Annotated in this window: 53 protein-coding genes and 3 pseudogenes (2 of these 56 running past the window's edge); 35 read left to right on the forward strand and 21 right to left on the reverse strand. The window is 57.7% G+C overall.

Annotation, left to right across the window (positions count from 1 at the left end; translation table 11 throughout):
• The 3 genes from dacB to AKJ29_RS06845 form a co-directional block, all read right to left on the reverse strand.
• Positions 1-663, reverse strand: the start of a protein-coding gene (gene dacB, locus AKJ29_RS06835; protein ID WP_055189303.1) for a D-alanyl-D-alanine carboxypeptidase/D-alanyl-D-alanine endopeptidase. Its footprint begins 843 nt before the window's first position; the window shows 663 of its 1,506 coding nt (coding positions 1-663); the start codon lies at positions 661-663; the stop codon falls past the left edge of the window.
• A gap of 133 nt (positions 664-796) precedes the next feature.
• Positions 797-1,393, reverse strand: a complete 597-nt coding sequence (locus AKJ29_RS06840; protein ID WP_074963667.1) for a nicotinate-nucleotide adenylyltransferase — start codon at positions 1,391-1,393, stop codon at positions 797-799.
• A 9-nt stretch (positions 1,394-1,402) separates the two neighbouring features.
• The gene (locus AKJ29_RS06845; RefSeq protein ID WP_161805381.1) at positions 1,403-1,756 is read right to left on the reverse strand and encodes a helix-turn-helix domain-containing protein; all 354 of its coding nucleotides are present in this window, start codon (positions 1,754-1,756) and stop codon (positions 1,403-1,405) included.
• Positions 1,757-1,835: 79 nt separating this feature from the next.
• On the opposite strand from AKJ29_RS06845, the gene AKJ29_RS18645 reads away from it, so the two are divergent.
• The 3 genes from AKJ29_RS18645 to AKJ29_RS06855 all read left to right on the forward strand — a co-directional run bounded on the left by AKJ29_RS18645 (position 1,836) and on the right by AKJ29_RS06855 (position 5,364).
• Entirely contained in the window at positions 1,836-2,267 is a 432-nt protein-coding gene (locus AKJ29_RS18645; protein WP_082392542.1) for a lecithin retinol acyltransferase family protein, read from the forward strand.
• A gap of 79 nt (positions 2,268-2,346) precedes the next feature.
• Positions 2,347-4,002: an energy-dependent translational throttle protein EttA gene (gene ettA / locus AKJ29_RS06850; protein ID WP_055189307.1), complete on the forward strand. Its 1,656-nt coding sequence runs from the start codon at positions 2,347-2,349 to the stop codon at positions 4,000-4,002.
• A gap of 75 nt (positions 4,003-4,077) precedes the next feature.
• The gene (locus AKJ29_RS06855; protein ID WP_139231365.1) at positions 4,078-5,364 is read left to right on the forward strand and encodes a hypothetical protein; all 1,287 of its coding nucleotides are present in this window, start codon (positions 4,078-4,080) and stop codon (positions 5,362-5,364) included.
• On the opposite strand, the gene AKJ29_RS06860 is transcribed toward AKJ29_RS06855, so the two are convergent.
• The 4 genes from AKJ29_RS06860 to AKJ29_RS06875 form a co-directional block, all read right to left on the reverse strand.
• Positions 5,361-5,738 carry an acyl-CoA thioesterase gene (locus tag AKJ29_RS06860; protein WP_055189311.1) on the reverse strand — a complete coding sequence of 126 codons (378 nt, stop codon included), beginning with the start codon at positions 5,736-5,738 and terminating at the stop codon, positions 5,361-5,363. The two genes, AKJ29_RS06855 and AKJ29_RS06860, sit on opposite strands and share 4 nt — an antisense overlap.
• Positions 5,739-5,899: 161 nt before the next feature.
• Positions 5,900-6,325: a homoprotocatechuate degradation operon regulator HpaR gene (hpaR, locus tag AKJ29_RS06865; RefSeq protein ID WP_055189313.1), complete on the reverse strand. Its 426-nt coding sequence runs from the start codon at positions 6,323-6,325 to the stop codon at positions 5,900-5,902.
• Positions 6,325-6,720 (reverse strand): hypothetical protein, encoded by a 396-nt coding sequence (locus tag AKJ29_RS19215; RefSeq protein ID WP_055189315.1) that lies wholly within the window; start codon positions 6,718-6,720, stop codon positions 6,325-6,327. The genes hpaR and AKJ29_RS19215 overlap by 1 nt, the downstream gene beginning before the upstream one ends.
• 308 nt (positions 6,721-7,028) lie before the next feature.
• Positions 7,029-7,409: a hypothetical protein gene (locus AKJ29_RS06875; RefSeq protein WP_055189317.1), complete on the reverse strand. Its 381-nt coding sequence runs from the start codon at positions 7,407-7,409 to the stop codon at positions 7,029-7,031.
• Positions 7,410-7,538: 129 nt separating this feature from the next.
• Between AKJ29_RS06875 and AKJ29_RS06880 the strand changes: the two genes are divergently transcribed.
• From AKJ29_RS06880 to pta, 6 genes are all read left to right on the forward strand, one after another.
• Positions 7,539-8,255, forward strand: a complete 717-nt coding sequence (locus AKJ29_RS06880) for a type 1 glutamine amidotransferase (protein ID WP_055189319.1) — start codon at positions 7,539-7,541, stop codon at positions 8,253-8,255.
• Between the two features lie 233 nt (positions 8,256-8,488).
• Positions 8,489-9,874, forward strand: coding sequence for an aminotransferase family protein (locus AKJ29_RS06885; RefSeq protein WP_055189321.1), 1,386 nt, complete (start codon positions 8,489-8,491; stop codon positions 9,872-9,874).
• Positions 9,875-9,960: 86 nt separating this feature from the next.
• Positions 9,961-10,575: a GNAT family N-acetyltransferase gene (locus tag AKJ29_RS06890; RefSeq protein WP_055189322.1), complete on the forward strand. Its 615-nt coding sequence runs from the start codon at positions 9,961-9,963 to the stop codon at positions 10,573-10,575.
• Positions 10,576-10,635: 60 nt separating this feature from the next.
• The gene (gene pdxR, locus AKJ29_RS06895) at positions 10,636-12,099 is read left to right on the forward strand and encodes a MocR-like pyridoxine biosynthesis transcription factor PdxR (protein ID WP_055189324.1); all 1,464 of its coding nucleotides are present in this window, start codon (positions 10,636-10,638) and stop codon (positions 12,097-12,099) included.
• Between the two features lie 112 nt (positions 12,100-12,211).
• Positions 12,212-13,987 (forward strand): sulfoacetaldehyde acetyltransferase, encoded by a 1,776-nt coding sequence (xsc, locus tag AKJ29_RS06900; RefSeq protein WP_055189326.1) that lies wholly within the window; start codon positions 12,212-12,214, stop codon positions 13,985-13,987.
• Between the two features lie 104 nt (positions 13,988-14,091).
• Complete coding sequence (gene pta, locus AKJ29_RS06905; protein WP_055189328.1) at positions 14,092-15,108, forward strand: phosphate acetyltransferase; 1,017 nt, start codon at positions 14,092-14,094, stop codon at positions 15,106-15,108.
• Here pta and AKJ29_RS06910 read toward each other — a convergent pair.
• The 5 genes and pseudogenes from AKJ29_RS06910 to AKJ29_RS19980 form a co-directional block, all read right to left on the reverse strand.
• Positions 15,101-15,970: a phosphate acyltransferase gene (locus AKJ29_RS06910; protein WP_055189330.1), complete on the reverse strand. Its 870-nt coding sequence runs from the start codon at positions 15,968-15,970 to the stop codon at positions 15,101-15,103. The genes pta and AKJ29_RS06910 overlap by 8 nt on opposite strands.
• A gap of 33 nt (positions 15,971-16,003) precedes the next feature.
• Entirely contained in the window at positions 16,004-17,218 is a 1,215-nt protein-coding gene (locus AKJ29_RS06915) for a urate hydroxylase PuuD (RefSeq protein ID WP_055190437.1), read from the reverse strand.
• A gap of 215 nt (positions 17,219-17,433) precedes the next feature.
• Positions 17,434-20,550: a methyl-accepting chemotaxis protein gene (locus AKJ29_RS06920; RefSeq protein WP_055189332.1), complete on the reverse strand. Its 3,117-nt coding sequence runs from the start codon at positions 20,548-20,550 to the stop codon at positions 17,434-17,436.
• Positions 20,551-20,778: 228 nt separating this feature from the next.
• Positions 20,779-22,029 (reverse strand): imelysin family protein, encoded by a 1,251-nt coding sequence (locus AKJ29_RS06925; RefSeq protein WP_235477333.1) that lies wholly within the window; start codon positions 22,027-22,029, stop codon positions 20,779-20,781.
• An 87-nt stretch (positions 22,030-22,116) separates the two neighbouring features.
• A pseudogene (locus AKJ29_RS19980) lies at positions 22,117-22,356 on the reverse strand (GMC oxidoreductase); the annotation flags it as partial.
• Between the two features lie 85 nt (positions 22,357-22,441).
• Here AKJ29_RS19980 and AKJ29_RS19225 point away from each other — a divergent pair.
• Positions 22,442-22,606 (forward strand): annotated as a pseudogene (locus AKJ29_RS19225) (IS3 family transposase); the annotation flags it as partial.
• Between the two features lie 38 nt (positions 22,607-22,644).
• On the opposite strand, the pseudogene AKJ29_RS06935 reads toward AKJ29_RS19225, so the two are convergent.
• Positions 22,645-23,305 (reverse strand): annotated as a pseudogene (locus AKJ29_RS06935) (DDE-type integrase/transposase/recombinase); the annotation flags it as partial.
• Between the two features lie 389 nt (positions 23,306-23,694).
• Between AKJ29_RS06935 and AKJ29_RS06940 the strand changes: the two are divergent.
• A complete protein-coding gene (locus AKJ29_RS06940) occupies positions 23,695-24,162 on the forward strand; it encodes an SAVED domain-containing protein (protein ID WP_161805382.1) in 468 nt (155 codons plus the stop codon).
• Positions 24,163-24,553: 391 nt separating this feature from the next.
• Here AKJ29_RS06940 and AKJ29_RS06945 read toward each other — a convergent pair whose 3' ends face one another.
• Positions 24,554-26,437, reverse strand: coding sequence for an SLC13 family permease (locus AKJ29_RS06945; protein ID WP_055189342.1), 1,884 nt, complete (start codon positions 26,435-26,437; stop codon positions 24,554-24,556).
• A gap of 186 nt (positions 26,438-26,623) precedes the next feature.
• Between AKJ29_RS06945 and AKJ29_RS06950 the strand changes: the two genes are divergently transcribed.
• The 6 genes from AKJ29_RS06950 to AKJ29_RS06975 all read left to right on the forward strand — a co-directional run bounded on the left by AKJ29_RS06950 (position 26,624) and on the right by AKJ29_RS06975 (position 31,928).
• Positions 26,624-27,337, forward strand: coding sequence for a CoA transferase subunit A (locus AKJ29_RS06950; protein WP_055189344.1), 714 nt, complete (start codon positions 26,624-26,626; stop codon positions 27,335-27,337).
• A 3-nt stretch (positions 27,338-27,340) separates the two neighbouring features.
• Positions 27,341-27,970, forward strand: a complete 630-nt coding sequence (locus AKJ29_RS06955; RefSeq protein WP_055189346.1) for a 3-oxoacid CoA-transferase subunit B — start codon at positions 27,341-27,343, stop codon at positions 27,968-27,970.
• A gap of 86 nt (positions 27,971-28,056) precedes the next feature.
• On the forward strand, positions 28,057-28,785 hold the full coding sequence (locus tag AKJ29_RS06960; protein WP_055189347.1) for a class I SAM-dependent methyltransferase: 729 nt from the start codon (positions 28,057-28,059) through the stop codon (positions 28,783-28,785).
• Between the two features lie 85 nt (positions 28,786-28,870).
• Positions 28,871-29,881, forward strand: a complete 1,011-nt coding sequence (locus AKJ29_RS06965) for a lysylphosphatidylglycerol synthase transmembrane domain-containing protein (protein WP_314732193.1) — start codon at positions 28,871-28,873, stop codon at positions 29,879-29,881.
• Positions 29,878-31,185: an FAD-binding oxidoreductase gene (locus AKJ29_RS06970; RefSeq protein WP_055189351.1), complete on the forward strand. Its 1,308-nt coding sequence runs from the start codon at positions 29,878-29,880 to the stop codon at positions 31,183-31,185. The genes AKJ29_RS06965 and AKJ29_RS06970 overlap by 4 nt, the downstream gene beginning before the upstream one ends.
• Entirely contained in the window at positions 31,185-31,928 is a 744-nt protein-coding gene (locus tag AKJ29_RS06975; RefSeq protein ID WP_055190439.1) for an SDR family NAD(P)-dependent oxidoreductase, read from the forward strand. The genes AKJ29_RS06970 and AKJ29_RS06975 overlap by 1 nt, the downstream gene beginning before the upstream one ends.
• Before the next feature lie 261 nt (positions 31,929-32,189).
• Here AKJ29_RS06975 and AKJ29_RS06980 read toward each other — a convergent pair whose 3' ends face one another.
• Together AKJ29_RS06980 and AKJ29_RS06985 are read right to left on the reverse strand one after the other, a co-directional pair.
• Positions 32,190-33,623 carry a UbiA family prenyltransferase gene (locus tag AKJ29_RS06980; RefSeq protein WP_055189353.1) on the reverse strand — a complete coding sequence of 478 codons (1,434 nt, stop codon included), beginning with the start codon at positions 33,621-33,623 and terminating at the stop codon, positions 32,190-32,192.
• A 1-nt stretch (position 33,624) separates the two neighbouring features.
• Complete coding sequence (locus tag AKJ29_RS06985; protein ID WP_235477335.1) at positions 33,625-34,512, reverse strand: lytic transglycosylase domain-containing protein; 888 nt, start codon at positions 34,510-34,512, stop codon at positions 33,625-33,627.
• Positions 34,513-34,914: 402 nt separating this feature from the next.
• On the opposite strand from AKJ29_RS06985, the gene AKJ29_RS06990 reads away from it, so the two are divergent.
• The 13 genes from AKJ29_RS06990 (at position 34,915) to AKJ29_RS07050 (ending at position 46,559) form a co-directional block, all read left to right on the forward strand.
• On the forward strand, positions 34,915-35,112 hold the full coding sequence (locus tag AKJ29_RS06990) for a Flp family type IVb pilin (protein ID WP_055189355.1): 198 nt from the start codon (positions 34,915-34,917) through the stop codon (positions 35,110-35,112).
• Between the two features lie 68 nt (positions 35,113-35,180).
• Positions 35,181-35,378 (forward strand): Flp family type IVb pilin, encoded by a 198-nt coding sequence (locus AKJ29_RS06995; RefSeq protein WP_055189357.1) that lies wholly within the window; start codon positions 35,181-35,183, stop codon positions 35,376-35,378.
• 68 nt (positions 35,379-35,446) lie between these two features.
• Positions 35,447-35,644 (forward strand): Flp family type IVb pilin, encoded by a 198-nt coding sequence (locus AKJ29_RS07000; protein ID WP_055189359.1) that lies wholly within the window; start codon positions 35,447-35,449, stop codon positions 35,642-35,644.
• A gap of 248 nt (positions 35,645-35,892) precedes the next feature.
• Positions 35,893-36,747 carry a Flp pilus assembly protein CpaB gene (gene cpaB, locus AKJ29_RS07005; protein ID WP_055189361.1) on the forward strand — a complete coding sequence of 285 codons (855 nt, stop codon included), beginning with the start codon at positions 35,893-35,895 and terminating at the stop codon, positions 36,745-36,747.
• Positions 36,748-37,180: 433 nt separating this feature from the next.
• On the forward strand, positions 37,181-38,596 hold the full coding sequence (locus AKJ29_RS07010) for a type II and III secretion system protein family protein (protein WP_055189362.1): 1,416 nt from the start codon (positions 37,181-37,183) through the stop codon (positions 38,594-38,596).
• Between the two features lie 3 nt (positions 38,597-38,599).
• The gene (locus AKJ29_RS07015; protein WP_055189364.1) at positions 38,600-39,265 is read left to right on the forward strand and encodes an OmpA family protein; all 666 of its coding nucleotides are present in this window, start codon (positions 38,600-38,602) and stop codon (positions 39,263-39,265) included.
• A 598-nt stretch (positions 39,266-39,863) separates the two neighbouring features.
• Complete coding sequence (locus AKJ29_RS07020; protein ID WP_055189366.1) at positions 39,864-41,105, forward strand: AAA family ATPase; 1,242 nt, start codon at positions 39,864-39,866, stop codon at positions 41,103-41,105.
• Positions 41,106-41,117: 12 nt separating this feature from the next.
• Complete coding sequence (locus AKJ29_RS07025; protein WP_055189368.1) at positions 41,118-42,575, forward strand: CpaF family protein; 1,458 nt, start codon at positions 41,118-41,120, stop codon at positions 42,573-42,575.
• Between the two features lie 11 nt (positions 42,576-42,586).
• Positions 42,587-43,555 (forward strand): type II secretion system F family protein, encoded by a 969-nt coding sequence (locus AKJ29_RS07030; RefSeq protein WP_055189370.1) that lies wholly within the window; start codon positions 42,587-42,589, stop codon positions 43,553-43,555.
• Between the two features lie 4 nt (positions 43,556-43,559).
• Positions 43,560-44,534, forward strand: coding sequence for a type II secretion system F family protein (locus AKJ29_RS07035; protein ID WP_055189372.1), 975 nt, complete (start codon positions 43,560-43,562; stop codon positions 44,532-44,534).
• Positions 44,535-44,606: 72 nt separating this feature from the next.
• Positions 44,607-45,143: a tetratricopeptide repeat protein gene (locus AKJ29_RS07040; protein ID WP_055190444.1), complete on the forward strand. Its 537-nt coding sequence runs from the start codon at positions 44,607-44,609 to the stop codon at positions 45,141-45,143.
• 50 nt (positions 45,144-45,193) lie between these two features.
• Complete coding sequence (locus AKJ29_RS07045) at positions 45,194-46,057, forward strand: tetratricopeptide repeat protein (RefSeq protein WP_055189374.1); 864 nt, start codon at positions 45,194-45,196, stop codon at positions 46,055-46,057.
• A complete protein-coding gene (locus tag AKJ29_RS07050) occupies positions 46,050-46,559 on the forward strand; it encodes a prepilin peptidase (RefSeq protein ID WP_055189376.1) in 510 nt (169 codons plus the stop codon). The genes AKJ29_RS07045 and AKJ29_RS07050 overlap by 8 nt, the downstream gene beginning before the upstream one ends.
• Before the next feature lie 68 nt (positions 46,560-46,627).
• On the opposite strand, the gene AKJ29_RS07055 is transcribed toward AKJ29_RS07050, so the two are convergent.
• Entirely contained in the window at positions 46,628-48,271 is a 1,644-nt protein-coding gene (locus tag AKJ29_RS07055) for a DUF2029 domain-containing protein (protein ID WP_055189378.1), read from the reverse strand.
• Positions 48,272-48,397: 126 nt separating this feature from the next.
• On the opposite strand from AKJ29_RS07055, the gene AKJ29_RS07060 reads away from it, so the two are divergent.
• Positions 48,398-49,711 (forward strand): hypothetical protein, encoded by a 1,314-nt coding sequence (locus tag AKJ29_RS07060; RefSeq protein ID WP_055190446.1) that lies wholly within the window; start codon positions 48,398-48,400, stop codon positions 49,709-49,711.
• A gap of 201 nt (positions 49,712-49,912) precedes the next feature.
• On the opposite strand, the gene AKJ29_RS07065 is transcribed toward AKJ29_RS07060, so the two are convergent.
• Entirely contained in the window at positions 49,913-50,407 is a 495-nt protein-coding gene (locus AKJ29_RS07065; protein WP_055189380.1) for a DUF4405 domain-containing protein, read from the reverse strand.
• A 357-nt stretch (positions 50,408-50,764) separates the two neighbouring features.
• Between AKJ29_RS07065 and AKJ29_RS07070 the strand changes: the two genes are divergently transcribed.
• The 3 genes from AKJ29_RS07070 to AKJ29_RS19230 all read left to right on the forward strand — a co-directional run bounded on the left by AKJ29_RS07070 (position 50,765) and on the right by AKJ29_RS19230 (position 52,499).
• Positions 50,765-51,205 carry a PaaI family thioesterase gene (locus AKJ29_RS07070; RefSeq protein WP_055189382.1) on the forward strand — a complete coding sequence of 147 codons (441 nt, stop codon included), beginning with the start codon at positions 50,765-50,767 and terminating at the stop codon, positions 51,203-51,205.
• Positions 51,206-51,256: 51 nt separating this feature from the next.
• The gene (locus AKJ29_RS07075) at positions 51,257-52,051 is read left to right on the forward strand and encodes a crotonase/enoyl-CoA hydratase family protein (protein WP_055189384.1); all 795 of its coding nucleotides are present in this window, start codon (positions 51,257-51,259) and stop codon (positions 52,049-52,051) included.
• 73 nt (positions 52,052-52,124) lie between these two features.
• Positions 52,125-52,499 (forward strand): hypothetical protein, encoded by a 375-nt coding sequence (locus AKJ29_RS19230; RefSeq protein ID WP_139231314.1) that lies wholly within the window; start codon positions 52,125-52,127, stop codon positions 52,497-52,499.
• Positions 52,500-52,618: 119 nt separating this feature from the next.
• Here the strand turns inward: AKJ29_RS19230 and folD are convergent, their stop codons facing one another.
• From folD to AKJ29_RS07095, 3 genes are all read right to left on the reverse strand, one after another.
• Positions 52,619-53,509, reverse strand: a complete 891-nt coding sequence (folD, locus tag AKJ29_RS07085) for a bifunctional methylenetetrahydrofolate dehydrogenase/methenyltetrahydrofolate cyclohydrolase FolD (RefSeq protein WP_055189388.1) — start codon at positions 53,507-53,509, stop codon at positions 52,619-52,621.
• 12 nt (positions 53,510-53,521) lie between these two features.
• Positions 53,522-54,403 carry a bifunctional 5,10-methylenetetrahydrofolate dehydrogenase/5,10-methenyltetrahydrofolate cyclohydrolase gene (locus AKJ29_RS07090; protein WP_055189390.1) on the reverse strand — a complete coding sequence of 294 codons (882 nt, stop codon included), beginning with the start codon at positions 54,401-54,403 and terminating at the stop codon, positions 53,522-53,524.
• A gap of 92 nt (positions 54,404-54,495) precedes the next feature.
• Positions 54,496-56,172, reverse strand: coding sequence for a formate--tetrahydrofolate ligase (locus AKJ29_RS07095; RefSeq protein WP_055189392.1), 1,677 nt, complete (start codon positions 56,170-56,172; stop codon positions 54,496-54,498).
• Between the two features lie 395 nt (positions 56,173-56,567).
• Between AKJ29_RS07095 and AKJ29_RS07100 the strand changes: the two genes are divergently transcribed.
• On the forward strand, positions 56,568-56,599 hold the start of the coding sequence (locus AKJ29_RS07100; protein WP_055189395.1) for a fatty acid desaturase. Its footprint extends 1,027 nt past the window's final position; 32 of the gene's 1,059 nt are visible here — the first part of the coding sequence; the start codon lies at positions 56,568-56,570; its stop codon lies beyond the right edge, outside the window.

Raw genomic sequence — 56,599 nt, forward strand, 5'->3', positions numbered from 1 at the left:
CGACCGAGCATCCATCGCCACGGAATAACTTTCCCCGGTGCGTTTCCATTCGAAATGCACCCGATTGTAGTTCAGGTTCAGACCCGACACAGACGGGTTATAGCCCAGGTGATCCGGCTGGTCCGGGTCGATCGAGCGCTGATACGGCAAGGCGTTTTCATAAAAGAGAAACTTCCCGTCCACACGGGTTATTCCTTTTTTCTTCAGTGCCTTGACCAGACCTTCCAGCGCATTAGTGTCAAGGGAAGGATCCGCCCCCCCCACCAGGACAAGGTCTCCTTTCAACCTGCTGCCGGATACGGGACCCGTCGCCAGAACGCGGGTGGAAAACTGATACCCCTGCCCCAGATGTGCCAGCCCGTAAGCGGTAGTCACCACTTTCGCCACCGAGGCTGGCGGCAGGCCCAGATCGGCATTGCGTGCCTCAAGCACCAGCCCACTGCGGGCGTCCGCCACGACAAACCCCACTTTCCCCGAAAGTTTCGCCTGCTCCAGAAGCGCTTCAACACCGGGAATTGCAGCTTTGGCCGCCCCGCCCGGACGCAGCTTTGGCACAGGGCTTGCGGTGGGGGCCTCAGCTATCGCGGTCGAAGAAAGGGCGGCCGTGACAATCCCGCCGCCAAGCCCGGCCAGAAGACCACGCCGTGTGATTGGTGTTTTCATAAGGGCTTCGTACTATGCAGTTTCTTTGACGAGTAAACCCCGTCACGAAGATCATTTCAACCGTTGAGCGCACCGGGGTCTGCACAGGGGCATGCACGGGGGCTTACGCGGGAAGCGCACATGAGACGTGCCGCTACCAATGCCCTTTTGCGCGGATCTGCGACGAAGAAATATCCCGCATCGGCGCGTTGATCAGCGTCCAGGCCGGGGCTTTACTGTTTGCCAGTCGCTGCGCGTCGCGCCCGCGCAGGCGCGCATCCCGGTAGATGAGCGCAGCGACAGACATGCGCGCCTGCACCCGGTCACCGGGCCGGGCAATCACGCCCACCGGCACATGGTCCATGATCCAGCGCCAATTGTCCCAATGGTGAAACCCGGCCAGATTGTCTGCCCCCATCAACCAGACAAAGCGCACCTGCGGATAAAGCCGTTGCAAGGCGGCAATGGTATCTGCGGTATAGCGCGTTCCGGTGTGTTCTTCGATCCGGGTCAGCTCAACCTTCGGGTGTTGCATCACTTCACGCGCGCGCGCCATACGGCTTCCAATTGGCGCGGGACCACGTGTTTTCAACGGGTTGCGCGGAGAGATCAGCCACCACACGCGATCCAACCCAAACCGCTTCAACGCCTCACGCGTGATATGGGCATGGCCTTCATGGGCGGGATCAAAAGACCCCCCCAACAGCCCGATCACCTGACCGGGCGCAGCATATGGAAGTTCGTGGCGCATTGAAAATATTTACTTTTTTGCCAAAAGAATAGCCAGAGCAGCAAGACCAACAAGTGCAAGTGCTGATCCACTATTTTTTGCCTCGGCCTTAGAAACGATCTGAACGTTCTGCGTCTTCAGTATCTCTTCCGCGCCCTCATACTCATTGACTAGTTGTCCTAGAGTAATCCCCAGACCACTGGCGATTTCCGTCATTGCGTGTATCGTCGCACTGCTATCTCCACGCTCAATCCGCGAAAGCGCCGCACGGCTCATTCCTGAACGTTCAGCCAGATCTCCTTGCTCCAATCCATACCTTTTCCGCAGCAGAACAACAGTTTGACCAAAAATTGCATCACGATGTGAAATTCGTGTTTCTGACATTGACATCCCCAAGCAAATCTCGCATATTTTCTATATTCGCAAATATGCGAGATGACAATATTCCCTATAGGAGAACATCATGAATATAAATAATTGTCCACCCGGAACAACCCTCATTGTTTCTAAGCCACCCGTCATGCACTTTGGAATCTACGCAGGAAACGGGAGGGTCATCGACAATAGCCCCAGGACGGGATGCGTATCAGAACGCAGCTTGGAAGACTTTTCTAACGGCAACAAAGTTCAGATCCGCGACATTCCAGCGACACCCGCTCAAGGCATTGAGCGCCTCCAACAAGCCCGAAATCACCTAGGAACGCGCTACAATCTTCTCAACTGGAACTGTGAGCAGTTTGTGAACTTTATCTGTGGCGGCAGAGCAAGATCCACACAACTCATTGGCATTACAACCGGGGCACTTCTGGGTGCGGCAACTGGATCTTCTTGGCGCAACGTAATGATTGGAAGTTTCGCCGGGCTTCTTCTTTCGAAAAGCATTTTGCAAAACTGAAAGTCTTCTGAACTCAATTGCCCTTTCCTTGCACATTCGCTAGACCAGCGCAAACCGCGACTTTCAACGGAGCATACCCATGGCCGCTTATCAATATGTCTACCACATGGACGGCGTTTCCAAGACCTATCCGGGTGGCAAGAAATGCTTTGAAAACATTCGCCTGAGCTTTCTGCCCGGCGTGAAGATCGGTGTGGTCGGCGTCAACGGCACCGGTAAGTCGACCCTGATGCGCATCATGGCCGGGATCGACAAGGATTTCACCGGCGAGGCCTGGGCCGCCGAAGGGGCCAAAGTCGGCTATCTGCCGCAGGAGCCGGAGCTGGACCCGTCACTTGATGTGCGCGGCAACGTGATGCTGGGCGTGAAGGCCAAGAAGGACATTCTGGATCGCTACAACGAGCTGGCAATGAACTATTCGGACGAAACCGCCGAAGAGATGGCCCAACTGCAAGATGAGATCGACGCGCAGAACCTGTGGGATCTGGACGCGCAGATCGACGTCTCGATGGAGGCCCTGCGCTGCCCGCCGGATGACGCCGACGTCACCACGCTTTCGGGCGGTGAGAAACGCCGCGTGGCCCTGTGCAAGCTTCTGCTGCAAGCGCCCGACATGCTGCTGCTCGATGAGCCGACCAACCACCTTGACGCCGAAACCATCGCGTGGCTGCAACAGCACCTGATCGACTACAAAGGCACCATCCTGATCGTCACCCACGACCGTTACTTCCTGGATGACATCACCGGCTGGATCCTCGAACTCGACCGCGGGTCGGGCATCCCCTACGAAGGCAATTACTCGTCGTGGCTGGAACAAAAAGCCAAGCGGCTGGAGCAGGAAGCACGCGAAGACAAGTCCAAGCAAAAGACGCTGGAACGCGAATTGGAGTGGATGCGTCAGGGCCAGAAAGCCCGTCAGGCCAAGTCGAAAGCCCGGATCGCCGCTTATAATGAAATGGCCAGCCAGTCCGAGCGTGACAAGGTGGGCCGCGCCCAGATCGTCATCCCGAACGGCCCGCGTCTGGGTGGCAAGGTGATCGAAGTCACCGGGTTGAAGAAACATATGGGCGACAAGCTGCTGATTGAAAACCTTGACTTTTCCCTGCCCCCCGGCGGGATTGTCGGCGTGATCGGTCCAAACGGCGCGGGTAAATCGACACTCTTTAAAATGCTGACCGGTCAGGAACAACCTAACGAGGGCACGGTTGAACTGGGCGACACGGTGAAACTCAGCTATGTCGATCAGTCGCGTGATGACCTGAACGATGGTGACACGGTCTGGGAAGCGATTTCCGGGGGCGCTGAGATCATCGAACTGGGCGACGCACAGGTGAACTCGCGCGCCTATTGTTCATCCTTCAACTTCAAGGGCGGCGATCAGCAGAAGAAACTGAACCTGCTGTCAGGCGGTGAGCGCAACCGGGTGCATATGGCGCGACTGCTCAAGGAGGGCGGCAATGTGCTGCTGCTTGACGAACCGACCAACGACCTCGACGTGGAAACGCTGCGTGCGTTGGAAGACGCGCTGGTGGATTTCGCCGGCTGCGCCGTGGTCATCTCGCACGACCGCTTCTTCCTCGACCGGATCTGCACCCATATCCTCGCCTTCGAAGGCGACGCCCATGTGGAGTGGTTCGAAGGCAACTTCGAGGATTACGAAGAGGACAAGAAACGGCGTCTGGGCCCGGATGCACTGGAGCCCAAACGGTTGAAGCATAAGAAGTTTACGAGATAAATCCCCACTCCACCTAAGCTTGAATGGCATCTTCTACAATGCTAAGTTGCATGCACAATCTCGAATGGTATGTGCATGCAATTTCAGTCTATTCCACTAAAAAGCCTATCCGTAAACAAAGCAAATGATCGACACGGCCCCGAGCCAAGCGAAGATGCTGCTATAGCATGGCTATTCACCAATAAAGGCAAGCATATGTTAGCGCTTGCTACAGATATTGCGAAACAAGGTCGGATTCTAAATGCCCCGCTTGTAAAACCCAACGGGCGAGATTTCGTTGTTCACGACGGAAATCGACGTGTCACATGCCTTAAACTGATTAATGATCCAGAAAGAACGCCCCAAGCGTTTAGAGCTGCGTTTCGAAAACTCTCTGAGCAATTCTCAGTATCCGAAAATTACCAAGTAGATTGCCAAGTTGAAACTGACCAAAGCTTGATAGACGTCACTTTGAGCAGAAGGCACAACGGCACTGACGGTGGGCGTGGCCAGTTAGATTGGGACACACGAGCGAAGGCAAATCACGCAAATCGAGTTGGGGGCACAAACCAGTATCCTATTGCAGAGGCAATCGAAGGTTTTCTTAAAGCGGAGGGCTTCACCGACGCCGAGAAAGTTGGTCGTTCAACGCTCTACAGGCTGGTGAATGCAAAAAAGAGGCAGTCACTGATTGGTGTGTCTTTAACTCAGGATAGCAAACTAAAACTAGAACGCCCAAAAGACGAAGTGCTGACCGTTCTCACAAAAATCGCTAATGACATCATATCCAAAGATGTCACGCTTAAGCGAATTCTAGATTCTGAAGGAGTGGACAGCTATTTCGAAGAACTTAGGCAGTCAGGGTTACTCTCCACTCCACATAAACACAACTCTAACACCTCTTCCAACAGCAACGGCAAAGCACCCCAAAAAAAATCTCCGCCAAGACGTGACACCCTGATACCAAACAGCATCGCAAGCCAAGTTCAATGGAAGCCTAGGCAAGGCAAAATTCAAAGGCTTTGGGAAGAGCTTCAGTTCAAACTCACACTCTCCCGACATGAGCTTACCATCGCAATCGCATTCCGCGTTCTAATTGAGCTAACTACCAACCAATACCTTAATCTCAAAGGCATTAGTCTTAGTGGAAAGCTGGCGAAAGATGTTCGCAGTGCTACCGATGATTTGAAAGCAGCAGGAAAAATCACAGACAAAGAGCTGAGAGATCTTCACCGCGTATCGAATGACACCAGTTCTCCACGAGAGTTAGAAGCTCTCAACCGAGTAATCCATAGTAGTAGCTTCTCAATGAGCCGAGAGGACCTCATCGGGCTCTGGGATAGCTTCGAACACTATCTGATTGAGTGTATCAGGGCAGATTAACCCGGCACCGCCACCTTGTTCCCCGCCTCATCCAGATGCACAAAGACAAACACGCCTTCGGTCACGCGGGTTTGCGACCGGCCTCGGTCGCGTTCGGACCAGGCCTCTAAGTGGATGGCGAGTGAGGTGGTGCCGATGCGGCCGACGCGGCCGTAGATGCACAGAACGTCGCCCACTTTGACCGGAGAGATGAATTTCATCGCGTCAATGGCCACGGTGGCCACGCGCCCGCCAGCCCGTTCCGCGGCCAGCACGCCGCCCGCGATGTCCATCTGGGAGAGCACCCATCCGCCGAAAATGTCGCCCGCGATATTGGTGTCCTTCGGCATCGCAAGCGTGCGCAGGATGATGTTGCCGTCTGGTGTATCGCTCATAGGTCCGCTCCTCTTTGCCCCCGTCTGTGCCCCCGTCTATGCCCCAAGGGTAAGCGAAACGGCGCGACCCGCAAGCAGGCCGCAGCGTCACATGTTTGTTGGCGCGCAACTTGTCCGAAAACCAGCGCGCACTGTTCGGATTGCGCCTGGGCAAAATCCGGTCAGTGGACCTCAGCCACCTCACGCAGTTCGGTCAGAAGATCCAGCAGGGTTTCCATCTTTTCTTCGCCAAACCGCCCCTCGAGGTTTTCGTAAAGCACGGCGGATTTGGCAGACATCTCTGCGTATTTCTGTTCACCAGCGGGGGCGATCTTGACCCGGCGACGACGGCCATCGCTGTCATCCACCCGCTCGATATAGCCCCGTTCCGTGAGGTTTTTCAGGATCCGGCTCAGGCTGGGCGGCATCAGCACACAGCGTTCCGCCAGTTCGGTGGCGCAGCAGGGTTTGCCCTCAGCCAGAACGCGGATCACGCGCCACTGCTGCACCGTCAGCCCGATCTGATCAAGCTCGTGGCGGAAAGGTTTCAGCGTGGCCTCGCGGGCGTGCAAAAGAGCAATGGGCAGGGCGCGATCAAGACTTTTCATCAATTGGTCCTCTCTCGGAGCGCCCCTGGGATGGGGGGCCATCCCGTTCGGCACATCCGGGTTTCGATCCCCTGGACGGGAAGGCTGAGACTGACGGGCGCATTGCCCGGCTGTGGGGTGAGCGCGGTTTTCACCGCTGCGTAAGAGCAATCGACGACACCTTCGCGCATAGCATCGTCCCGGCCCGGTCCCTGTCTCAGTCTTCTGTTCAGGACGTGACAAAGTTCTGCGTCTTCGGTGATGGGCCGCTCATTGGCGCCGATACCCGTGCACCGAACACCACCCGACAGGTGCTTTCCGGGAACAGGCAGGGCGTCACACAGGCGTTTTGCCAAGGCACCGTGATTGGCAACCTTGTCCAGCTCAGGGCTGCTTTCAAACGTCAAATGCGACATGCACCCTCCTAAACAACACAGGTTTGTGCGGCTGCGCCTCGCTCCCCCGTATTGCCCAATACAGAACACCCCACCGAGGTGAGGCCGTTTGAATTTACGCGTTAAGAATTCTTCCGCCTTGCCTTAGATCAAGTCCGGCGCAGGTGCGTTGCAAAAAATGGCTGAAAAACCGGAGGCCGATCCCGTTTTTTCTGGGGGAGCACGGGGCAGGTATTACAAGATCCGGCAGGCACCCCGATGGATCAGGCGGGAAGCGGTGTGGCCTCGCGTGCCTCACCGCCTCCGAAAACATCTACGACCGCGTAAGATCAGCCCGCGTCCCACACACAGGTCCAGACCGTCCGGGTCGAAACACCCTCTTGCTTCACAAACCCTTCCCCGGTCAGGATTTTCTTGCATTCCTGCATCCCCCCCACACCATAGACCTTAGGGGGGAACTCCAGCACATTTGCGCCAATCTCGGACGCGGTGGTGTCAAAATCACGGGTGGGCACGTCAACACGGCGGCGCTTTTCGTTATCTTCCCCCCCAACCACACCAAGACCAATTCCGATTTCCAGCACGGTATCGCCCTGCTGCACCACGGCAAGAGAGCCTTTGATCTCGTCCCCTTTTAGCGCCCCTTGTTGATCCGCTCGATCCGCTTTTCGTGCAGAAACCGCGACATAGACACTTTGGTTCCAAAACACTCCGCGGCCACATCTTTCATGCGTGATCCGATGACCACGCAGGGCCCGGAAGTGGGGCACGATGCCCTCCACGGTTTGACATCCGCCCGAAAGCCACCCAAACACGTTGCAGGTAACCTCGGAGACGTCATGCGCATCGCCATCCTAAGCCCCAATTCTGATGAAAGCGATTTCGCGTTTGACCTTTCTGGTGACGGTAAGAAATGGCTGAAGCTTCTCGCCAAAAAGCGCCCGGATTGGGTCTTTTCCTCTTTTACCGTCGATCAGGGACAGTTCCCAAAGGACATGGACAGATTTGATGCCTGGATCATTGGCGGCCGCGACCAATCGGTCTTGGATGACGCGGCTTGGCTTCGGCAATTATTTGATTACATTCACCTTCTTGTAAGCCAGCGACGCCCGGTTCTGGGCGTGGGATTTGGCCATCAGGCCATCGCAACCGCTCTGGGTGGTGCAGTGTCCCCCAATCCAAATGGATGGGTGCTCGGGTCAACCGAAACTGTGATCACCGCGCCCCCGCCCTGGATGCCAGCGGCACGTATCTGGCTTTATGCCTCGCATCATGATCAGGTGACGCAGCTCCCGGAAGGGGCGACAACTACCATGTCCCATCAAGACTGCCCCATCGCCGGCTATGTCATCGGCGACCACATCTTCACCACCCAAAGCCACCCCGAAATGAGCAACGAATCCTTTGCCGCCCTAGTTGAAACATTGGCCGACAGCAAGCCGACAGAAGTGATCGACGCTGCGCGGAAATCGTTGCCCTTAGGGGCAGACAATGGGGTGTTTGCAGATTGGATCATCACGTTTCTGGAACGGGATTTCGACCCCAACCAGAGGTGACTGGCAAAAGGGGCCGGCCTGACCACCTGTTTGCTATCCATTTTGCAGAAGGGTCATCCCTTCCCAAGCTTCGTTATGCACTAGGGGCAGAAATCTGGACCTAATCAAACAAACTTTTGGCCCTATGTTTTTACCCCCATTTTAGGCTGATAATTTGATCAAGAAATAGACAAACTCGCCAGGCAGCAGGCCCCCTTAAGCCTCCTCCCGGCACAACCCCAGGAGGTCCTGTCATGGATGGTGGAATGAACGACAATGACATCAGCAAAGTGGTTGCAGCCGACAAGGCACATGTCTGGCATCACCTGACGCAACATAAACCGTTTGAGACCAGCGATCCGCGCATCATCATTGAAGGCAAGGGCATGTCGGTCTGGGATCAGAACGGCAAGGAATATCTGGATGCCGTCTCGGGGGGCGTCTGGACCGTGAACGTGGGCTATGGCCGCACCGAAATCGCCGATGTGATCCGCGATCAGCTGATCAAGCTGCCCTATTTTGCGGGTTCCGCCGGGTCCATTCCCGGGGCGATGTATTCCGAACGCCTGATTTCCAAAATGCCGGGTATGAGCCGTGTCTATTACACAAACTCAGGATCCGAGGCGAACGAGAAAGCGTTCAAGCTGGTGCGCCAGATCGCCCATAAACGTTATGGCGGCAAGAAAACCAAGATCCTCTACCGCGACCGCGACTACCACGGTTCCACACTGGCAACCATGTCCGCAGGCGGTCAGGATGAGCGCAACGCACAATACGGCCCCTTCGCGCCCGATTTCATCCGCGTGCCGCATTGCATGGAATATCGCGCACAGTGGGATCTGTCGGGTGAGGAATATGGCAAACGCGCCGCTGACGCGATTGAAGAGGTCATTCTGGCCGAGGGGGCCGACACCGTGGGTGCGCTCTGCCTTGAACCGGTCACCGCAGGCGGTGGCGTGATCACCCCGCCCCCGGGCTATTGGGACCGTGTGCAGGAAATCTGCAAGAAATACAACATCCTGCTGCATATCGACGAAGTGGTCTGTGGCGTCGGACGCACGGGCACATGGTTTGGCTACCAGCAATATGGCGTCAAGCCGGACATCGTGACCATGGCCAAGGGGGTTGCCTCGGGCTATGCCGCAATTGCCTGCTGCGTGACCACAGAAGAGGTGTTTGACCTATTCAAGGACGACATGTCTGACCCGCTGAACTACTTCCGCGACATCTCCACCTTCGGGGGCTGCACCGCGGGTCCGGCGGCGGCCCTGAAAAACATGGAAATCATCGAAAACGAAAACCTGCTGGAAAACTGCACCAATATGGGCGAGCGCATGCTGGGCAACCTTCAAGCCCTGATGGAAAAGCACAAGGTGATCGGTGATGTGCGGGGCAAGGGCCTGTTCCTTGGCGTCGAACTGGTCTCGGATCGCAGCAGTAAAGAACCGGCTGCCGAAAAGGATGTTGGCGCGGTTGTGGCGGAATGCGGGGCGCAGGGCGTGATCATCGGCGCCACCAACCGTTCAATTCCGGGGCTGAACAACACCCTTTGCTTTAGCCCGGCATTGATTGCCACGGCCGATGATATTGACCGGATCACTGATACGGTTGACCGCGCACTGGGCAAAATCTTCGGGTAAGTCCAGTCAAATTGGACGGGTGAAATCAGACAAAGGCGGACCCTGCAGAGAGGTCCGCCTTTTTTGATGCTCAGGCAGCATCACATCTGAAAGGATCCCAAAAGTGTGGCCCCCCCGTCACCCTATCCGACACGGACGTCACTCTTGCACCGCTTTCCCATGACCATCTGACGGGCTTGCAAGAGGCCGTTGAGGATGGCGAAATCTACCGGCTCTGGTACACATCCGTCCCTGCCCCGGACAGGATGGAGGCTGAGATCACACGCCGCCTAGCGCTGCAAGATGCGGGATCAATGCTGCCCTTTTCGGTTCTCACACCAGATGGCAAGCCTGTTGGAATGACCACCTACATGAATATTGACGCCGCCAACCGACGTGTCGAAATCGGCTCGACCTGGTATTGTAAATCAGCGCAACGCAGCCCCGTGAACACGCAGGCCAAACGCCTGTTACTCACCCACGCCTTTCAGAGCCTGGACTGTATTGCCGTCGAGTTTCGCACCCATTTCATGAACAGACAAAGTCGGGTGGCCATCGAAAGACTGGGCGCAAAATGCGACGGGATCCTGCGCAGCCACATGCTCGGACCGGACGGGGCATTGCGCGACACTGTTGTGTATTCCATCATCGCATCCGAATGGCCCAGCGTTCAACAAAACCTGACCTGGGCGTTGGAGAAAGGTCGAAAACAGGCATCTTGAGCACGCCTTTAACAACAAGTCCAGATTGCTTCTCAGTTAAGTCCAGTATATAGTGAATTCATGTCTGTTCCCGTCGAAACATTTTTTCTGGACCCTGACGCACAAGGCACGCTTCAGGCGCAGATCCAGCAGATGATTGCCGAGGCAATTCTGTCCGGTCGCTTGCCACGTGGTGAAAAACTTCCGTCAACCCGCGCCCTTGCCAAACATTTGGGGGTCAGCAGAATTACGGTGACCCTGTCCTATACCGAACTTCAGGCCTCGGATTACCTTTCCTCGAAAGGACGAAGCGGGTTCTATATATCTGAAAATGCTCCAGAACCTCCGTCTTTCCAACCGCGACACCGAACCGAGGACAAGGTGGACTGGAACCGGGCCATCGGACATTCCTTCAGCGAAGTCAGCACCCCGCAAAAGCCGCAGAACTGGAGGCAGAACCGATACCCCTTCACCTATGGCCAGTCTGACGAAACCCTGTTTGACCACAATTCCTGGCGTCTTTGTGCCTTGAAGGCGCTTGGCCAGAAAGACCATGATTCCATGGTTCGGGATTATTATGACCAAGATGATCCAGAGCTGGTTGAATTCATCGCAAGACATATCCTTCCCCGCCGCGGAATTCTGGCCCGTCCTGAAGAAATTCTGATCACGCTGGGGGCGCAGAACGCCCTTTGGCTTTCCGCCCAGATCCTGTTGACGCAGCGCCGGACAGCGGCGATCGAAGATCCGTGCTATTATTCTCTGCGCGACATTCTTATGCAAAGTCGCTGCCATCTGGAACCCATTGCCGTAGATGCGGATGGATTGCCGCCAGAGGCGCTTCCGGATGGGACGGACGTGATTTTTGCCACCCCCAGCCATCAAAGCCCGACAACTGCGACCATGCCACTGGAACGCCGGAAACGCCTGTTGGATCGCGCTCGTGAGCTGGATGCGCTGGTGGTTGAGGATGATTACGACTTCGAGATGTCGTTTTTGCAACCCCCTTCCCCTGCCCTCAAATCGCTGGATAAGGAAGGGCGCGTGATCTATGTCGGCAGTTTCTCCAAATCCCTTTTTCCCGGCCTGCGCCTTGGTTATATGGTCGGGTCCGAACCGTTCATCCGCGAAGCCCGCGCCCTGCGCTCGACCGTTTTGCGCCACCCCCCCGGCCTGATCCAGCGCAGCGTCGCATATTTCCTCTCTCTCGGTCACTACGATGCCCTGATCCGGCGTATTGGCAAAGCCTACGAATCGCGCCGAAACGTCATGGAGCAGGCCATCTCGGAACATGGCCTAACCGCTTCTGGCAGTGGTGTTTTTGGCGGATCCGCCTTTTGGATGAAAGCCCCTGTGTCCGTGGATACAACCGAGCTGGCCGAGCTGCTGAAAGCGCAATCGGTGCTGATCGAACCCGGGAAGCCCTTTTTCGCCGGCAGCGGCCGGCCAAGAAACTTCTATCGCCTCGCCTATAGTTCAATTCCGACCGACCGCATCCCAAAAGGGATTTCCCTGATCGCTCAGGAAATCGAGAAACTGCGCTAACTGGTTATATTTCAGATTTCCAACTGGCCCTATTTGCGCCTGTTCTCACGACCTATCATCAAGTCAGAAAACAGGCGCATTTGCCACCGCTTGCGAGAAGAGGAAATCCATCATGAAAATGACGACGGAAGAAGCTTTTGTAAAAGTTCTGCAGATGCATGGGATTGAGCATGCCTTTGGGATTATTGGGTCGGCAATGATGCCGATTTCGGACATTTTTGAAGATGCGGGCATCACGTTCTGGGACTGTGCCCATGAAGGATCTGGCGGCTTTATGGCCGATGGTTACACCCGTGCCACAGGCAAGATGTCGATGATGATTGCCCAGAACGGCCCCGGCATCACCAACTTCGTGACTGCGGTTAAAACGGCCTATTGGAACCACACCCCGCTGCTTCTGGTGACGCCGCAGGCGGCCAACAAGACCATGGGCCAGGGCGGTTTTCAGGAAATGGAGCAGATGCGCGCCTTTGCCGATTGCGTCTGCTATCAGGAGGAGGTCCGTGACCCATCGCGTATGGCCGAAGTCCTGAACCGGGTGATCATGCAGGCCAAGCGCAACTCGGCCCCCGCACAGATCAACGTGCCGCGCGACTATTTCACCCAGGTGATTGATATCGACCTGCCTGCCATTGTGGATTTCGAACTGCCGCAAGGGGGCGCTGAGGCGCTGGATCAGGCTGCTGCGCTGTTGTCAGAGGCCAAGTTCCCCGTCATTCTGAACGGCGCTGGTGTGGTCATCGGCGGAGCGATCGAAGCGTCCAAAGCTTTGGCCGAGCGTCTTTCCGCTCCGGTTTGCTGTGGCTATCAGCACAACGATGCCTTCCCCGGCAGCCACCCCCTGCATGCGGGCCCCCTTGGGTATAACGGGTCAAAAGCCGCGATGGAGCTGATTTCGAAGGCCGATGTGGTGCTGGCGCTCGGAACCCGCCTGAACCCGTTCTCAACCCTGCCCGGTTATGGGATCGACTACTGGCCGGCACAGGCCAAGATCATTCAGGTCGACATCAACCCGGATCGAATTGGTCTGACCAAACCCGTCAATGTCGGGATCGTGGGGGATGCCAAACAAGTCGCCAACACCATCCTTGCAAAGCTTTCGGAGACCGCAGGGGATGCAGGACGCGACGAACGCCTGAACCTGATTGCCACGACCAAATCGGCCTGGGCACAGGAACTGAGCTCAATGGATCATGAACAGGACGATCCGGGCACCACCTGGAACGAGCGCGCCCGCGCGGCCAAACCGGACTGGCTCTCGCCGCGCAAAGCCTGGCGGGCAATCCAACAGGCGCTGCCCAAAGAGGCCATCATCTCGTCCGACATCGGCAACAACTGCGCCATCGGCAACGCCTACCCATCGTTTGAAGAGGGTCGCAAATACCTTGCACCGGGGCTGTTTGGTCCCTGCGGCTATGGTCTGCCCTCGGTGGTTGGCGCCAAGATCGGCTGTCCGGACGTGCCGGTCGTGGGCTTCTCGGGTGATGGCGCATTTGGTATTGCCGTGACCGAATTGACGGCCATCGGTCGCGAGGAATGGCCTGCGGTCACCCAGATCGTCTTCCGCAACTATCAATGGGGTGCGGAGAAGCGCAACTCGACCCTGTGGTTTGACGATAATTTCGTCGGCACCGAGCTGGACACCCAGGTGTCTTATGCCGGGATCGCCCAGGCGTGTGGTCTGAAAGGCGTGGTTGCCCGCACTCAGGACGAGTTGACCGCGGCACTGGATCAGGCCATCAAGGATCAGAAAAACGGCATCACCACCCTGATCGAGGCCATGATCAACCAGGAACTTGGCGAGCCGTTCCGCCGCGACGCCATGAAAAATCCGGTCAAGGTCGCGGGCATTTCCAAGGATGATATGCGCCCGCAGCAGGCGAAGTAGTCTCCTCTGGGGCTGCGCCACGATGGCGACGTGGCCCATTTTACGACTGAAGAGAGCGCCTCTCCTCCTCTTGGCGCTCTCTTATTTATCGGAAGGGCCACCCCATGAAACCCCTTGAAACCCTTTTGAAAAACGCCGCCCGGTCCCGGTTTCGCATTGTGCTATCCGAAGGGACGGATCCTCGGGTGGTTGAGGCGGCCTTGATTGCCGAGCGGGACGGGATTGCCCGTATGATCCTGATCGGCGCACAAGAAGATGTCGAGGCGGAGCTGTCCCAGCAAAATGCGCCCAAGGATCATGGCATCACGGTGTTTGATCCTCAAACATCCTCCCTCCTGCCTGAGCTCGCCTCTCTGTATCACCGCCTGCGCGCCCATAAGGGCATAAGCGCAGAAGAGGCCATGAGTATCGCGCAGGATCCCCATGTTTTTGCCGCCCTTCTGGTCAAATCCGGTCGCGCCGGCGGAACGGTTGGTGGCGCCGTCGCAACCACTGCGGATATCGTGCGCACGGCCATACAGGTGATTGGCCCGGCCCCCGGCTCCAAACTGGTTTCATCTTTCTTCCTGATGTTGTTCTGCGCAGATCATCACGCGAGGAAAGGGGCACATATTTTTGCCGATAGCGGTCTGGTCGTGGATCCGAATGCCGAAGAAATGGCGCAAATCGCGGCCGCATCCGCCGCCAGTTTCGAAGCTTTGACCGGCGAGGTTGCACGGGTTGCGATGCTGTCTTTTTCGACCCATGGCAGTGCGCAACACAACTCGGTCAGCAAAGTGGTGACCGCAACAGAACTTGCCCGCAACGCCAACCCAAAATTGCTCATCGACGGTGAATTGCAGTTTGACGCAGCTTTTGATCCTGGCGTGGCAGAGAAAAAGGCCGGGCTTTCTCCGCTGAAGGGGGAGGCAAATGTGTTCATTTTCCCCAATCTCGAAAGCGGGAACATTGCCTATAAGATTGCGCAGAGGATCGGCGGAGCTATTGCGATTGGCCCGATTTTGCAAGGCCTCGCGAAACCGGCAAATGACCTGTCGCGCGGCTGTTCGGCCGAAGATGTCTTGCACATGATTGCAGTGACCGCGGCCCAGGCAACCGCGCAGCTGGGTGATGTCAGCTAACAGCCCGCTCTGACAGGGAAATGGAAAGAAGGGTTGCGCCAACAATTTCGTCCACCGTGGCCCCTCTGCTCAGATCGCAGACCGGCTTGCGAAACCCCTGTAATATTGGTCCATACGCATGGGCACCTGCGAGCTCCTGCAGCAGCTTATAGGCAATATTACCGGCGTTCAGATCCGGAAAAATCAGCGTATTGGCGACCCCGGCCCCTCCCGCGCCTTTACGGGCAGCAATCACTGGGTTCAGCGCAGCATCCCCCTGAATTGGCCCAAGAAACCCAGTGGCTTCTGCCGCGGTCTTCACCTTCTCCACTGACGGGCCGATACCCGAACTTCCCGTAGAAAAAGACAAGAGCGCCACGTCAGCCCTGCCCAACAGAACACGTGCCGACCGGGCGGAAGCCCGCGCGATATCCGCAAGCTCAGCCGCACTTGGATCCGTGTTGACGGCACAATCGGCAAGAACCAATTGCCGCCCATTTGGCATTTCCATCAGGAAAAACGAGGACGCCGTGCGAATACCGGGCGCATATCCGACCGCCAGGGCGGCAGCCTCAATCACGCGGCGGGTTGGCGCGATGGCCCCGGCGACCATGACATCTGCCTCACCACAGGCCAGCATTGCGGCCGCCCGGATCAGGGGGCGCGCCAACATGCGTTCTGCAATGACGGCCTTCATTGGGCGAGCTGCCATCAGGACATCAAGCTGCGCCTGACTTACATCCGACAAGCCCAGCGGTTCCGCCAGACCTTCTTTTTCAAGGCGGGCCATCGCCTGAGTGACACGTTGATCATCGCTTTCTGGAAAGACGACCCGCAGCGCACGATTGCGCGCTACGTTTTTAGCTTTTTCCAGCATGTCCATCCACATCCCCTGCGCTGTCGCGCCAGCGGGGCATCATCCCCCGTTGACCGATCTGTACCACGCAACAATTGCTGCCCGTTCGGCAGGTTCCATAAAGGACAGGTTTGCCGGGGGCATCGCGTTTGTCACGCCTGCCTGTAGATAAACCGCCTTTGCCTGCCGGGCAATCTGTTCAGGCGTGTCCAGCCGCACCCCTTTGGGGGCAGACGCAATTCCATCCCAGAACACTTCTTCTGCATGACACATGGAACAGCGCCCCAGCAGAATTTCATGCACCTCTTCAAACCCCTCAGCCTCAACAAATCTTTGTTGCGCCGAGGTAAGCGACACCGCCTCTGTCTCGGAATATGGGGCGTGAAACTGCGGTGCTGCCGAAAGATAAACAATTGCCGCAAACAAAAGCGCGGCCCCCCCCCATGTCCAGTTTGGACGCCCCTGTCTCGCATGCATCGTGTTGAAATAATGTCGTATCGACACCCCCATGAGGAAAACCAACGACGCGATGACCCAGTTCATCGAGCTGGCAAAGGCCATCGGATAATGATTTGACAGCATCAGAAAAATTACAGGGAGGGTCAGATAGTTGTTATGGGTGGACCGCTGTTTTGCGATCTTGCCGTATTTTGCATCCGGTGTGCGATGCGCCAGAAGATCTGCCACGACAATCTTTTGATTGGGAATGATGATCAGAAACACATTGGCCGACATGATCGTCGCCGTGAATGCGCCCAGATGAAGCAACGCTGCCCGCCCAGTAAACACCTGAGTATACCCCCAGGCCATACCCACCAGGAGGATAAAAAGCAGGAGCATCAGTCTTGTATTGTCTTTTCCCAATGGGCTTTTGCACAAAAGATCGTAGACCAACCAGCCAAAGACCAGAGATCCACTGGAAATCAAAACCCCAGCCCAGGTTGGAATATCCAGCCTGTTCGGATCAATCAGGTAAAGTTCTGCCCCAAGATAATAGACCAGCACCAACATGAAAAAACCGGAAAGCCAGGTCGCATAGCTTTCCCATTTGAACCAGACAAGATCGTCAGGCATTTTTTCAGGTGCAACGAGATATTTCTGGATGTGGTAGAACCCGCCCCCGTGAACCTGCCACTCTTCCCCAAACGCTCCATGAGGCAAATCTGCCTCCCTTCGCAGACCAAGATCCAGCGCGATAAAATAAAAAGACGAACCGATCCATGCGATCGCGGTGGTCACGTGCAACCATCTGACCGCAAACTCGATCCATTCCATGACAATCACGCTGTCCAATGTTTTTCTCCTCTGGATAACTCTTAGGTGCCGGGCATTTTCAAAACCCGCCTCCCTTAGAAAGAAACATCGAACCTCAAATTGTCAACAATCTTGCGCGTGTGGCCCCCTTTGCCCGACCATCCACTCCTCGAAACAAGGCAGTTGCCGCCAACCAGACAGGAGTAACTCGATCTCAAGCCTCCTCCTTCTTACTTTCAAAACTCATCCCAATCCTCATAGGTATGGTCTGCTTCGATCTGCTGTGCGATTGCTACGGAGCTTTTGGGGGCCGCGAGGGGGTGGGGATGGAGGGCGCTCTCTTCGGTTTGTAAAACGGGTTCGACAAAAACATCACTTTCAATGATTTGTGCCGCAGGTCGTTCCGCCTGATCAGTTTTGAAACGAGACATGGTGCTGGTCAGCGTTTGGGCCTCACATGTCAAAGAATGGCTGGCTGCGGTTGTTTGTTCAAACATCGCCGCATTTTGCTGCGTCACCTGATCCAACTGGTTTACCGCCTCATTGATTTCCGCAAGACCTGCGCTCTGCTCTCGTGCAGATATGGCAATTTCACCAACATTTCGGCTGATTTCACTAACACTTTCCACAATCCCGACCAGGGCTTCTCCCGCTTGGTCCACCAGATGCACGCCACGTTTCACCTGGCTGCCTGAGGCGGAAATCAGTTCATTGATTTCTCGTGCAGCGTCAGAAGAACGTTGCGCCAAGGCCCGAACTTCCGAGGCGACCACCGCAAAGCCCCGCCCCGCCTCACCGGCTCGTGCCGCTTCGACCCCGGCATTCAACGCCAACAGGTTGGTCTGGAACGCAATATCGTCAATCACGCCGGTAATTTTCGAGATTTGCAAGGACGAGGTTTCAATCTCCCCCATGGCCTCCACGGCCTCCCGCACAACCTCGCCAGAAACTTCTGCATTTTTCCGTGCGCTTTCAACCACTTCATTAGCATGTGCGGCACCATCCGCTGCGGAACGCACCGATGATGTCAGCTCATCCAGCGCCGTGGCTGTCTCCTCCAGCGTGGCCGCCTGCCTTTCGGTTCTCTGCGACAGGTCATCCGCCGCATTCGAAATCTCGGACGCTTCCCCCTGGATCATCTCAGCATTCTCAACCACCCCACGCATCGCTGTAAGAAGGTTATCAACAGCCCGGTTGAAATCATGACGAAGCTGTTCGTAATTCTCGGAGAACGCATCCGTGATCTCGGTGGTCAGATCCCCATCCGACAAACGGCTCAACCCATCGCGCAGCGCGTCAACAACGCGGTTCTGCGCCGCCTCCATCTCGGCACGACGAACCTCCGATGCCTCTATCTCCCGCCGCGTCTCCGTAACATCCGTCGCTATCAAAACGATATTCAGCAGATCACCCTTGTCACAAATGACAGGGGTGATGCCCCCTTCAAACGTGACCCTTCCCCCCTCTGAACTGGCCAGATCATATCGGCCAAATACGCTTTCCCCCCGGTGAATGGACGCAAGGATATCATCGACTTTATCCTGTTCCATCTTTTGCTCCTTGAGCAGGCCCTCAAGTGTCAGGTCATCCAATTTCGTTCCCGCACCCAAGATTTTTCTGAAGAGGTTGTTGCTTTTTGTTGCAACCCCATCAGGTGCGAACTCGATCTTCACCTGATTGCTGTCGATCGATGAGAGCAGCGCGGTGTTCATGAAATCTTCGGTGACATCCACCCATTCCACCACGTAACCGATCGGATTGCCGTCGGGACCATGCACCCGGTTGATATCCAGATTCAGGCGCAGATTTGTCACCGAAATTGTCGCACGATACGGCAGGTTTTCTTCCTGCAACAAAAGGTTTCGGACACGCTCACGTAGCGCCGGGGGATGGAAAAGATCAGCGTTTTTCCCGATGATATCCTTGGCGGTAAAATCAGGAGCACACTCGCGCAGCCTTGCCTCATGCTTTTGCAGGAGCGCCATGCCTGCTTCATTCATGTGAAGGATATCCAGGTCATTGTTCACCATCATGATCGCCGCGGAAGAAGACGAGAATGCGGCGCCGCGAAATTCATTTTCTCTGGCGGTTTCTTCTGCCTCCAGCAATGACTGGCGAAACTGTTCAAGCGATTTGGAAATTTCACCTATTTCATCACCACGCTCGGTTCCATCCACCTTTACCTTGTAGTTTTTTTTCCCGATTTCGACCATTGAACGTGTCACTTTGGCGAGAGGGTTGACCAGACTTCGCGAGAACCAAAGTGCGACAACAGACACGAGAGCCGTGACAATCAAGCCGTTCAGAACCAGCATGTTGAGCAGGTCACGAACCCCTGACATCACCTCAGACATATCCTGCTCAGCAATGACCGCCCAATTTTTTCCCAGCGCATTCAGGGGGCCGAATGCCACAAGAACACGTTCCCCCCCATGCCCTTGAGTTTCCAAACTACCAGTTTCGCCAGCCAGGGCCATCTGCACAGCCAACGTTTCGATACGTTCCAGCCCATTGGGCCCACTGCCATCCCCTTGTGTGTCATCTACGCCGGATCGATTGAGATGATCTCCTCCTACAAAGTAAACTCGACCGGTCTGGCCAAGCCCTGTCGGTGCGTTGGCGATACCAGAAATCAGCGAGTCGGAAATCTGATAAACGAGGGCCCCGACACGTCCGCCTTGCCGGTCGAAAATGGGATGGGCAATGAATGCGGCGGCGCCTCCGGCGCTTGGCGCATAGGGGGAGAAATCTTCAAACGCCGTCTCACCAGCCTCAAGCTTCATCACCTGCTGATATACGCGGGCCAGGCCTGACTCCCGGAATTTTCCGGTCTGCAAATTGGTCGCGAAATCCTCTTCCTTCTTGACCGAGTAGATGACGTTCCCCTCCAGATCGACCAGAAACACATCATGGTAGCCATAGGTTTCAAGCATGGCCCGGAACTCATCATGGGTCTGGGCATGGACCGTGGAATAGGTGCTGTTATCACCCGACCATGACAGGTCAGCGCGCTTTCCCTGCGGGTGTGGATTGTCGGTTATAAAGGTTTTCTGAAGCTCCTGCTGCGGATCATCCAGCAAGCGCCATGACCTTGCAAAGCTGTTCATTGTACGAACGGTTGCATTCCTTGTCGCCGCCACAACGATTTCAGCAGAAACCGCTGTCAGATCACGCTCCAGTCGCTCTCGTCGTTCCGTTCGCAAGGCCTCTAGCGACTGAGTTGCCAATTTCATCAATTCCTGACTTTCAACCCGATAGGACACCCAGATTGAAACCCCGACGGACACCAGGACCAGAGAAACCATTGCAACAGGCAACAGCACGGCAATTGAGAACTTGCTCAGAAAGCGCATCAACACTCCATTCTTTCAACGAGGGGGCAGAGCTCTCCCGACTGAACGTCTCGAAAGGCAGCTTCAACATCCCCTAAAAGCCGCTCATTTTGTGACAGACAGGCATGAAGAATTATTTAAACGACGCCCGACAGGAGGGCACTGGCGCCCCCCCTGCTTCGCAATCCTGACCACAACACAAAAGGGCGACCAATGCAGGCCGCCCTTAGTACATTGAATTCACAGGCTTTACTGGAAAACGGCGTTCGGGTTGTCCAGACTGTCAGAGCCTTCTACCTCCATCCCCTCAGCCCCAATGATGGTCACAGCACGTTCGATATTGCGGGTCTGGGCCACCAGTTTGTCGACCGCGTTTTGAACAAGTGCGCCACCGGGATGGTCAACCCCCAGCATCTGGTCATAAGACGTTCCACTTTCCGCTACGGTTCGAATATCACCCAACGCCCTCATGGTGGCGTTCATATCCCCCAGCAAGGCACCTGCCAGTGCGGCATCTTTTTCCGACACGAGATCATGAAGCGAGGGCCCTTCGAGCACGGTTCCATCCACGCGCACATAGCGCCCCGTATAGACGTTTCGAATGCCCAGACCGTCGAAGTAATGCGAGTTATGAGTATTGTCCGAGAAGCAATCATGCTCTTCTTCCGGATCATTCAGCATCAGGCCAAGCTTCATCCGTTCGCCTGCCAGTTCCCCGTAAGACAAGCTGCCCAGACCGGTAAAGGCCATGACGATACCTTTCCCTGTATCGGTGGTGACATCGGTGCGACCCTGCCCGCCATCGGACCAGTTGGCCACAGCCTCTTCAAGATCACGGATCAGCAGATCGGTCGCCGCGACCAGATACTGAGCCCGCCGATCGCAATTTCCCCCCGTGCAGTTCTCCTGGTCAAAATCCGTTGCAGGCCGGGTGCCTGCCCCGTGATCCGTTCCCGAAAGGTCCTGCCCCCAGAGCAGGAACTCGATCGCATGATATCCCGTGGTTACATTGGCTTCGATCCCCTCCACTTCATGCAGGCTTGCCAGAAGCTGCGGGGTGATTGTGGTGGCATCAATCATCGCCCCCGCCACATTCAGCTTTGCATTTGCGATGAGGTTTGCAGTCGAGAAGGGGTTTTCTTCATTTTCTCCGTAATCTGCCGCGATATAGTCGATCAACCCTTCGTCAAGCGGCCAGGCGTTCACTTTGCCTTCCCAGGCATCCACCGTCGGGTTGCCGAACCGGAAAGCTTCGGTCTGCTGGTAAGGGACCCGGGCCCGCAACCAGGCGGTTTTGGCCGCAGTAAGCGTGGCGTCGCCCGGTGAGGCGACCAGCTCTCCCACGGCGGTTCTAAGATCTTTTGCCAGGCTCAGACTGTCTTCATACCCGGCCAGGGCAATATCGGCATAGGTTTCCAAAATGGCTGAAGGATCGGCAGCAAAGCCTGAAACGGTAGAGCCCATCAGGAACGGGAGGGCCAGGAAGGATGTACGGATCATGATTATCCTCATGTATTGAAAGTATTGGCACCGGCAATAGATGAGTCTTTTAGTCAAGTAAAGCTATTCCATAGTATTTTTGTCAGATTAAACTTCCCTACCCTCCTCCCTCTTGATCAGATCAGCACATTTCTCAGCAATCACAATCGTGGGAGCATTGCTGTTGCCGCTGACCAGAAGCGGCATGACAGATGCATCCGCCACCCGCAGAGCCTCTAAACCGTGCACCCTCAATTGCGGATCCACCACCGCTCTGGCATCCTTCCCCATGGGACAGGTGCCAACCGGGTGGTAAATCGTGTCAGCCCGGGCGCGAATGTGTTCCTCCCTATACCCCGCCAGCCCAATGGGACAGATTGCATTGATTGCGTAGCGGAGGATTTCAGGCTCATCGCAACAGCAAGGAGGGAAGATGAGAATGAAATCCGGAAAGCAGAAAGCGACGGCTGAGAAGGTCGTCACAGACATCCGCAGGAAGAGCAGGCAGCTACATTCGTCCGAAGAGAAGATCCGCATCGTGTTGAAAGGGCTGCATAGCGAGGACAGTATAGCTGAACTGTGTCGCCCCGAAGGGATTGAACCGCGCCGGGTTTGCCGGAGGCTGATTACTCCGTTTCACGCGACTTTACCGAACTCGTTGCAGTGTTCATAGAACTTCTCTTCGACCTCCGCTGGCGGGATGTTTCCGATGGGTTGCAGCAGGCGACAGTGTTGAACTAGTCGACCCATTTCAGGGTTTCCCATTCGACGGCATCAACGGTTTTCCATGGCCCCAGGCGGTGGATGACCTCTGCCTTGAACAGGCCGATGATGGTCTCGGCCAAGGCGTTCTGCGCTTTCAAATGATCCCCCGGATCATTTGATCCGCATACACGGACCAGCTTGAACTCATAACTGTCACCGACGCTGCCGACCGAGGGTTCGATCCCGGCCTCGGCCAGACGCTCGGTATAGCGGATCGACACGTATTGGCTGCACCGGTCACTGTGATGAATGAGATCGCCATCTGGCCGCCGCTCATATAGCGCCTGTTCCAGGGCATCCAGAACGAACTGGGTCTGCGGCGACCGTGACGCCCGCCAGCCAACGATCCGGTTGACGAAGCTGTCGATCACGAAGGCAACGTAGCCCCCCAGCCAAGTCGAGACATAGGTGACGCCACTGACCCAGAACGTATTCAGGGCTGTGCCTGGGCCTTCCGGTTCACCTTGTCGCGCGGGCATGGCAGCGCCTTGTCAGGCCGCGTCGTTTTCTGTGCCTTGCCACGCACAACACCGCAACCTATCCCGGCCGCAGCCGATCTTCGGTGCAATCGCCTTGATCGCCGCCGCCTGACTCTCCTAGTTGCCCTGATTGTCGAACACCATCCGCACGGCCCTTGCTCGTGTCTCCGGTGAATAGCGGTTCGCCCTGTTGTCCTTTTCCATGGCCCCAATCCTTCCTCGATTTGGAGCCTCCGGAAAACCCGGTGCGGTTCAGTGCGGTCGAACGGCGGCCAGCCGAAATCAAAGTTAGAGGTATGCACTTCAAAGATAGTGACCCGACCTATTGGTCCGTTCAGCCTGCCGTCTTACGCGACGACTTTGCAAAAAAGATCCAAGGGCGGTTCGAAAGCGGTGATATTTGTCATCTATCGGTGTTTGGCTTGGCTCCGCCCCCCTCCTGGTGGAATTGGGACGCCTCATCTCCGACATTTCGGAAGCTGATGTCTATGAACGGCACCGTGAACCCGCGCAGTGGGGCTGCCCCGAAGATGGCCAGGAGACTAACTTCTTCTCCTCGAAAGGCATCCAGGGGCCAAAACGCGTCGCCTTGAAGCTCTCAATCACTTCACACATTGCCGATGATCGGATCACTGCTGCCATTGGTGACGACGTTTTCATCTGGGAGATATGCAGCAATCCGCAACAGCACGGGGTTATCCATCACAAAGGCGACTTGAGCCGTTTCAGGACGATCGTTCGCTCGCCCCTTGATGAAATCAAAAACGAACATGGCATGAATATCGAACTGATGGTCTTCCCGGCAATCCCTGTATCTTGCGCGATTGAATTTGGCCGGGTTTGGCAGCCCGAAGCCCACCCCGACATGGAGATCTACGATCAAATCAAGGAAGGGGGGGGGCGTTCATAGGCTTCATCTGACTGGCATGTGAATCCAACTATGCCACTTTTGCAGTGTTAAATTCACAGTTTACTCTGTCGCTTTGAGCCATGTGGCCGCAAGTCGCCTGGAATTCCTGAAAACGGGATATTCAGGCGGACTTACCAGCATTTCAAAAATGGTCTGATCGAGTGTCGCAAATTCAAAAGGAAAGCCGTGAAACACTTTATGCACGAAGGTGTTCGGCGTTCCGCACTAAATATGGCCGCATCCCGTGTGGAAGCGGCCATATCTTAAGCATCATTGTTTACTGCGAAGTTTACTGCGAAGTTTGCGATTTTGTGTCCCACCGCACGGAATGTGTCACGATCTTTCGGCGGGGCTTTTGCGTTTGCTTTGACCCTCTGGCCTCTTTGGCGCTTCAGAATACGACGTTCAACATGATCAGGGAAATCACTAAGAACAGCATGGTCATGATCCCCCCGGCCTTCACAAAGTCTTTCACCTTATAGCCAGCCGGCCCCATGATCAGCGCATTGACCTGATGGGTTGGGATGATGAAGGAGTTCGAGGTCGAGATTGCCACGGTCAGCGCAAAAAGCGCGGGGCTGGCCCCGGCCGCCACCGCAATCGACACCGCTAGGGGCACCAGCAAAACCGTAGCCCCCACATTGGACATCACCAGAGAAAACCCGGTGGCCAGAACCGCAATCCCGGCTTGAAGGGACCAGATTGGCCAACCATCCAGCGCGGTCAGGATCTGTTGCGCAATCCATTCCGCCGTGCCTGTGTTTTGCACCGCCTGCCCCAGCGGGATCAGGCACGCAAGCAGGAACACGGTGTTCCAGCCCACCGCATTATACGCCTCATCAATCGACAGGACGCGCGACAGCAGCATCCCCACCGCCCCGGTCAGCAGGCACAGCGACAGGCGCACATCGGTGAACAGGATCAGCGACAGCGAGACCGCAAAGAACAGCATAGCCCAGCCCACCTTATGCGGGCGCAGCTCTTCTTGCGGGAAATCCGAGGTCATGATGACGAAGTTCTGATTGCCCTGCAGGCGGGTCAGGTTGTCCCAGCGGGTGTGCGCCACCAACATGTCGCCCAGTTCAAACTTCTCAAGACCGATCTGGGTCGGCACATGATCATCGGTTTCCACATGGCTCAGCGTTTCTTCGCGCCGGTGGATCGCCAGCAGCGACAGACCATAGGTTTTGCGCAGCAGCAGCTCACGCGGGGATTTGCCGATCAGGTCGCTTTCCGGCGGGATCACCAGTTCGGCAATGCCTGCATTGGTGGCGGCAAATTCTTCGGTAAACACATCCAGCTGCGGACACACGGTCAGCCCGTATTTCTCGGCAAAGCAGTCCACCTCTTCCTTTTTCCCGATAATGGCCAGCCGACAGGGCGCCGCAATCTCTGCGGTCAGAACCTGCACCATCGAGGTCTTGCCGCGATAGAAGGTCGAGATGATGTAAAGGTGGTTTTCCATATTCACATCCGCCAGGATCTCCCCCACCAGCGGGCTGTCCCCCGGCACTTCCACCTCATAGACCGACGCGGTCAGACCATAGACACGTTTGAGGTAATCCGAGGTGCCCTGCCCGACCGAGCTGTCACTGACCGCACCGCTTTCCGGCAGCACCCAACGCCCCAGCAACAAGAAATAGAAGATCCCGCTGAGCACCAGAACCACCCCCACCGGGGCCACGGAAAACAGGCCGAAAAGCTCCATCTTCTGCCCCTCGGGCAGGCTTTCATTGGCGGTTTGCAGCAAATCATTGAGCAAGATCAGCGGGGACGACCCGACCATGGTCATGGTGCCGCCAAGGATCGCGCAAAATCCCATCGGCATCGCCAGCCGATTGATCGGTATCCCCGACCGGGTCGAAATCCGGCTGATCACCGGCAAAAACAGCGCCGCCGCCCCCACGTTCTGCATGAAGCTGGAAATCACCCCGACGGTGCCCGCGACAATCGGCTGGATCCGTGTCTCAGACGCCCCGCCGCGTTGCATGATCGTGGCCGCCACCTTGTTCATGATCCCGGTCTTGTCCAGCCCCGCCCCCACGATCATCACCGCGATGATTGAAATCACGGCGTTTGAGGCAAACCCGTTGAACAGCTGATTGACATCAGCCAGATCGGCAAGAGACGGGTGATAGCTGAGGATGCCCAGGATGACGAGAACGAGGATGGCCGCCAGATCAATCCGGACAACCTCTGAGACAAACAGAAACACGGTGAAGCCCAACATCGCGCTGACAACACCCATCTCGAATGTGAATACCAGTTGCTCCATTGCCCCTCCGTCAATTGTGGTTTTCCAATTGTGAGCAGAAAACGGATAGACGCAATAAAATTGCGTAAAACGCTGCGAATTCGACAGGGTAGAAATACGCGAAACCATCATTTTCGCCCCAGCTTCGTTGACAGTGCCCCCTCGTCGCGCCAGAACATCTCTCAGAACTGACGAAAGGACACTTTCATGAAAAAGGTATACGGCTCGGCGTCCGAAGCTCTTGACGGGCTTCTGTCTGACGACATGCTGATTGCCGCTGGCGGCTTTGGCCTGTGCGGCATCCCCGAGCTTCTGCTGGAAGCCATCAAGGAAAGCGGCGTGAAGGATCTGACCTTTGCGTCCAACAACGCGGGCGTTGATGATTTTGGCATCGGCATCCTGCTGCAGACCCGCCAGGTCCGCAAAATGATCTCGTCCTATGTGGGCGAAAACGCCGAGTTTATGCGCCAGTACCTGTCGGGCGAGCTTGAACTGGAGTTCAACCCACAGGGCACTCTGGCCGAGCGCATGCGTGCCGCGGGCCACGGCATCCCCGGCTTCTACACCAAGACCGGCGTGGGCACCGTGATTGCCGAAGGCAAGGAACACAAAGACTTCCCCACCGGCCCGAATGGCGAGATGGAAACCTACATCATGGAAGAAGGCATCTTTGCCGATCTGTCCATCGTGAAGGCATGGAAAGCCGATGAAACCGGCAACCTTGTCTTCCGCAAGACCGCCCGCAACTTCAACCCGCCGGCTGCCATGTGTGGCAAGACCTGTGTGGTCGAGGTGGAAGAAATCGTGCCGACCGGCTCGCTCGATCCCGATGCGATCCATCTGCCGGGCATCTACGTGCATCGCATCATTCAAGGCGAGCATGAGAAGCGCATCGAACAACGCACCATCCGGGAGGCATAAGACATGGCTTGGGACCGCAATCAAATGGCCGCCCGCGCGGCACAGGAACTGCAAGACGGTTGGTATGTGAACCTCGGCATCGGCATCCCGACGCTGGTGTCCAACTACATCCCCGAGGGCGTCACCGTGACGCTTCAGTCGGAAAACGGCATGCTGGGCATGGGCCCCTTCCCGACCGAGGATGAGATTGACGCCGACCTGATCAACGCAGGTAAGCAGACCATCACCGAACTGCCCCAAACGGCCTATTTCGACAGCTCGATGAGCTTCGGCATGATCCGTGGCGGCAAGATCGCCATGGCCATTCTGGGCGCGATGGAAGTGGCTGAAAACGGCGATCTGGCCAACTGGATGATCCCCGGCAAGCTGGTCAAAGGCATGGGCGGCGCGATGGATCTTGTGGCCGGTGTTGGCCGTGTGGTGGTGGTGATGGATCACACCAACAAACACGGCGACAGCAAAGTTCTCAAGGAATGCACCCTGCCCCTGACCGGCCAGAAAGTGGTCGACCGCATCATCACCAACTTGGGCGTGCTGGATGTGGTTGAAGGCGGGCTGAAGATCGTCGAGACCGCCGAAGGCGTCTCGGAAGACGAGCTGCGCGCCGCCACGCAGGCCACCATCATCAACTAAGATACGACCCAGATGGATCACGAAAGGCCTCCCATCGGGGGGCCTTTTGCGTTGCCCCTGCCCCTGTTCTCTCATAGATAGAACGCATGACCGGACAAAATGATAATGGCTGGGTCAGTTCCGCCAAAGCTTGGATTGCTGATATGGGCAATCAGGGCGATCACGGACGGGGGCATGTGCTGGATGAGCCAATGCTGGCTCGGGTGAAACAGGCCGCCCCGCAGGACATGGTGGATATTGGCTGCGGCGAAGGCCGGTTTTGCCGGATGATACCCGCGTTGGGCGTGCCCCCCACAGGCATCGACCCAACTCCCGAACTCATCTCGCATGCCCGCACCTGCGACCCAAAGGGGCGGTATGTTGAGGCCAGGGCCGAAGACCTGCCCTTTGCCGACGCCAGCTTTGAGCTCGCCGTTTTCTACCTGAGCCTGATCGACATTCCCGATATCCGCGCAGCCATCCGCGAGGCCACCCGCGTTCTAAAGCCCGGCGGGCGCATTCTGGTCGCCAATCTCGCAGCTTTCCTCACCGCCGCCCGGCATGATGGCTGGACCCGTGCCGAAACGGGGGCGCAGGTCCATATCACCGGCTATCTGAAAGAAGAGGTCTACTGGACCCAGTGGCGTGGCATTCCCATTCAGAACTGGCACCGCCCGCCGCGCGACTATATGCAGGCCTTTCTGGACGAGGGGCTGCGCCTGACACATTACGACGAGCCTGCCTCCTCCCACCCGGATCCCGAGATCAAGGCGCGGTATGATGAAGCCGCTTATTTTGTCATTATGGAATGGCAAAAACCGGACCCGGAGTATTGACGCAGATTTCGGGAAAATCCCTCGCCTTTCCCTTTATTGTTTCATAATCTCGCCGCATTCTCCTGCCAGATAAGCGGCAATGACCATGAGCAGCACCCATACCGTTTCTGCGGGGCGCACGCCCCCTTCGCGCAGGCTGCGCGACACCCTGATTTTGGCGGGGCTGTTTGGTCTTGTGCTGCTGGGCTTGATCGGACTGGCCGCTGCAACCGGCTGGGAGGAAACCCGGGCACAGATTGCCAAGCTGTCTGCCTGGCAGATTGGGGTCCTGCTTCTGCTGTCTCTCATGAACTACCTCTTTCGCGGCTTGCGCTGGCATGTGTTTGCGCGGCGCCTGGGCCTGCCCACCGGATTGATGCAGGATCTGCGTCATTTCCTGGGCGGCTTTGCCATGTCGGTCACTCCGGGCCGGGTCGGTGAACTGGTCCGTATGCGCTGGCTGAAACGTGAAACGGGGTGGAGTTTTGAACGCACCGCCCCCCTTGTGCTGGTGGATCGCGCCTCGGACCTGACCGCCATGGCGCTGATCCTTGCGCTGGCCCTCTCATTCTCGATGCATGGCATTGCCGGAGGAACCCCGGTGGTGATCCTTGCGCTGATTGCGGGGTTTGTCGCCACCCGCCCCAGGCTGCTTGGCTGGCTGGCCACCACGGGTCACCGCATCACCGGGCGATTTGCCCGGGTCTGGGTGCGGGTCCGCAGGGCCGCCACATCGCTTGCGGCATTCACATCCCCCCTGCTGATGACCACCGCCGCGCTGATTGGCATGATCGGCTGGATTGCCGAAGGCTATGCCTTTCATCTGCTCCTGGTCTGGCTTGGCTCTGATATCGGCCTTGCGGCTGCGGTTGCCATCTTTGTGTTCTCGACCCTGGCCGGTGGGTTGACCGGCGCGCCCGGTGGCGTGGGCGGGGCAGAAGCCGCCATGATTGCTCTCTTGGCGCTGGAGGGCGTCCCGCTGGAGGTCTCGGTGCCCGCCACCGCCATCATCCGCGTCACCACGCTTTGGTTTGCAATCGGCATCGGCCTGCTGATCTTTCCCGTCGCAGAACGCCATTCGCTGAAACATACCCGTCACGAAAGACCCGCCCAATGAGCTGGAAAACAACTGAATATAGCGGCTGGGGCCGTGTGCTGAAAGCGGCGGGCGAACTGGCCCGACCGGAACGCGCCCATGCGCTGGAGGCCGCCAGCCGTGAAGGAGGCCCCGCGATTGGCAATTGCCGTTCCTACGGGGATGCGCCCCTGAACTCGGACGGCCGCGCCATCGACATGACCCGAATGAACCGGATCATCGCCTTTGATGCCCAGACCGGACAGGTGACGGTTGAGGCCGGGATGACCATTGGAGATCTGGCCCATGTATTTGCCCCACAGGGCTGGATCCCGGCCGTTCTGCCCGGCACCGGCTTTGCCACGATTGGCGGGTGCATCGCGCAGGATGTGCATGGCAAGAACCATCATAACAGCGGCAGCTTTGGTCAGCATGTGCTGTCGGTAACGCTGGTTCAGAACGGAACGCGGGTGGTCGCCACCCCCGAGATCAATACCGATCTGTTCCGCGCCACCATGGGCGGCATTGGCCAGACCGGGGTGATCGCCGAGGCGACGCTGCAACTGAAACCCTGCCCCGGTGACCTGATGATGGTGACCGAACAGCGCGCATCCGGGTGGGAACAGCATATTGGCCTGCTTGATGCCTCCACCGCCAGCTACTGCGTGGGCTGGATTGACGCCACCGCAACAGGGGCGGCGCTGGGTCGGGGGATCGTAGAAGAGGCGGAGCTGGCCAAGGGGCTGCTGCCCCGGGCGAAATCCCCAAAATCCGTTCCGCGCGACGCCCCGCATTGGGCCCTGTCTGCCCCGGTTGTGCGCAGCTTCAACGCCGCCTATTTCCGCAGGGTGCCCAAATCCGGCAAAAGCTCGGTCAAGCGGATCGACGATTTCTTCTTCCCGCTCGACAAGATCCATGACTGGAACCGGCTTTACGGCAAACGGGGCTTTTACCAGTTTCAGAACGTGGTCCCGCTGGATCAGGTCGACATCCTGAAAGAGATGCTGGCGCGCATTGCCGATGCCGGGCTGGCCTCTCCGCTCGCAGTGCTCAAACGCATGGGCACAGGGCGCGCGGGTCATCTGTCCTTCCCGATGGAAGGCTATACGCTGGCGGTGGATTTTCCGGCCCGTGACGGCGCGCGAGAGCTGATTGCCCAGCTTGAGCGCATGACCGTTCAGGCCAAGGGGCGGCTCTACCTTGCCAAGGACTCCCTGGCCACGGGGGCCGCAATCAAGGCGATGTATCCCGAGCATGGTGACTGGGCCCAGATTGCCGATGCCGCCGACCCGGAGCGCCGGCTGGAAACCGACATGACCCGCCGACTGGATTTGAGGAACGCATGATGAGCGACGCAAACGACACCTGGATCATCCTCGGCGCAACCTCCTCCATGGCACGTGCCTTTGCCCGAAAGGTTGCAGATCAGGGCGCATTCGTGCTGCTTGTGGGACGGGACATGAATGATCTGGAGCGCAGCGCAACAGATCTGCGCACCCGTGGCCTGCACGCCGATGCCATTCATTTCGATGCCCGCGACCCCGAGAGTTTTGCGGCCATCATCTCTCGCGTGAGCCATGTCTCAGGCGTGATCAACGCAGCGGTTTTCGTGGGGTCGATGCCCCCGCAGGCGCAGATCGACGAAGACCCCTCTTTGATTGATGGAACGGTCACAGACAGTTTCACCGGCCCCGCCCGCTTTCTCCAGATGCTGGCCCCGCTGATTGAAACACGGGGCGCAGGCACCGTGGTTGGTGTGGGATCAGTTGCCGGGGATCGGGGGCGGATTGGCAATTATGTCTACGGCGCGGCAAAGGCGGGATTTGCCACGTATCTCTCGGGTCTCAGAAACCGCCTGACCCGCGTGGGCGGGCACGTGGTCACGGTCAAGCCAGGTTTCGTCGACACGGCCATGACTTGGGATGTGGAGGGCATGTTCCTGGTGGCATCCCCTGACAAGGTTGCCGGGGATATCCTGAAAGCCGTCCAAAAGAAGCGCAATGTGATCTACACACCGTTTTTCTGGCGCTACATCATGCTGATCATCCGCCATATCCCTGAAGCCATCTTCAAAAAGATGTCGATCTGACCCCGCGTCTGGAGCAGGAGGGTAAGGGGCTCTGCCCCTCTCCTCTTTGAGGCTCACCCCGAGGTATTTTCAGCAAGAAAAAGGGCGCGCGGCTGAGGCGAGTGGGATTTCGGCCGTGGAAGAGCTGCCATTTTCTGGTTCAAAATATCCTCGCCGAAGGCAAGAAAACCATCAAGGAAGCCAGTATGCGCCGCGAGGCCATCTGTACAGACAGGCAGGCCCCGCAACGGGCGGGCTTGGGAGCTGCTGATACGGTCCGGGTTAGCCCAGCCCCATCCACCTGTGCCACAGCCCGGCTGCATAAAACATGATCGAGATTGAGATCAGCATCAGGCCCACGCCACGTTTGTCGCGCATTGCAAAGACAATCGGATCGTAATCCATCTTGCCCAGCCACCCGAACCGCACCATGCGGATCATCCACCACGCCATTGGCACCTCGGCCACCCAGATCAGCCATTGGGTTTTATAAAGCCCAAGCGCCTGATCGGTGAAGGAGTAAAGGAAGAAAGCCAGCAGGGCGGCGACCACTCCCAGTCCGGCCACATTCAGCAGGTCGGAACGATCCGGACGGCCATAGCCCCGGCCCGGCAACCGCTCATCATTGGTGGCAAGTGTCAGCTCGGTCAGGCGCTTGACGCACCCCAATGCCAGAAAGACCGGGAAGATGAAGACAAGCAGATAGCCTGACACATAGATCCCGGTGGCTGCCGCTCCGGCCACGACACGCAAGGTGTAAAGGCTTGCCAGCACGGCAATATCCACCCACCGCATCTGCTTGAGCTTCAGCGAATAGGCCAGGGAGAGAATCATGTAGAAGGCCACCACACCCAGAAAGGCCGTCGACAACAACGCGGCCAGCACCAGTGCGAATAAGGCAAGCGCAGCAAATGCCACCATGCCCACCTGGATTGGCACAGTGCCGGCGGCAAAGGGGCGTTTGCATTTTTTCACATGCAGGCGATCCGCCTCCAGATCCAACAGGTCATTGACCAGATAGATCGACGAGGCTGCCGCAGAAAAGCTGAGGATCCCAAGAAGGGCGAGAAGGATCGTATGGGCAGAGAAATCATGGGCCGCAATCAAGGGCAGGAACAGCAACACATTCTTGACCCATTGATGTGGGCGGAAGCTTTTGAACAGCGCACGTGCAGTCCAGCCACCGGGCAATTCGCGCACCTCTTTGCCCAAAGCGCGCATCACTTCGGCTGATCCGGCATCCCCCACCACATAGGCCACATCGCCCCGTTTCCAGATCGCACTGTCCACGGAGGCATTGCCTGCATAGTCAAATCCTTCCTCGCCAAAAAGCTCCACCAGGGCGTCGGCTTTGGCGCGCCCTTTCAGGTTGTTATGCCCCTGCGTGGCCAGCACCCTTTCCGACAACCCATGCTGTTCGGCCAGCGGTTTGACCAAAGAGATATGCGAGGCAGAGGCAAGCACCACTTCGCGCCCCTCCTCCAGGGCCCGTCTGGCCAGCTCCAGCACCGGTTCGGAAACCGGCATCAGGTCCATCCGCAGCGGCGCGATCTCGGCCAGGGCCTGCTTCAACGCAGCCGGGTTGGTAAAATTGGCAAAACTTGCGCGCAGCGTGGCAAACGGATCACGCCCCAGCCCGGCCCAGAACCCTTCAAACAACAGATCGGTGCGCAGGAAGGTTCCGTCCACGTCCAGAACAAGAGGCTTCACGGTCATCTCACGATCCTTTCACGGCAAACACACAGCCATCGGTCAGAAGGTCCGGCGGGGTCATGCAAAGCCCCCGCGCCACGCGCCACGCGCTCAGCACCTTGGGAATATAGGCGCGGGTTTCGGCAAATGGGGGCACACCGCCATTCTCCGTCACCGCGTTTTCGCCTGCATTATACCCGGCCATCGCCAGGATGGGGTCCCCGTCGAAATGTTCCATCAGCCAGTTCAGATAGGCCACCCCGCCCTTGATATTCTCCTCCGGGTTGTCCGGCTCTTCGACACCAAAGCGGGCGGCGGTCGCCGGGATCAACTGCATGATCCCCTGCGCGCCGGCGGAACTGACCGCATCTGCGCGCCCGGCACTTTCCACCGAGATCAGCGCCAGCACCCAGGCCGGAGAGACATGGGTGCCGATCGTAGCCTTCAGAATATCAACACCATGGGCGGTCGCAATCTTCTGCAAATCCTCAAGACGCGGCCCGCTCAGGGCACCCTGCCCCGCCTGCCGCTCCAACACCGCAAGCGCCTGCTGCAGATTGGCAGCCCCCCCATGATCCCGTTTTGGCGACACCTCTGCCCAGAACCACTCATACCCATGCGCCGAAAGCGCGCCATCCGTCGACGCATCGGTGTCAGGGGTCGCGGCCTGTGGCTGTGTGTTGGCAGGGGCAAGGCGGCGTGCCTGTTCAGCGGGATCAATCTGCACCCGGATCCGTTTGCCGGAACCGGTTGGGATGGTTTCTCGTTTGAACGTAAACTCCGGGAAAGGCGGCGGCGTGCTCTCTGCCTGAACAGCCCCCCCATGAAAGGACAGGGGCAATACGGACAAGGTCACCGCCAACAGGGTGACCCTGATCCCGCGTCGCGGAATATCATGGGGAGGATGCAACACTGCTCTTGCCGCCTTATGTGACCGCCCGTGGCCGGACGAGGTTTGGTCAGGATTTTCCCTGATTTCTTGTCTTGTTTTGTGCCAAATCCTAATGAAATTATCCAGAATTTCCTTTCTATTTGATATAAAATTTAAGCAATACGCGCGGCAAAAAACAGAAATATTAATTTTTCCTAATTTTTATTTCCTTTATTTTCAGTGGTTTACATCGGCTCTCCCGAAAAAAGTTAAGATCCTCAAAAACGAACGAAACCTGCCCAACTCTCGCCCCAATCCGAAGGCTTATTACTAGCCATACCGAGCGGCACAAAGGGTCACCCACCAAGGATCACACAAGATCTGGGGATCACAGGGCCGGTTCGAAAGTAACACTGAACAACCTACCTTTCGGAGGGACAACCTATGAAACTCTTCAACCTGATCAACCGCTTCAAAGCTGACGAAGATGGCGCCGTGACCGTGGACTGGGTCGTTCTGACCGCTGCTATCGTGGGCCTCGGCGTGGCCGTGCTGACTTCGGTCTCCGCCAGCACCGACGCACTGGCCACCAAAGTGTCGAACAAAATCAACACCATGAGCGTCAAGCTCCTGACCAAGTAATCTCTGGATTTCGGGCCTGAGGACCTCCAACGGCCCCTTCCAAAACTCTCGTATCAAGGATTATCGCAATGAAACTCTTCAACCTGATCAACCGCTTCAAAGCTGACGAAGATGGCGCCGTGACCGTGGACTGGGTCGTTCTGACCGCTGCTATCGTGGGCCTCGGCGTGGCCGTGCTGACTTCGGTCTCCTCCAGCACCGACGCACTGGCCACCAAAGTGTCGAACAAAATCAACACCATGAGCGTCAAGCTCCTGACCAAGTAATCTCTGGATTTCGGGCCTAAGGACCTCCAACGGCCCCTTCCAAAACTCTCGTATCAAGGATTATCGCAATGAAACTCTTCAACCTGATCAACCGCTTCAAAGCTGACGAAGATGGCGCCGTGACCGTGGACTGGGTCGTTCTGACCGCTGCTATCGTGGGCCTCGGCGTGGCCGTGCTGACTTCGGTCTCCTCCAGCACCGACGCACTGGCCACCAAAGTGTCGAGCAAAATCAACACCATGAGCGTCAAGCTCCTGACCAAGTAATGGTCGCTCTGGCACAGCCAGATGTGAAATTTGGATCAGCCGCGCCCTTTCTTTGGTGCGGCTTTTCCCGTTTTAAGTAAACTGTGCCTCGCTTTACGGGGATTGTTGAAATATTAACGGTTAATCCGGCTATTATTCACGATCTGTCCACAATATTGCCCCAATCATCCGGCAGGTTGTTGGTGTGTTCGTTCCCAGCCGCCCAGATTGGCCGGTCAAACCATTCCAAAGTTGTGAAAGGAAATTACATGCGAGCCGTATTCGGATTGGTATTGGTCCTCGGCGTGGCCCTGGCCGGCTTCGCGGTTTACCTTGCCCGCGACTATATCAGTGCCTATCAAGCCCAGCTTGATGCGGAACGCGCAGCGGCTGCGTCCATTGTGCCCACGGTTGAGGTTTTCGTCTCCGACAAACCCCTGACCTATGGTGAGCGGATCACCAAGGAAGACGTGCGCGCCGTCAGATGGCCGGAAGATGCGATCCCGGAAGGCACGTTCACCAGCCTCGAAGACTTGTTCCCAACCGAACAGGCCCCCTATCGGACCGTCACACGCGCGATGGAAAAAGATGAAGCCTTGATGGTTGTGAAGCTGACAGACCCGGGCCAGGATGCCGGGGTACGGTCGCGCCTTTCATCGGGAATGCGCGCCTTTGCCATTCGGGTGGATGTGTCATCCGGCGTGTCAGGTTTCCTGCGTCCGGGCGACCGCGTGGACGTGTATTGGAGCGGCCAGACACCAAGCTCTGAAGGTGGATCGCGCAATGTCACCAAGCTGATCGAAGCCTCAATCCAGTTGATTGCTATTGACCAGACGGCTGATAGCGATCGCGCCTCTCCGACGATTGCCCGCACCGTCACGGTTCAGGCTACCCCCCGCCAGGTTGCGGCCCTCGCCCAGGCACAATCGACAGGCAAACTTTCTCTTTCTCTTGTCGGCCTGCTCGACAATACCGTCTCGGGCACCGTCGAGATCGGCCAGCGAGAGCTTTTGGGGCTGACCGAGGAAGAAGCACCACAACCGGTTTTTGAAAAATCCTGCTCGATCCGCACACGACGTGGCAACGAATTTGTCGAAGTGCCCATCCCCTGCCCGACACAATAAGCGGCACCGATGACAAACAGCCCCCTGCGACCATGACAAGCAGGCGATCGGGAGCGTTACGAAACAAGATCAGACGGGGCCAGACTGGCCCTGTTTTGTTGCGGTGGCGCAACATGCATTCTTTCGACCAAATGAAAGCGTTTCGGGATAAACTTGACACACATGCTTATTCCGAAACGCTCACAACAATGAGATCTCTTACTGCGTTTCGCCTTTTCCCTGTCTCAGGCTAAAGCCGAAACGCTTTAATGATTCTTGCAAAAAAACAAAAACTGTCGCATGCTCGCAGACAAGTGGGCGAAATACACCGGACCAACCGGACCTTCAGCCGCGAACGGAACCGTGTAACAGCATGAGATTTCGTTCTACAGGCAACGCGGATTGAAGATAAGCAAAGCCCGAAACCGAGGCGTGATCGAAAAGGCAGGATCACATGAAAATTGATAAATGGATGAAAGCGGCCCTTTTGGGAGCCGCAATCGGATTTACAAGCATTCCCACAGGTGCTTCTGCGGAAACTCTGAGGGTCATGAAAGGGGCTGCCTCTTCGGCACTGAACGTCCCGATGAACCGTGCGGTGGTTGTGGAAAGCGAGGTGCCCTTCGCTGAGCTCTCAATCGCAAACCCCGGCATCGCTGATTTTTCGACCCTGTCGGATCGCACCATTTACGTGCTTGGCAAGGCGCCTGGTCGCACCACCTTGACCCTTCTGGGCGGCGACGGTCGCCTGATCACCAATGTCGAGATCCACGTGGCCCCCGATATCGCCGAATTCAAGGAGCGCCTGCGTCAGATCCTGCCCGGCGAGCCGATTGAAGTGCGAACTGCCAATGACGGGATTGTCCTGTCCGGCACGGTCAGCTCGATCGGGCGCATGGACCGCGCCCTGGATCTTGCCAGCCGTTATGCACCGGACCGGGTCTCCAACCTGATGACCGTTGGCGGCACCCAGCAGGTGATGCTGAAAGTCCGCTTTGCCGAAATGCAGCGTTCCGTGCGCAAGGCCCTGTCCGGGTCGCTTGCCATCAAAGGCGGCACCAACCTGGGTGTAGTCAGCGAAACTGGCACCTGGCTGGATGGGGCCAATGATCTGGGCAATTCCACGATCACCCCCAGCAGCGGCACCGAGGGCGCCTTTGCCCTTGGCTTCAACGCGGGTGCCTTTGAAATTGGTATTCTTCTGGAAGCCCTTGAAAGCAAAGGTGTTGTCCGCACCCTGTCCGAACCGAACCTGACCGCACTCTCCGGGCAGGAAGCCAGTTTCCTGGCGGGTGGGGAATATCCGGTGCCTGTGGCCAACGGCGACAATGGCATCTCGATCGACTATAAACCGTTCGGCATTGAGATGACCTTTACCCCGCGCGTTCTGGCCGATGACGTGATCAATCTGGATCTTAAGGCCGCAGTGTCCGGTCTGGACAGCACGGTGAGCTTCAACAATGGCGGCTTCAACGTGAACGCCTTCCGCCGCCGCGAAACCTCCACCGTGGTTGAACTGCGCGATGGTGAAAGCTTTGCCATTGCCGGCCTGATCGAAGATGATTTCCGCGACCTGTCGGGACAGGTGCCCTGGCTGGGCGATATTCCGGTGCTTGGATCGCTGTTCCGCTCGGCCGAATATGAACGCCGCCAGTCTGAACTTGTGGTCATCATCACCGCCCATCTGGTCACCCCCACACGGGGCGACGCGCTGGCACTGCCAACCGACCGGATCAAACCCCCGTCCGAGCAAGAGCTGTTCCTCTTTGGCAAAACCGCCTCCCCGAATCGTCCCACCAAAGGGGCTGCGGGAGAAGTGGCAAAACAGGATTTCTCCGGCTCCTACGGCTATGTGATGGAGGACAATTGATCCATGAAAACCGTGATGATCAAACCCCTTCTGGCCACAACCGCCCTGCTGACCCTGCTGGGGGCCTGTGGGGACGGACAGCGTGGCGTGTTTTTCGGTGAAGCCGGGTCTTTCCTGAATGAAGGCTATTTCGGCTCCGCGACCGTGCACAATACCGGCGTTCAGAATGGCGATATCCAGTATGTGATTGGCATGGCCAACCGCTTTGCTCAGGAAGTGCCCGATACCGTGAACTTTGCCTTCAACAGCGCCCAGCTTGATCAGCAGGCCCTGGCAATCATTGCCCGTCAGGCCGACTGGATCAAACAATTCCCCGAAGTCCGGTTCCGCGTCTTCGGATATACCGACAAGGTCGGATCCGAGGCCTATAACAAACGTCTGGGGATGCGCCGCGCCAATACCGTGGTCAACGCCCTTGTTGCCCATGGCATCAGCCGCTCACGTCTGGAAGCGGTGGTCAGCTATGGCGAAACCAAACCTCTGATCGACGTGCCAGGCCGCGAACGGGCCAACCGCCGTGCCCTGACCGAAGTGTCGGGCTTTGTCGGCCGCCATCCCACGGTGATGAACGGAAAATACGCCGAAATCATCTTCCGCGAATATGTTCAGAGCGCCTATAGCGAACCGGCCCTGACACGCGCGGGGCTGGATGGCAGCGCCACACAATAAACGCATCACTTTTGTGATCAGGAAAGGGCGCGGTGCAAACCGCGCCCTTTTTGGTCCTAAAGTGTTTCGACTTATTATTGAGACACAATAATGAGGCGAAACGCTCGAAACCTACTGATGTTGCGGGCGTTTCGAAATCAACTTGTGTCTCAAGTTCATCTCGAAACGCTTTAACCGTCCGGGTTAGCCCGTGACAAACCCTGCCCCCGCCCTCCGGCAACATGGACATTTCCTGTCACGTTTCGGGTTTCCCCTGCCCCTGTTAGACGTCAAACCCCGTCCGAAGGGTCGAAAACAGTTGACGGGCCCTGCAGCCCCAAAAGCCTTCAGACAACACATTGAAACCTTGGGGAATTTTCAGAAAATCACCCAATTTTCTCTTGTTACTGAATTCGAAACAGCCCGACACAAGCGCGCTGATCGTCCTGAAATGACGAATAATTACGATCTTTTGGCCCCAATCTTGCCCCTTTTGCCTGCCACAACTTCTGAGAATTGGAGCAGTGCGCACTCAATACGAGTCGCGCGTGATCCGGATGATTATCCGACAGGCCCGCAAGAGGCTGTGCATCCGGGGTGAATGAGAAGGAATGAACGCATGAGTGGGAACGTAGCGATACAAGCGGACGCCGCGCCGATCGTCGCCTGCACGATTTCGAGGGATGTGCAGAATTTCGACCTGCTGATTGAAGATATGGAAACCGAGCTGGGCGAAGCCTGGGGAGACCTCTCCATTGACGACGCCGTGGCCTTTTTCGGCCAGCCCGAAGCGGACACGCTGGAGTTTGTGGCACTTGCCATTGATGATGGCGACGAGGAGAACCTGGCAAAGGTGGCCCACACGGTGAAATCGGCCGTGGAAAAAGGTATCAAGGTTGTTGTGATCGCAGAGGAGGTCAGCCCGATCGCCCTGCACCAGCTCCTGAAGCTTGGGGCAGCCGAATTTGTCCCCTACCCGCTTCCCGAAGGGTCCTTGCATGACGTGATCGAACGGCTGCGCCGTCCGCCCCCCGCAATGCCTGCCCCCGGTGATGCAACCGCCGCAGTGAAGCCCAAGGGCGACCGGGATGGTGTGCTGTTTGCCGTGCATGGCCTGGCCGGCGGCACCGGGGCCACAACGCTTGCCACCAATCTGGCATGGGAACTGACACAGGTGGACAAGGACCGCGCGCCCCAGGTCTGCCTGCTGGATCTTGACCTGCAATTCGGATCGGTCTCGACCTTTCTGGACCTGCCCCGCCGCGACGCCGTATACGAGCTTTTGTCCGACACGGAGGCCATGGACCGCGACAGTTTCATGCAGGCGCTTTTGAGCTATCAGGACAACCTCAAGGTTCTGACCGCCCCAAATGACATTCTGCCGCTGGATCTGATCGCGAACGAAGATGTGGAGCGGCTGATTGAAATGGCGCGCTACAATTTCGATTACGTGGTGATCGACATGCCGTCGACGGTGGTTCAATGGACCGAAACCGTGCTGCAGGAGGCGGAAGTCTATTTCACCACGCTCGAACTGGACATGCGCTCGGCGCAGAATGCGCTGCGTATGATCAAGGCGCTGAAATCCGAAGACCTGCCGGTTGCCAAATTGCGCCATGTGCTGAACAGGGCACCGAAATTCACCGATCTCTCCGGCAAATCCCGGGTCAAGCGACTGGCGGAAAGCCTTGATATTTCGATCGAACTTCAGATGCCTGACGGGTTGAAACCGGTGGCACAGGCCGGCGATCACGGTGTGCCACTGGCTGATGCTGCCCCGAAAAACGCGTTGCGCAGGGAGATCCAGAAACTGGCCAAATCGCTGCATGAAATCAACCTCAGCGAAGCCGTCGCACATTAATCGGAGGTCAGGATGTTTTCCCGTTACAAAAAACAGAACCCGCGCCCATCCCAACCACAGGGGACCCCCAATCTTCAGGCGCTGGCCGGGGGGAAAAATGGCGCCCCTGCTGCGACTGCACCGGAAAAACCCCGCGTGCAGCGCCGCCCGACCGAACAGAAGGTCGCAGCCCGCACAGCACCGCTGGACAAGGAACGCAAACGCAAGGAACGCCTGTCCGAGCTTAAGGTCGAACTGCACAAAGAGCTTCTGGACAGTCTGAACCTTTCGGCTCTGGAATCCGCCTCCGAAAAAGAACTGCGCGAAGAAATCACCGCGATCACATCGGAATTCCTGCAAGACAAGGCCGTGGTTCTGAACCGTGACGAACGGATGAGCCTGAACCAGGAGCTTTATGACGAGGTGACCGGGCTTGGCCCGCTGGAAACCCTGCTGAAAGATGACAGTATCAACGATATTCTGGTCAATGGACCGCAGCAGATTTTCGTGGAACGTGCCGGCAAGCTGGAACTGACCGACATCACCTTCAAAGATGAGCGGCACCTGATGCGGATCATCGACAAGATCGTATCTGCGGTGGGGCGTCGTGTGGACGAGTCAAACCCCCATGTGGACGCCCGTCTGGCGGACGGGTCGCGCTTCAACGCCATGGTGCCACCGATTGCGGTGGATGGCTCGCTCGTGTCGATCCGGAAATTCAAAAAGGACAAGCTGGGCATTGACGAGTTGGTGAATTTCGGGGCGTTTTCGGAAGAGATGGCCGCCTATCTTCAGGCCGCCGTGGCCTGCCGCCTGAACATCATCGTGTCCGGCGGGACCGGCTCTGGTAAGACCACAACCCTCAACGCGCTGTCTTCGTTCATCGACAACTCGGAACGGATCCTGACGATTGAGGATACGGCGGAACTTCAGCTGCAACAGACCCATGTGGGCCGGATGGAAAGCCGCCCGGCCAATGTCGAGGGCAAGGGGGCGGTGAGCCAGCGCGACTGTCTGAAAAACGCCCTGCGGATGCGCCCGGACCGGATCATCGTGGGGGAAACCCGCGGTGAAGAGGTGATCGACATGTTGCAGGCCATGAACACCGGCCATGACGGATCCATGACCACAATCCACGCCAACTCGGCCCGGGACGGGATTTCGCGCCTTGAAAACATGGTGGCGATGGCCGGGATCGAAATGCCGCTGAAAGCGGTGCGCTCACAGATCGCGTCCGCTGTGCATCTGATTGTGCAGGCCTCACGGCTGCAGGACGGGTCGCGCCGCATGGTCTCGATCACCGAAATCACCGGCATGGAAGGGGAAGTGATCTCGATGCAGGAGGTGTTCCGTTATGAGCGCCTCGGCCTTGAACCCGATGGCAAGATCATCGGCCGCTTCAACGCCACCGGCGTGCGGTCACATTTCTCGGACCGTTTCCGCCAGTGGGGCTATGACCTGCCCTCAACCATTTTCGAACCGATCATCTAACGGAGGATCCCATGTCCATTTCACCAGAACTTCTGATATATGGCCTGATCTTCGGCGCGGTGATCTTGCTGGTCGAAAGTATCTATCTGGCGGTTTTTGGCAAATCCATCAGCCTGAACAGCCGGGTGAACCGCCGCCTTGACCTGCTTGACAAGGGCGCACGGCGCGAAGAGGTGCTGGAACAGCTGCGCAAGGAAATGACCCAGCACATGAGGGCCAGGGGCTTTCCGCTGTTTTCAATCCTCGCGCTGAAGGCCCAGAAAGCGGCCATTGCCTTTTCGCCGTCACAACTGATCATGGTGATGGGTGCCCTGTCCGCGATGGCCTTTGTCGGTCTGACCGTGGGCACCGAGGCCGCCCCGGCCGTGCGTCTGGTCGTGTCGATTGCGATGGGGGTTGGTGGCGTCTATCTCTGGGTCGACCAGAAAGCCAAGAAACGCATGTCGATGCTGGAAGAACAACTGCCCGATGCGGTCGAGCTGATGGTGCGTTCCTTGCGCGTCGGCCACCCGTTCACATCGGCCATCCAGATCGTCGCCAAGGAAGTGCCCGACCCGCTGGGCACCGAGATCGGGATGATCGCGGATGAAAGCTCTTATGGGCGCGATGTGGGTGAAAGCCTCAAGGCCATGGCAGAACGCCTCGACATGCAGGATTTGCGCTTCCTCGCGGTGGCCGTGTCGATCCAGCAGCAATCAGGCGGCAACCTGGCCGAGATCCTGGACGGTCTGGCCAAGGTGATCCGTTCGCGGTTCAAACTGTTTCGCCGGGTCAAAGCCATCACCGCAGAAAGCAAATGGTCAGGCATGTTCCTGTCCGGTTTCCCGATCGTGGCCCTGATCATGCTGCAGGTGATCCAGCCGAATTATTATGACGAGGTGAAAGAGACCGTCTATTTCATCCCCGCCGCGCTGATCGTGGCTGCGTTCCTCGTCGCCAATATCTTCGTGATGAAGATGCTTGTGAACATCAAGGTATAAGCCCATGGACCTTCTGAACCAAATCCTGATCGACAAGCTTGGCCCGATGGGACCGCTGATGGCGGTGGGCGGACTTGGCTTTGTGCTGATGCTGGTCGCCGTGCCGATCCTGTTTCAAAAAAAGGAAGACCCGCTCGACAAGCTGCGCAAAGGTCAGCGCAACCTCCCGCAAAATGACCGAAAGGCCCTTCGGGTGCAGGGGGGCAATGACAAGCTCGAGAAATATTCGGCCTTCCTCGAACCGCAGAACGAAGAGGAATATTCGGCCATCCAGCTGCGCCTGTTGCAGGCCGGCTATTCCGGGAAAGACGCTGTGCGCACCTATCACTTTGCGCAGTTTGCCCTGGGGATTGGCCTGCTGCTGTTCGGCGTTCTGATCGTGTTCCTGAAATCCCAAAACCCGACGATCCAGCTCAGCTCAACCGCCAAGGTCTTGTGGATCCTGGGCCCCGGTATCGCGGGGTATATGCTGCCCAAATACTGGATCACCCGCCGGGTGGAGGCTCGCAAGGAAGAGATCACCAATGGCTTTCCCGACGCCCTGGACATGATGCTTGTCTGCGTCGAGGCTGGCCAGTCGCTTGATCAGTCCATCATCCGCGTGTCGCAGGAAATTCGCGCAGGCTACCCCTCATTGGCGGACGAGTTCGAGATTGTCAGCTATGAGGTCAAGGCCGGTAAAGACCGCGTGCAGGTTCTGCGCGACATGTCGGAACGATGCGGCGTTCAGGACGTGGGAAGCTTTGTGACCGTGCTGATCCAATCTGCCACGTTCGGCACCTCGATCGCCGAAGCCCTGCGTGTCTTTTCTGCCGAAATGCGGGACAAACGCGTGATGCGGGCCGAAGAAAAGGCAAATACCTTGCCCACCAAGATGACACTTGCCACAATGATGCTGACCGTGCCGCCCCTGCTGATCATTCTGCTTGGGCCGTCGGTTTACAGTATCGCCCAGACCCTTCAGAACACCGGGTTCTGATCCCAGCGGTCTGGTGCCCGCAAGGAGTTCAGGGTGACCCGTTTCCACCCCTTCATCGTGATCCTGCCCCTGATGGCCGCACTTGTCGGCTGTCAGGGGTCTTCACTTGGCACCACCCGTACCGACGACAATCCCTATGCCCCGAGCGGCCTGAAACGGGGGGAGGCAAGCGTGGATGGCCTGCTGGTCGGGCACCGGCTGATGGCTGCGGAAGAATATGAACTCGCCCTCAAGGCCTATCTGCGGTCGGCGGCGGATCATGGGCTGACCGTCGATGTGCTCTCTGCGGTCGGCTCAGCCAACCTCAAGCTTGGTCGCCTGGGACAGGCAGAAACCCTGCTGCGCCAGGCTGTCAAAAAGGACGAAAACTTTGTCCCGGCCTGGAACAACCTGGGCGTGGTGCTGATGGAAAAAGGCGAAATCCCCGAAGCCGCACGTATATTCCGCATCGCTTTCGGGCTGGATAGTGGCCAATCTGCCGATATTCGCGAGAATTTGCGTCTGGCCCTCGCCAGATTGAAAAACCCGGATTATGATCCGGTTAATGAAAACAACTTCGCGCTGATGCGTCGGGGGCAAGGGAACTATCTTCTGCTGTCGACGCTCTAGAGTTCATAAGGGCCATGCGCGAGTGAAATTGAGCAGCAGAGGACGCAGACATGCGCCATTCTATCCTTATGACCTTGTGTCTGGGCAGCGCCCTTGCGCTGACCGCCTGTCAGAAACCCGGCACCTCGGAAGATGTGGAACGGGCGCTGGCCGATGTGAATGTCATCGACGAAAACAACCTCAATGACATCATGCTGACCGTGGGCGACCCCGAAGAGGCCGTGGCCTACTTTCTGCGCGCCACCAAAGGCCAACCCAAACGGGTTGACCTGCAGCGCGGGCTGGCCAAATCACTGATCCGTGCCAAACAACCCGCCCGTGCGGTCGCAGCATGGGAAACCGTGATGTCCCTGCCCGGGGCCACCGATGAAGATCGTGTCGGGCTGGCCGATGCGCTGATCCGCTCTGGCAATTGGGGACGCGCCGAGATTGAGCTCGACAAGGTGCCCCCCACATTCGAGACCTATAAACGCTATCGGCTTGAGGCCATGGTCGCTGACAGCAAGAAGGAATGGAAAAAGGCCGACAGTTTCTATGAAACCGCCGTGGGTCTGTCGACCAAACCTTCCTCGGTCCTGAACAACTGGGGCTATTCGAAACTGACCCGTGCCGATTACAAAGGCGCCGAGAAACTGTTTGCCGAGGCCCTGAGTTTTGACCCCACCCTGTTCACGGCCAAGAACAATCTTGTTCTGGCCCGGGGGGCGCAGCGCAAATATGACCTGCCGATCCTGAAAACCACCCAGGCCGAGCGGGCGCAGCTGTTGCACACGCTGGCGCTGTCAGCGATCAAACAGGGGGATATCACCATCGGCAAGGGGCTTTTGGAAGACGCAATCAACACCCACCCGCAGTATTTCGAGGCCGCCGTGCGGGCGTTGGAAGCACTGGAAAACAACGTCTCCAATGGCTGACCTGACCATGGCGCAAGGCGCCAGCGCCGCCCTGTGGTTCTTGCCCTTCGCGGCACCGATCTGCGTCTGGGCGGCGGTAAGTGATCTGAAGCGGATGAAAATCCCCAACAAGGCTGTCATCGCCTTGTTGGCGGTCTATGCGGTGGTTGGTCTGATCGCCCTGCCGCTTGAGGACTATGCCTGGCGTTACCTGCATCTTCTGGTGGTTCTGGTTCTGGGCTTTGTGTTCAATCTTGCCGGCGCATTTGGCGCAGGGGATGCCAAATTTGCCGCCGCAATGGCGCCGTTCATCGCCCTGCCGGACATTGCCGATTTCCTGTTCCTGTTCAGCGCCACGCTGCTGGTGGGCTTTGCCCTGCACCGTCTGGCCCGAGCAATCCCGGCGGTGCGTCGCAAAACACCCGATTGGGAAAGCTGGCAGCGCAAGGATTTTCCGATGGGATTATGCCTGGGGGCCAGCCTGACCCTTCACCTCGCCCTCAGCGCCTCAACCGGGATGTGACCCCAATCTGGACCATGAAAATATGGGCCCCGAAAACCCGCCGTGATCCGGCGGGTTTTTTATGTATTTCAATTCTTTAAATCTGGAAGCTGATAAAGAACATAGTCCCCCGTACGGCGAAGTTCCGTCACATCCTGCACCCATTCCGTCTCGCTGATTTCTTCCAGAACCAGCTTGCGCAATTCCCCTGACTGGGGGCAGCTCGGCACAAGCAGCAGATCCGCGTTTTCAATCCCCGTCAGCCCGCCATAATACCACGGCGCCCCGCGCTGCAGCGGCTCTCCGGCCCCGAACAACCAATAGCTGGCAAGGATATCCGCGACAAAAATGGACTTGCCCTGCACCAGGCCCGCCGCGTTCAGATCATCCGCCACCCCCCGGAACCACGCCATCATGCCGCTTTCCAGCACGCAGGAGGGGAACTCTTCGCCTTTGAACACCAGCTTTTCATCCTCACGGTCCTTGGCCAGATAGGACGCCGCAAAAATGGTATCCGGCCCGTCAAATGGCCGGGAGACATTGATCAGGTTGGCCCGCACCCGTCTGGCCTGCAGATCCTCGCTTTGGGCCACATCCGGCAGGAACGGCACGAAATCCTCCACATCCGTCATCAGGTGGCGAAACGGGCTTTGCGCGATATTGAGAAATGACGGCGTGGCCAGCACAAAGGCGCAGCTTGCCGCAATCACCATTCCCCGGCCAAGGTCCCAGCCAAGCCCGTTGGTCACCGGTTGCGCCGGCAGAAGAGAGATCAGCAAAAGCCCGACAAGTCCGATCCATTGCGGATCATTTCCATAATTCTGATAGGTCACATAGACAAAGCCCGGCAGAAGCAAAAGAAGCACCAGCCCCTCACGCATCCGCCCGGCCTGACGTAGCAAGATCACCGCCACCAGCGCAAGCGCCGTGCCGGGCAGGTAGGCAGGGGCACTGATCACCTTGCCCAGCGGCAGGCCCGGGGAGGAGCGGAACTCACTGCCCGCAACATTCAGAAGATCGGCAAGATAAAGCAGCCAGTAAACCGGAGTGCCCGCGTAAAGCGTGATCAGCCCAACACCAACAAGCCCCATAACCAGCGCCCACAGGACGGTCCGCCCCGCCCCACGGGTCAGCAGCGCCACCAGAACCGGTGGGGAAAAGGCCGCGAAATAGGTGACCTTGATCATCGCCATGACCACGAAAGCCGCGCCAATCAGAATGCCATCCAGCACCGGGCTGTCGGCAAAGCGACTGGGCAGAAGCGCGGTCAGGATCGCCACAAAAGCCGCCACCCAGGCCCACCGGTTGTAATGCATCGACACGGAGAGAAGCTGGTCTGCCTCGCCATGGATCAACCCAAGGCACAGCACGATCATCGCAATGGCAAAGACATGGCGCCAGATCCCCGCCAGTCGCGTCATCGACACCCACCAGATGGCCGGCAGGAACGCCGCCCCGACCAGCACCTGACCATAGAGAAAACTGTGACCAAAGCCGATGCCCATCTTGGAAAACAGCACAATCGGCAGAAATGCCATCGCCCCGATCGGGGTCACGAAATCCAGATGCGGCACCTGCCCTGCGCTCATCCGTGTCAGGATCTGCAACAGATGCAGCGTATCCCCTTCATGCTGCCCGACAAAAAGCCCCCCCTTTGCCAGTAACACCCCGGAAAAAAGGGCAAAAAATGCGATCTGCACCGCCGCCAAAATGATGCCTTTTTCTTTGCTCATGCCTGCCCTCTTTCCCCTGTACCAAATGATGAAGCGCCCTTTATCGGGCGTGTGTTCATTGTGATTTTGGCCTTGTTTCTGGCGGAAAAGAGCAAGAATCGCAAGATTTGGGTGAGGATGACAGGCATGAATATTCACGCAAACGAAATGATTGCACCCCCTCCTCTGCGCAGGCTGGAGGAGACCGGGCTGACCATGGTGATGATGCGGGACGTCCTGCTCAAGACCATGTTCCGCACCAACCTGGAACGCGTCAGCGACCTGGAACGCACCCTCGCCCTGCCCGGCCGCGTGGTGCAGGAACTGATTGATATCTGCCGCGAGCAATCGCTGATCCAGGCCATGGGCACGATGCATGCCGGTGCGCAAAGCTCGGAAATGGGGTATCGCCTGTCCGATGCCGGCAAGGCGCGGGCGCTGGATGCGCTGGCCCAGTCGGAATATTACGGCGCCATGCCGGTGCCGATGGAGGTCTATGCCCAGCAGATGAAACGCCAGTCGATCCGCAACATCCAGATGACCCGCGAACAGCTGACCTCAGCCATGGGGCACCTGATCCTGCCGCCCAACCTGCTGGACCAGCTTGGCCCCGCAGTGGGCTCAGGCCGTTCGATCCTGATGTATGGCCCGCCGGGCAACGGGAAGTCCTCGATTTCCAACGGGATCCGCGACGCCCTTGGTGACAAGATCTATGTGCCGCGCGCGATTGTCTATTCGGGGCAGATCATCACCGTCTACGATCCGATTGTGCATGCCGCGGCCGAAGATCACCTGGATGACCCCAACAGCCTGCGGCGCTCCTCCTCGAAATTTGATCGCCGCTATGTGCTGTGCGACCGGCCGACCGTGATCACCGGGGGGGAACTCACCCTCGACATGCTGGATCTGAAATACAACCCCACCGCGCGCACCTATACCGCACCTTTGCAATTGAAGTCCTCAGGCGGCGTGTTCATCGTCGACGACCTTGGCCGCCAGTCCGAACCACCGCAGGCGCTGATCAACCGTTGGATTGTGCCGCTTGAAGAGAACAAGGATATTCTGGCCCTGCAATCGGGTGAGAAGTTCGAGGTGCCGTTTGACACGCTGGTCATTTTCTCGACCAACTTCCACCCGAACGAAATCTTCGACAAGGCGGCCCTGCGGCGGATCTTTTACAAGATCATCATCGACGGGCCGGACCAGGAAGGGTTCCTGAAAATCTTTGCGCTTGTGGCGCGCAAGAAAAAGATGCCGCTGAACGAAGAGGCACTGGTCTATCTGCTGCGGGAAAAATACCCGACCATCGACAATGTCTATGCCAATTATCAGCCGGTTTTCCTGATCGACCAGATGATTTCGATCTGTGAATTCGAGGGCATCCCCTACCAGATGTCCCCGGAACTGATCGACCGCGCCTGGGAAAACATGTTCGTCAGCGACCGCGAGATCATTCACTAAGCGAATGACGATTAACCGGGCGGGCACTGCATGTCAGATCCCGCCCGATTTTTATGCCGGTCAGGGACGGAACCGGCGAATTCTGAGATGAAAGCGTTCCGCCCAAAACCTGAAATGCTGATTTGTGGCGGATCGCGCGAAACGCTCGTATGTTGCGCTACGCCCCGCCTTATCCCTGCTTCAGGTATAAGGCGGGGCGCTTTAATGATCATCACCGGATGCGAAGAGCGCGGACAGGGCTGCGGACTGCAGGCCGAAATCGCCGTCTGTCGCGTCTGCAAGGCTTTGGCCCGGCTGCAGATCTACGCCTGCTTCGGACAGAAGGGTGCGGCCCTCTTGCAGATCATGCCCGGACAGGGCCATCAACGTTGCCTCATCTGCCTGCGCAACCGCCATCACCACACTGCGAATGGGGGGCCCGTTTGTGCCACCGACCGGAAGCAGAGTTGCCAACGTCAACGCGGCCCCAACACTCATGATCCACATCGCCAGTGGGCGCTTGAAATAGGTGGTCAGGGCGCGCCAGTTCAGCAGTATATGCGCCCCGACACCAATCAGCATCATCCAGCCCGCCCACTCATGGATCACCTTCCCCAGAAAGGTGTTCATGCGGAAAAACATCAGCATCCCTGTCACGCCCATCACAAGAAAGGATCCTACCGTCAGCGGCGTGGCCCATTGGCGCAGTGTCAACATCGCTCTACTCCTTTAGTCGTCCTGCCTAATACGATTGCCCAGCGATTTTCCGGCGCGTCGAAATGAGCAATTTCACCTTATCCTGGAATTTTCTATCCTGCCCTCATGGCCCCCCTTCCCGCCGATTTCACATGCTGGTTTCGGCACGTTTACCGGCGGACTGTTCAGTCATGACCCGGTTTTTCGCAGATTGCTCTCCGCCCACGCCCTCGCTGTTTTGCTCGGCCAACCACCCCGTCCAATCCCGATGCCCCGTTGAGCCTCCTTCGTCGGGGCGGATCGCAATCCGTATGACGCCACGTTTCGGTTGGGGGCACCCTGCGGCGTGTTAGCCTTGCCGGATCAGGAGAGCCCGACATGACCCCCGAACGCACCACCCAAATCCAGCAAAGCTTCGCCGCCCAGAACATGATGAAAAGTTTCGGGGCCAGTCTCGATCACCTCGAAGACGGAAGCTGCCACCTGTCCGCCCCGATCCTGGAGGGCAACCGCCAGCAGCACGGGTTTGGCCATGCGGCCCTGACGTTCGGCCTTGGCGACACCGCCGCGGGCTATGCGGCAATGACGCTGATGCCACCGGATCACGATGTGCTGACCGCTGAGATCAAGATCAACCTCCTGTCCCCTGCCAAGGCTGATCGGCTGGTCGCCCAAGGGCAGGTTCTGCGGGTCGGGCGCCGGCTGATCACGGTCGAAGCCAAGGTCTGGGGCATCACCGGCACGCAGCGCAAACTGGTTGCGGCCCTGTTGGGCACAATGGTGCCGGTCCCGATTTCCATCGCCCCTGCCGCGACGTGATCCCTTGCTCCGTCTTTCTCATTGTCCATGATGCCCCAAAGGGAGCCCCATATGTCAGACCGCGTTACCATCACCGAAGCCAATCAAATTGCCACCGTCACCCTGACCCGCGCGGACAAGCGCAATGCGCTGGATCTGGATATGATCCGCGCCATCGTGGATGCAGGCGAGAGTTTGGCCGCACGCAAGGACATTCGCGCGGTGGTGCTGACCGGCGACGGGCCCGCGTTTTCCGCAGGTCTCGACCTGAACGCCATGCCGCAAATCGCGCAATACGCGATGCAGGGCGGCGTGTTTCTGGAACGCACCCATGGGAACTCCAACCTGTTCCAAGCCGCCAGCATGGTCTGGGCCGAGATGCCCCAACCAGTGATTGCTGCGGTGCATGGCTATGCGTTCGGCGGCGCGTTCCAGATCATACTGGGCGCGGATATGCGCATTGCTGCGCCTGAAGCGCGGTTTTCGATCATGGAGGGCCGCTGGGGCATCATCCCCGACATGGGCGGCATGGTCCTGATGCGCCGCTTGGCGCGGGGCGACGTGATCCGCAAACTGACCTATTCGGCCGAACAATTCGAGGCCCCCGCCGCACTCGATTGGGGTTTTGTGACCGAGATCTCTGACACGCCGCTGGAGCGCGCCCACGCCATCGCCACCGAGATCGCTTCAAAATCCCCCGACGCCATCCGCGCCGCCAAAGCCCTGATCCGCGACACCGAGCTGATGGGCACCCGCGAGACGCTGATTGCTGAGAGCAAAGCGCAAGAGGGTCTGATGGGCACGCCAAATCAGATGGAGGCGGTGATGGCAGGGATGCAGAAACGGAAGGCGGAGTTTAAGGATTGAGGGAGGGGCGGCCAGTTAATGGCCACCATGTGCTCTAAGTCCATCAACGGACCGTAGGTGTTCAGGAGACCAGATGACTAAGAAAACAGAATACTTAATCACTCAGTATGCAAGTAACGGCGCTATCATTCGACAAATACGTGCACCCAAAGGTGTTAACCTTCGTCTTTTCCTTGAACGATTGATTTGTCAGAGCTTAGATCAAGATGATTTGCTCAGATCGTGCCTTCGATCAAATGCAAAGCGATTCTATGATCCTTTTGCCATAATGGACATGCGCGACGAGCATCGCAGAGATCAGGCCCGTGCGGCGATAGACGCTACTCTTAGTTCAAATGAGATTGTCGAAATCTACAACTCTGCAAGGGAAGCGCAAATTCCTCTAGAAAAGACATTACTAGTTGCTGGGATACATCATGATTATCATGTCAAAGAGGTGGTGGTGTAACACGCCCCTTTAATTGAGAAATGTAACTTCAAGAGTTTCACTCCAAGCGCATCGATCGACAAACAAAAAAACGGCGCCAGGTTCCCCTGACGCCATCTCAATTCTCTTAAGCCCTCAGCTTACGCCGTCAGCCCATCCGGCTCGGCCAGGCCGTTGGCGCGGCAACAGGCGGTCAGGGTGTTGGCCAGCAGGCAGGCGATGGTCATCGGGCCGACGCCGCCCGGCACCGGGGTGATCGCGCCTGCCACTTTGGACGCGCTCTCAAAATCCACGTCGCCGACCAGCTTGTTCTTGCCATCACGTTCGATCCGGTTGATGCCCACATCGATCACGGTGGCACCTTCGCGGATCCAGTCGCCGGGCACCATTTCCGGGCGGCCCACGGCGGCAACCACGATGTCGGCGCGACGGACAACATCCGGCAGGTCTTTGGTGCGCGAATGCGCGATGGTGACGGTGCAGCTATCGCCAAGCAGCAGTTGCGCCATCGGCTTGCCCACGATGTTCGAGCGGCCGATCACAACGGCGTTCAGACCGGACAGCGATCCGTGGTGGTCGCGCAGCATCATCAGGCAGCCCAGCGGCGTGCAGGGCACCATCGACTTCTGACCGGTGCCCAGCAGGCCCACATTCGAGATATGGAACCCGTCCACATCCTTGGCCGGGTCGATCGAGTTGATCACAAGGTCTTCGTTCAGGTGACCGGGCAGCGGCAGCTGAACCAGAATGCCATGCACGGCGGGATCATTGTTCAGCTTGTCGATCAGCGCCAGCAGATCCTCTTCCGAGGTGTCAGCGTCGAGCTTGTGCTCATAAGAGTTCATGCCCACTTCGACAGTCTGCTTGCCCTTCGAGCGGACATAGACCTGCGACGCGGGATCTTCGCCCACCAGCACAACGGCCAGACCCGGGGTGATGCCGTTCTCTTCTTTCAGACGCGCCACATGGGCGGCCACTTTTTCACGCACACCAGCCGCAAAGGCTTTGCCGTCGATGATCTGAGCACTCATTCCCGCTCTCCCTTAATAGTCCGTCCGGGCATAGGCATCCCGGTAGTGATTCATTTGCATTTCGGTGGCATGTACCGCGTTGGACATCAGCATCGCAACCGTCACCGGGCCAACACCGCCCGGCACAGGGGTGATCCAGCCGGCCACCTCCTTGCAGCTTTCCATATCCGCATCCCCCACGGTTTTGCCATCCACGCGGTTGATGCCGATATCAATCACCGCGCAGCCCGGTTTCAGCATGTCCCCCGTCACCAGACCGGGTTTGCCAACGGCCACGAACACCGCATCTGCGGCGCGCGAATGCATCGCAACTGAGCGGGTCATGTGGTGACAGACAGTCACGGTTGCCCCCAGCCCCATCAGCAGGAAGGCAATCGGTTTGCCAACGATTTCCGAGTGACCAATCACGGTCACGTTCAGACCCTCGATATCAATCGGCAGGGTTTTCAGGATTTCCACGGCTGCCACAGCGGTACAGGGCCCAAGGGCCAGATCATTATAAACGATATTGCCGATCGAGGCCGGGTGCATCCCTTCCACGTCTTTCAGCGGGTGGACCAGTTTCTGGAAGGTCTTGACCGGGATGTGATCCGGCAGCGGGCGCTGGATAATAATGCCGTTCACGCGCGGATCCGCGTTCAGACCCTGAATGATGCCGGTCAGCTGTTCGAGCGAGGTTTCCGCCGGATAGTTGCGTGCCTCAAACTCAACCCCCGCACTTTCCGCCGTGCGTTGCTGGTTGCGCACATAAAGCTCTGCCGCGGCCACATCCCCCACAGAGAGCGATACGAGTTTCGGTTGCCAGCCTTTTGCAGCCAGCTTTGCGGCCTTCGTGGCCACCTCTTCACGGATGTTTGCGGCAATGGACTTGCCGTCAATGATTGTTGCGCTCATGTATCTTGGTCCTTTGTCTGGATGTGACAGAATCACTCAGACAGGTTTTTGATAGAGGAAGGGGGGCGTGTCGCCCCCCTTGGTCAAGTGTCTTAGAAAAGACCCTCGATTTCGCCTTCCGCGTTGAGGCCGATGCTCATCGCGGCCGGGGTGCGGGGCAGCCCCGGCATGGTCATGATCTCGCCGCAGACAACCACGATGAACCCAGCCCCTGCCGACAGGCGCACTTCGCGCACCGGAACCGAGTGGCCGGTGGGCGCACCGCGCAGGTTCGGATCGGTCGAGAAGCTGTACTGGGTTTTCGCCATGCAGACCGGCAGGTTGCCATAACCGGCATCTTCCCAGGCTTTCAGCTGATCACGGATCTTCTTGTCGGCCAGAACCTCGTCCGCGCGGTAGATGCGCTTGGCGATGGTGTCGATCTTATCGAAGAGCGACATGTCATCGGGGTAGATCGGGGAGAAGCTGGCAACATCGGCGTCGGCAATTTCAGCCACGCGGCGCGCCAGGTCTTCGGAACCTTCCGACCCCAGTTCCCAGTGACGCGACAGGATCGCCTCAGAACCGTGGCCTTCAACGTAATCCTTCACGGCCTGAACTTCGGTCTCGGTGTCGGTGACGAAGTGGTTGATGGCAACCACAACCGGCACGCCGAACGATTTCAGGTTCTCGATGTGACGGCCCAGGTTGGCGCAGCCGTTCTTCACCGCATCCACGTTTTCGGCACCCAGGTCAGCCTTGGCCACGCCGCCGTTCATTTTCATCGCCCGCACGGTGGCAACCAGAACCACAACCGACGGGGCGATCCCTGCCTTGCGGCATTTGATGTTCATGAACTTCTCGGCGCCAAGGTCAGCACCGAAACCGGCTTCGGTCACAACATAGTCGGTCAGTTTCAGCGCGGTCTTGGTGGCAATCACCGAGTTACAGCCATGCGCGATGTTGGCGAACGGGCCGCCATGCACGAAGGCCGGGTTGTTTTCCAGAGTCTGCACCAGGTTCGGCTGCATCGCGTCCTTGAGCAGAACGGTCATTGCGCCGTCTGCACCGATGTCACGGCAGTAGATCGGGGTGCGTTCGCGGGTATAGGCCACGATGATGTCGCCCAGACGCTTTTGCAGGTCCTGCAGGTCGCTGGCGAGACACAGGATCGCCATCACTTCCGAAGCCACGGTGATGTCAAAGCCGCCCTGACGCGGGAAACCGTTCGACACGCCACCCAGCGACACGACAATGTCACGCAGCGCGCGGTCGTTCATGTCAACCACACGGCGCCATGCCACACGACGCTCGTCGACTTCCAGCTCGTTGCCCCAGTAGATGTGGTTGTCGATCATGGCCGACAGAAGCGAGTGGGCCGAGGTGATGGCGTGGAAGTCACCGGTGAAGTGCAGGTTCATCTCTTCCATCGGCACAACTTGCGCATAACCGCCACCAGCAGCCCCACCTTTCATGCCGAAGTTCGGCCCAAGGGAAGCTTCGCGGATACAGATCATCGCGTTCTTACCGATGCGGTTCAGGCCATCGCCCAGACCAACGGTGGTGGTGGTTTTGCCTTCACCGGCCGGGGTCGGGTTGATCGCGGTCACCAGGATCAGCTTGCCGTCTTCACGGTCCTGAACCGAGTTGATGAACTCCTGCGAAACTTTGGCCTTGTCGTGGCCATAGGGCATCAGGTGCTCGTAAGCGATGCCGATCTTTTCGCCGATCTCCTTGATCGGACGTTTCTTTGCCTCGCGGGCGATTTCGATGTCGGTTTTGTAAGCCATCTGCTGGTTCCCTTGGTAAATGGGGTGCGAATTTTGTCTGCACCTTGCATATCGGGGGAATGGGAAGCGCATAGGATGGATTGCGACATAATGCCCGCCAAATTCGTCGAAATGGGATGCGATGGTATTCAGCATTGCCCATGGGCCACCCTCGCAATCGCAGCAATTTTTATGCTGCATTGCCGCATGATGCGCACGCCCCTCAGGAAAGATACGCCTTTATCCGTTTCACGGGGTGTCATCGCATCTGACCCGCCCCAAGGTTGCAAACACTCCGCGTGGGCGGCGTCTTTCATCCCCACGGAGGGCCGATATCCGCTTTTCGACCGCATTTGCTTTGCAAGAGGCTGTGAATAGTCTATCCGAACCGGGCATAGACAGGACATGACAGGCAGATGGCAGCAAACAGTTCCCCCCGGACACAGAC

This window comes from Aliiroseovarius crassostreae (assembly GCF_001307765.1).
Taxonomy (GTDB): Bacteria; Pseudomonadota; Alphaproteobacteria; order Rhodobacterales; family Rhodobacteraceae; genus Aliiroseovarius; species Aliiroseovarius crassostreae.

Excerpts from the sequence above, each read along its gene's own strand:
- AKJ29_RS06840 (WP_074963667.1), bottom strand. The coding sequence starts at position 1,393 with ATGCGCCACGAACTTCCATATGCTGCGCCCGGTCAGGTGATCGGGCTG.
- AKJ29_RS06845 (WP_161805381.1), bottom strand. The coding sequence starts at position 1,756 with ATGTCAGAAACACGAATTTCACATCGTGATGCAATTTTTGGTCAAACT.
- AKJ29_RS18645 (WP_082392542.1), top strand. The coding sequence starts at position 1,836 with ATGAATATAAATAATTGTCCACCCGGAACAACCCTCATTGTTTCTAAG.
- ettA (WP_055189307.1), top strand. The coding sequence starts at position 2,347 with ATGGCCGCTTATCAATATGTCTACCACATGGACGGCGTTTCCAAGACC.
- AKJ29_RS06855 (WP_139231365.1), top strand. The coding sequence starts at position 4,078 with ATGCAATTTCAGTCTATTCCACTAAAAAGCCTATCCGTAAACAAAGCA.
- AKJ29_RS06860 (WP_055189311.1), bottom strand. The coding sequence starts at position 5,738 with ATGAGCGATACACCAGACGGCAACATCATCCTGCGCACGCTTGCGATG.
- hpaR (WP_055189313.1), bottom strand. The coding sequence starts at position 6,325 with ATGAAAAGTCTTGATCGCGCCCTGCCCATTGCTCTTTTGCACGCCCGC.
- AKJ29_RS19215 (WP_055189315.1), bottom strand. The coding sequence starts at position 6,720 with ATGTCGCATTTGACGTTTGAAAGCAGCCCTGAGCTGGACAAGGTTGCC.
- AKJ29_RS06880 (WP_055189319.1), top strand. The coding sequence starts at position 7,539 with ATGCGCATCGCCATCCTAAGCCCCAATTCTGATGAAAGCGATTTCGCG.
- AKJ29_RS06885 (WP_055189321.1), top strand. The coding sequence starts at position 8,489 with ATGGATGGTGGAATGAACGACAATGACATCAGCAAAGTGGTTGCAGCC.
- pdxR (WP_055189324.1), top strand. The coding sequence starts at position 10,636 with ATGTCTGTTCCCGTCGAAACATTTTTTCTGGACCCTGACGCACAAGGC.
- xsc (WP_055189326.1), top strand. The coding sequence starts at position 12,212 with ATGAAAATGACGACGGAAGAAGCTTTTGTAAAAGTTCTGCAGATGCAT.
- pta (WP_055189328.1), top strand. The coding sequence starts at position 14,092 with ATGAAACCCCTTGAAACCCTTTTGAAAAACGCCGCCCGGTCCCGGTTT.
- AKJ29_RS06910 (WP_055189330.1), bottom strand. The coding sequence starts at position 15,970 with ATGGACATGCTGGAAAAAGCTAAAAACGTAGCGCGCAATCGTGCGCTG.
- AKJ29_RS06915 (WP_055190437.1), bottom strand. The coding sequence starts at position 17,218 with ATGGAATGGATCGAGTTTGCGGTCAGATGGTTGCACGTGACCACCGCG.
- AKJ29_RS06920 (WP_055189332.1), bottom strand. The coding sequence starts at position 20,550 with ATGCGCTTTCTGAGCAAGTTCTCAATTGCCGTGCTGTTGCCTGTTGCA.
- AKJ29_RS06925 (WP_235477333.1), bottom strand. The coding sequence starts at position 22,029 with ATGATCCGTACATCCTTCCTGGCCCTCCCGTTCCTGATGGGCTCTACC.
- AKJ29_RS06945 (WP_055189342.1), bottom strand. The coding sequence starts at position 26,437 with ATGGAGCAACTGGTATTCACATTCGAGATGGGTGTTGTCAGCGCGATG.
- AKJ29_RS06950 (WP_055189344.1), top strand. The coding sequence starts at position 26,624 with ATGAAAAAGGTATACGGCTCGGCGTCCGAAGCTCTTGACGGGCTTCTG.
- AKJ29_RS06955 (WP_055189346.1), top strand. The coding sequence starts at position 27,341 with ATGGCTTGGGACCGCAATCAAATGGCCGCCCGCGCGGCACAGGAACTG.
- AKJ29_RS06960 (WP_055189347.1), top strand. The coding sequence starts at position 28,057 with ATGACCGGACAAAATGATAATGGCTGGGTCAGTTCCGCCAAAGCTTGG.
- AKJ29_RS06965 (WP_314732193.1), top strand. The coding sequence starts at position 28,871 with ATGAGCAGCACCCATACCGTTTCTGCGGGGCGCACGCCCCCTTCGCGC.
- AKJ29_RS06970 (WP_055189351.1), top strand. The coding sequence starts at position 29,878 with ATGAGCTGGAAAACAACTGAATATAGCGGCTGGGGCCGTGTGCTGAAA.
- AKJ29_RS06975 (WP_055190439.1), top strand. The coding sequence starts at position 31,185 with ATGAGCGACGCAAACGACACCTGGATCATCCTCGGCGCAACCTCCTCC.
- AKJ29_RS06980 (WP_055189353.1), bottom strand. The coding sequence starts at position 33,623 with ATGACCGTGAAGCCTCTTGTTCTGGACGTGGACGGAACCTTCCTGCGC.
- AKJ29_RS06990 (WP_055189355.1), top strand. The coding sequence starts at position 34,915 with ATGAAACTCTTCAACCTGATCAACCGCTTCAAAGCTGACGAAGATGGC.
- AKJ29_RS06995 (WP_055189357.1), top strand. The coding sequence starts at position 35,181 with ATGAAACTCTTCAACCTGATCAACCGCTTCAAAGCTGACGAAGATGGC.
- AKJ29_RS07000 (WP_055189359.1), top strand. The coding sequence starts at position 35,447 with ATGAAACTCTTCAACCTGATCAACCGCTTCAAAGCTGACGAAGATGGC.
- cpaB (WP_055189361.1), top strand. The coding sequence starts at position 35,893 with ATGCGAGCCGTATTCGGATTGGTATTGGTCCTCGGCGTGGCCCTGGCC.
- AKJ29_RS07010 (WP_055189362.1), top strand. The coding sequence starts at position 37,181 with ATGAAAATTGATAAATGGATGAAAGCGGCCCTTTTGGGAGCCGCAATC.
- AKJ29_RS07015 (WP_055189364.1), top strand. The coding sequence starts at position 38,600 with ATGAAAACCGTGATGATCAAACCCCTTCTGGCCACAACCGCCCTGCTG.
- AKJ29_RS07020 (WP_055189366.1), top strand. The coding sequence starts at position 39,864 with ATGAGTGGGAACGTAGCGATACAAGCGGACGCCGCGCCGATCGTCGCC.
- AKJ29_RS07025 (WP_055189368.1), top strand. The coding sequence starts at position 41,118 with ATGTTTTCCCGTTACAAAAAACAGAACCCGCGCCCATCCCAACCACAG.
- AKJ29_RS07030 (WP_055189370.1), top strand. The coding sequence starts at position 42,587 with ATGTCCATTTCACCAGAACTTCTGATATATGGCCTGATCTTCGGCGCG.
- AKJ29_RS07035 (WP_055189372.1), top strand. The coding sequence starts at position 43,560 with ATGGACCTTCTGAACCAAATCCTGATCGACAAGCTTGGCCCGATGGGA.
- AKJ29_RS07040 (WP_055190444.1), top strand. The coding sequence starts at position 44,607 with ATGGCCGCACTTGTCGGCTGTCAGGGGTCTTCACTTGGCACCACCCGT.
- AKJ29_RS07045 (WP_055189374.1), top strand. The coding sequence starts at position 45,194 with ATGCGCCATTCTATCCTTATGACCTTGTGTCTGGGCAGCGCCCTTGCG.
- AKJ29_RS07050 (WP_055189376.1), top strand. The coding sequence starts at position 46,050 with ATGGCTGACCTGACCATGGCGCAAGGCGCCAGCGCCGCCCTGTGGTTC.
- AKJ29_RS07055 (WP_055189378.1), bottom strand. The coding sequence starts at position 48,271 with ATGAGCAAAGAAAAAGGCATCATTTTGGCGGCGGTGCAGATCGCATTT.
- AKJ29_RS07060 (WP_055190446.1), top strand. The coding sequence starts at position 48,398 with ATGAATATTCACGCAAACGAAATGATTGCACCCCCTCCTCTGCGCAGG.
- AKJ29_RS07065 (WP_055189380.1), bottom strand. The coding sequence starts at position 50,407 with ATGTTGACACTGCGCCAATGGGCCACGCCGCTGACGGTAGGATCCTTT.
- AKJ29_RS07070 (WP_055189382.1), top strand. The coding sequence starts at position 50,765 with ATGACCCCCGAACGCACCACCCAAATCCAGCAAAGCTTCGCCGCCCAG.
- AKJ29_RS07075 (WP_055189384.1), top strand. The coding sequence starts at position 51,257 with ATGTCAGACCGCGTTACCATCACCGAAGCCAATCAAATTGCCACCGTC.
- AKJ29_RS19230 (WP_139231314.1), top strand. The coding sequence starts at position 52,125 with ATGACTAAGAAAACAGAATACTTAATCACTCAGTATGCAAGTAACGGC.
- folD (WP_055189388.1), bottom strand. The coding sequence starts at position 53,509 with ATGAGTGCTCAGATCATCGACGGCAAAGCCTTTGCGGCTGGTGTGCGT.
- AKJ29_RS07090 (WP_055189390.1), bottom strand. The coding sequence starts at position 54,403 with ATGAGCGCAACAATCATTGACGGCAAGTCCATTGCCGCAAACATCCGT.
- AKJ29_RS07095 (WP_055189392.1), bottom strand. The coding sequence starts at position 56,172 with ATGGCTTACAAAACCGACATCGAAATCGCCCGCGAGGCAAAGAAACGT.